We start from the raw sequence: 45,327 nt of genomic DNA, 5'->3' as shown, positions 1-45,327 counted from the left end.
GCTCATCGGTGAGCCCGGCGTGGGTAAGACCGCCGTGGTCGAAGGCCTGGCTCTCGATATCGTTAACGGCAAGGTCCCGGAGACCCTCAAGGATAAGCAGCTCTACTCGCTGGACCTGGGCTCCTTGGTGGCTGGTTCGCGCTACCGCGGTGACTTCGAGGAACGCCTGAAGAAGGTGCTTAAGGAGATTAACCAGCGCGGTGACATCATCCTCTTTATCGATGAGATCCACACTTTGGTTGGCGCGGGTGCCGCTGAGGGCGCTATCGATGCTGCCTCGCTGTTGAAGCCGAAGTTGGCTCGCGGCGAGCTGCAGACCATTGGTGCCACCACCTTGGATGAGTACCGCAAGCACATTGAGAAGGATGCTGCTCTCGAGCGCCGCTTCCAGCCGGTCAAGGTGGAAGAACCTTCCCTCGATGACACCATTCTGATCCTCAAGGGCTTGCGCGATAAGTACGAGGCACACCACCGCGTGTCCTACACGGATGAAGCTCTCAAGGCTGCCGCCTCCCTGTCTGACCGCTACATCAACGACCGCTTCCTGCCGGATAAGGCCGTGGATCTCCTCGATGAGGCCGGTGCCCGCATGCGCATCAAGCGCATGACCGCTCCGGAGGGCCTGCGTGAGGTCGATGACCGCATCGCCGAGGTCCGCAAGGAGAAGGAAGCCGCGATCGACGCCCAGGACTTTGAAAAGGCCGCTGGTTTGCGCGATAAGGAGCGCAAGCTCGGTGAAGAGCGTGCGGAGAAGGAAAAGCAGTGGCGCTCTGGTGACTTGGAGGAGATCGCCGAGGTCGGTGAGGAGCAGATCGCAGAGGTTCTCGCTCACTGGACCGGCATTCCGGTTCTTAAGCTCACCGAGAAGGAGTCCAACCGTCTCCTCAACATGGAGGAGGAGCTGCATAAGCGCATCATCGGCCAGGACGATGCCGTCAAGGCTGTCTCCCGCGCCATCCGCCGCACCCGTGCTGGTCTGAAGGACCCGCGTCGTCCTTCCGGTTCCTTCATCTTCGCCGGCCCGTCCGGTGTGGGTAAGACGGAGCTGTCGAAGTCGCTGGCTAACTTCCTCTTCGGTTCGGATGATGACCTCATCCAGATCGATATGGGTGAGTTCCACGATCGCTTCACCGCCTCCCGCCTCTTCGGTGCCCCTCCGGGATATGTTGGCTACGAGGAAGGCGGCCAGTTGACCGAGAAGGTCCGCCGCAAGCCTTTCTCCGTGGTGCTCTTCGATGAGATTGAGAAGGCCCACAAGGAGATCTACAACACCTTGCTGCAGGTGCTGGAGGATGGCCGCCTGACCGATGGTCAGGGCCGCATCGTGGACTTCAAGAACACGGTGCTCATCTTCACCTCGAACCTGGGTACCCAGGACATCTCGAAGGCCGTGGGCTTGGGCTTCACCGGCTCTTCCGAGAATGATGCGGATGCGCAGTACGAGCGCATGAAGAACAAGGTCAACGATGAGCTGAAGAAGCACTTCCGCCCCGAGTTCCTCAACCGTATCGATGAGATTGTGGTCTTCCACCAGCTCACCCAGGAGCAGATCGTCGAGATGGTGGAGCTGCTCATCGCCCGCGTGGAGAAGCAGCTCTCCGAGCGTGACATGGGCATCGAGCTCACCCAGAAGGCCAAGGATCTGCTGGCTCAGCGTGGCTTCGACCCGGTCTTGGGTGCTCGCCCGCTGCGTCGCACCATTCAGCGCGAGATTGAGGATCAGCTCTCCGAGAAGATCCTCTTCGGTGAAATTGGCGCCGGTGAGATCATCACCGTGGATGTTGAAGGCTGGGACGGCGAGTCCAAGGACAACTCTTCCGCATCCTTTACCTTCACCCCGCGTCCGCGCCCGCTGCCGGAGGATACCTTCGACAAGGAGCTTGAGGAGACCGCCGTGCGTGAGGCCGATGAGGAACTCGCCACCGAGATCGATGCCGAAACTCACGGCCCAGACTCCGATGGCCCCGACACTGTCGCCCCGGACGTCCTCGATGAGTCTGGTAGCGACTCCGCTGAGGAATCCCACAACGATGATGGTGATGACGGCAACCCGCCGCCGGCAGGTGCCGGTGCTGGCCAGCCGCTCTAAGCGCTGACTCGGGCCCTACACTGGGCCCATAAGGAATAGCCCCGAACCGCATGCGAGTGACACTCCGTGCGGTTCGGGGCTTTCTTTGCGCGATCGGGCGCGGCGGAATCTAATCCCTCTTTAACACCATGACCGGTCCAGTATTAGAACTGAATCAGCACACTGTCTCGTGGGATTCGTGCTCCGGGTGCTCGATCTGGATGGTGGAGTGCTCGATGCCGTGTTCGCGCAGGGCGTGCTGGGCGGCATCCAACAGTGGGCCGGTGTCGACGGTGCCGTCGCGCACGATATGCACGGTCGTAAGCACGTTTACTCCGTCCAGGCTCCATAGGTGCAGGTCGTGAATATCGGCAACGCCGTCGACCTGCCGCAGTGCGGGCTCGATCACGCTGGCGTCGAAGCCCGCCGGAACCTGCTCGAGTAGCACGCTCGCCGACAAACGCATGAGCTGCCAGGCACGCGGCAGCACCATCGCCGCGATCACGAGGGAGGCGATCACGTCCGCCGCCACAAACCCCGTGGTCAGCACCACGATGCCCGCCACAATCACGGCGACCGAACCGAGCAAATCCACCAGCACGTGCAAGAACGCGCCCTCCACGTTGATCGAGGATTCGCGGTGCCGGTGGAGCACCCACGCCGATAGCGCATTCGCCACGAGACCGATCACCGCGATGATCAGCATTGCCTCGCCCTGCACCTCGGCCGGGTTCTGCAGGCGGCGCACCGCTTCGACGACAATCCACACCGAGATCGCCAGCACCATCACCGCATTTGCCAGCGCCGCAAGCACCTCCACTCGCCGGTAGCCGTATGTGGCCTGGGCTGATGCTTGTCGACGCCCAATCAACACCGCGATCACCGCAATGATGAGCCCGGCGGCGTCGGAAAGCATATGCATCGCATCCGCCATCAGCGCCATCGAACCCGCCAACCAGCCGCCGATCAACTCCGCGAAGAAGACGGTGCCGGTAATGCTCAGCGCGATTATAAGTGCGCGCAGCGGCGTGCTGGAGTGATCGTGGTCGTGGTGCTCGTGTGCCATGCACTCAGCCTATCACCGCCGGTGCCTATTGACAATTAAATGAAAATGAAAAACGGTGGGCGAATCGATGCGGTTTTACTTGGCCACGCCGAGATCTACCAGTGATTTCTTTGCCACCTCAGGGTCATCACTCTTGATCATGTACTCAACGATGCCCTTATCGTCAGGGAGGATTTCCTGAACAGTGAACATGGCCTCCAATCGCTGGGCCTTGAATGTGGAACCGCGCGTTGATTCTGCGGAAATCTCAGCGGCCTTCAAGACGGGTTTGCCGTCACGAACGGCAGCGGTGGCGGCAGGGTCATCGGTGAAGACTACGTAACCAACCTCAGGTGCTTTCGTAGTATCCACGGAACAGTTGATGCCTTTCGCTTCTGGGGCAGGGGAGTTATCCGCGCCGTAGTAGCTGAACATCACTTCATAATCTGTGCACACTTCCACGAAGTCAGCAATCGGCTCGGGTGCTTGGTCGGCGGGGGTGAGGCCGCTTTGAGCGTCGCCAGCAGAATCGCCACCGGTCGCGCCGTCGGTGTCACCGTTGGAAGCCCCGGAATCGGCAGGTGCTTCAGCGGCGGGCTGCGCAGGAGCGGCCGAATCCTCAGACTTGTCACCAAAGAGAGCGTCTTTAGCTGCGACGTAACCAATCGCTACCACCACGATGACCGCGATTACTAGCGGAAGGAGCAACAGCTGCTTCTTTACACTGAGGCCTTGCTTCGGGCCATCGGTGTGGACACCTGTCGTGCCCGCGGTGGGGTTCGACGTGGAGGCAGTGCCCGATGCATTCTTCGAAGCCGCGCCTGGGTCTAGTAGTGAGCCATGCTTGATGAAATGGCGGTAGCCATTATCCGCAACTGTCTGGCCTTCTTTGATGTGTGACGTGTCTTCCGCCCCGTTAAGGTGATCGGGCGAACCCGGGTATGCAAGTCGGCTCATTATTCAGTCCACCACCGTGAATCAATGTCGGAATACAGGGAGCGCATCGACTCAACACGCGCTTCTACGCTGTCGCGATTGAGACGGTGCTTGTTTTCTTTCCACCGTTTAAAAAGTTCCTCCGAAGACACCGTGCGCGAGGCCTCCGTTCGTGCCTCCCGGCCTGCGGTCAGGGCCCACTGGGCGGCAAACTGCACGCGACGCGCGGCCTTTTCCGTGAACCCGCTCCACACTTTGTATGTGTTGTAGAGCTGAGCCACGACGGCCCAGCCATCCTGGTAGGGCAGAACTGTGACGTTGCCTAGGTTGTCAAGTTCAAGGAACTCAAAATGAGTTGGATCCTTCTTATCGGCGGTCACGAGGATCCTGCGGTTGGTGACAAACGCGGCACCATCCACCCCGCTTGCTTTCGTGGCGGCGGCTTCCAGCACAATTTCGTCGACACCAAGGCCTTCTACAACGGCTGCGGCGGCAGCGTGCACAATCTCGGAATCACCAGCACGTTTAAGTGCAGCACCGAGATCTGGCCGGTCTGTCAATGCAATTTGGGGTCCTGTCATGCACACGAGACTAACAACCCATCAAAAACTGTGACTGGGTGTGCTGAATTATGGCGTAGATCACCCCCCAGCATAGGGGTGATGGATGGGGCACCACGGAACCGCGCCAGAAACCTCGGTACGTTGAGTGGGTATGAGCTCAACGTTCACGCCAGCAAAGTTTGATGATACTTGGATCTACCGCCTTACAAAGTTCCCGTGGCCGGAGCCGGCGCCGAGCAAAGATGAGGTGCGCCGCCACTCTTGGGGAATGGTGTACAAGAGCAATAAGGCGTTTGCGACCCCGCTAGGGGTTGAGGCCATCAACGCAAGGGCGGCCAAGTACTACAAAACATCTCTCGAGCAAAACTGGGGGGTCACTGGTGCACAGGAAGCGTATCAGGTTATTGATGCTCTGCTCGAAGGTGGCCAGCACGTGGAAAATGACCTGGTTTTACCCCTCGCATACGCCGTGAAGGACGTCCCCGAGCGCGAGCTAGATGCGGAAGTGGAGGAAAAGGTCGAGTTCATCAAAGACTTCTTTATTGCCCAAGGCGCGGATCCGCGTCGTGGTGAACATAAGTTCCGCTACCTCGTAAGGATGTTGCGCTCGGAGGGCTTTGCCAAAGCAGCGGCCCCGGCACTGCCCACCACTACGCGCGCATGGGACATAATCCGTGTTCACAACGTTGGTGGCCCGGCAACGGAGCTGGGGTGGATCTCTCCAGAAGAGTTCCTTCAGATTTCGGACAAGGCCGTGGCGACCCTGCAGCGCTACTTCGTGTCGTGGGCTGACGTAGCCGCAAGTTTCTGGTGGGGCCGAATGATCTGGGCGAGTGATGGTGAGCCCGACGTCACCGCTGCGATGAAGGATCAATCGCAACGGCTCACCGAGCTGCTCGCACACAGTGATTCGCCTTGGGTGCGCGTGCCCTTGCACGACATCCAGGCCGAGGAGCCATTCGCATCCCTGGGCGGTTTGCACTAGAGCCTCTGCACTAAGCCCTTAGGAAGCTTGGCAGTTAGAGGGTGCAGGGACATCCTTGAAGCGGTCAATCAGATAATCCACGCCGCGTGGAACCGAGCTGATGATGCCAACGGCGTGGTTAGCCCCAGAGCGGGGGAGAATATCGACGGGGTTCGCGGCCTCAAACTGGACGGTGCCGCCGAGTGAGCAGTAGTTGCCCGCCATCGTGCGGGACTGCTCGTAGGGGATGAGGTCATCGGTGGGGGAGTTCATGACCAACATCGGGGCGTTGAGGGCACGCTGGCCCAGTCGTTGCTCCGCGAGCATCTGGGCGGCGGCTGGCTTGCGTCGGACGAGCTCGCCGAAGGACTCACCCGTCTTGGTCAGCTGGCTGGTATGGGTAAAGCCCCACGTCGCGATCGAATCGCCGATGCAGGCGTGGGCGGCACTGGCGAGGAAGTGCATGCCGCGCGGGTTCATCTCGGTGACGATCTCGTTATAAAAATCAGGGCTGCGCTCCGCATAGCCGTTGATGGCATAGCCCAAAACGTGAACGATGGAGGAGCCATCGACCGCGTTCATAACCTCGAAGAGATCAGCCGGTGGGGCGCCGGCGTAGGTGCCTTTGACGTTGAGCTCAGGAGCATAGGTTGCCGCGTACTCGGCTGCGGCCGCGGCGGCGCCGCCACCCTGGGAATAGCCGGCGAAGCCAACGGGGGCATCGGCCGGCGCGTTGACGTGGCGGAGGGTGGCGCGGGCGGCGTCGAGAACCGCGTGCGCTTCCTCAACGTGGTTGACGTAGGTGTGGTGACCTGGCGTGCCGAGACCAACCAGGTCCGTCGTGACCACGCGCACGCCCTGTTGCGCGGCGTATTGATAGAGCGCGTACTCGTAGTTCATATTGAGGGTGACCTGGTTGGCCGGACCCAGAGCGAGGTTGCCCACCGATTGTGCGGCATTAGACGGTGCACACTGATCACCCGCGCCGCGGGTACCGGGTGCGAAGACGATGGTGGGGCGCTCACCTGGGCCGTTCCACGCAGCGGAAGGCTCGTAAATGACACCCGTGACGGTGGTGAGGCGGCCGTCCATGAGGGTGGATTCGTAGGAAATCTTCTCGGCTTTGACTCCGGAGATGGCAGCCACGTGATCGATCGGATGCGAGGAGACCGGCGTGCCGGGCGCCGCCGATGCCACTGCGGGTGCCAGTGCGGTAGCCGCGAGTGCGAGGGCGGCTAGGAGGGCGCGGGGAGAGATCAGTTTCATGTCGTTAGACTAATCCTTCTTTCGCTGGGGTGCAGCGACTTCGCTGCGCTAAGCTAGCGCGCATGGGAATCTATTTTCGTAAGCGCAAGAAGACCGGAAAGAACAGCTGGATCAACGTTTCCGGCTCCGGTGCGTCGATGTCGACGAAGGTCGGCCCCGTGACCTTTAACTCCCGCGGCGGCATGTGGGTCAACCTGCCCGGCGGTCTGAACTTCCGGGGACGCTGGCGCTAATGACTTCTCACCCCAACAGCGACTATGTCCGCATGGGGTACGAGGCCGACGTCGTCCTGCGCCTAGGCATGATGCTCATGGGTGCGGGAACGTCCGGCTACCGCGTGCTGCGCGGCATGAAGCGTGCCGCCCGCGCGCTCGGCTTTGATCGGCTCGACGCCAACGTCGGCGTCACCCAGATAACATGCACGTTTCACCGCGGCCGCGAGTTTCGCACCGTGGTGGCCCAGCAGCATTCACCCGCCGTCGACGCCTCCCGCATTGAGGCGCTGGAGGACCTTACCCATCACAGGCTGTACGCGGGCATTACGGCTGAAGAGCTCACGGAGATGCTTGATTCCATCGAGTCGAGGGTGGTCAAGCGGTGGAATCGTTGGTTCTTGGCGGCCGCGGCGGCGATTGCGTGCGCCTCTTTCGCGGTCCTGAACTTCTTTACGCCGCTGGCGATTCTGCTGGTGGCTCTCGCCGCTTTTTGTGGCCAGCTCACCCGCGCGGTCCTACACGGCAAGCACGTTCACCAGCTGGGCTGCATCGTGGCGGCTGGAACGGTGGCTAGCCTCGTGTACTTCTTCACCACCGAGGCCGTGGCCGCCGCCGGAGTGGCGGATCCATCGGAGTTTTCTTCGGGCTATGTGGCCGCCGTACTTTTCCTCATTCCCGGTTTCCCGTTGTTCTCCGCGCTCATTGATCTCGCGCGCTTCGACTTCGAGGCCGGGTTATCCCGCCTGACTTACGCGCTGACGGTGATCACCGCTGCGACCTTTACCGTGGCGTTGGTCAGCTGGACCACGGAGCTGACCCCGGAACCGGGAATCCCGGACTATGCACCTGTGTGGTACCTCGCCGCCGCAGCAGCCAGCTTCCTGGGCATTTCCGGATTCGCGTTCCTCTTTAACTCCTCGCGCCGGATGGTGCTCGTGGCGGCCGCGGTGGGTACGGTGGCTAACCTCGTACGCCTAATCCTCATCGGGGTCGGGGCCACGACTTACGTCGGCGCGTTCGCCGGCGGTCTCATCGTGGGGCTCTTGGGTGCGGTGGCCTCCAAGCGCGCGCATCTACCGCGCATCACCACGACGGTGCCGGCGTCCGTCATCATGATCCCAGGAACCTCCATGTTCCGCACCGTTTACCACCTTAATGTGGGCAACATGGACCAGGCGTTGAGCAACTTCGCTACCGCCTCGATGGCCGTGGCGGCCATTGGCTGCGGGCTCATCCTCGCCCGCCTGTTGACTGACCGCGACTGGACCTTCGGCCACCTCATCGACTTCTCACACGTGCCTAGTGCGGCAGGTGGAACAAACCCTCGTCGTTGACATCCATCAACCCATCCTCGAGTAGTGAGGCTTGTGCGCGCGAGCGCTGTGCCGCATCTGGCCATACCGCGTCGAGCGCGGATTGCTCGACGGGATGAGGGGTGGCGCGGAGGACGTCGAGAAGCAGCCCGCGCACCTGCCGGTCCGTGCCGGTGAACTTCTGCACGCGCTTTTTCGCCCGCGCGGCCTCCTCCTCACTAGGCTCCGGGCAGCCCGCGAGCTGCCAAGCGCACGAGGCTTTGATGGGGCAGGCGGCACAGTCCGGGTTCTTGGCCGTGCACACCAAGGCGCCGAGTTCCATGAGTGCGGCGGAAAAGCGCGGGCTGTTCTCTTCCGGAAGCAAAGCTTCTACCTGCGCCAGCTCGCGTTTTGCGGGAGGTGGCGCGAGGAAGCGCCCCTCCTCTGCGCGGGCATAGACGCGGCGAACGTTGGTATCCACCACCGGAACGTTGTGCCCAAAATGGAAACAGGCCACAGCACGGGCGGTGTACTCACCGATCCCCGGTAACGCCAAGAGCTTGGCGACGTCCCCCGGAACCTCCCCCTCACCAATCTCCTTCGCGCACTCCCACAAGCGCAACGCGCGGCGCGGGTAGCCCAGCTTTCCCCAGGCGCGCAGCACATCTGCTTTGGATGCCGCCGCGAGGTCTTGTGGGGTAGGCCAGCGGTGCATCCACTCCTCCCACTGTGGGGCCACGCGAGCGACCGGGGTTTGTTGGCTCATAACCTCGCTTAAGAGCACACCCCACGCTGAGGTGCCCGGCCGGCGCCACGGCAAGGGGCGCTCATGGGCATCGAACCATTCCACGACAGCTTGGGTATCCATAGGCACCTCAGTGTAGGGCTCTGAGGACTAAGCTAAGAAACATGCCTCTAGCTAAAGTTCCTCAGAATCCACAGAAAGTGTGGGAAGCCCTCCAGGAAGGTAACCATCGCCTGGTTACGGGCAACCTCATCGACGTTAACCAGGATGCGAAGCTGCGCGCCGGGCTGACCCAGGGGCAAGACCCGCGCGTCATTGTGTTGGCCTGTTCCGATTCCCGCGCGCCGATCGAGCACGTGTTCAACATTGGTTTCGGCGATGCCTTCGTTATCCGCACCGCGGGCCACATTTTGGACAGCGCGGTGATGGCCTCGCTGGATTACGCCTTAGAAAATCTCCACGCCAACCTGCTCGTTGTCATGGGGCATCAGTCCTGCGGTGCAGTGGGCGCGGCTAAGGCCTTCCTGGATGGTGGCGAATTGCCCACGGGCCTGCAGCGCCCGATCATCGAGCAAGTTGCCGCGGCCTCGCTGGTGGCCAAGCGCGATGGCCGCGAAGAGTGCGCTGACTTCGAGCGCGAAAACACCGCGCAGGTGGTTTCCCAGATCATCTCCGATATTCCGGCTGCACGCCGGCTTCTCGACGCCGGCACGCTCGGCATCGTCGGCCTGCGCTACCTCCTTGAGGATTCTAGCGTGGAAACCGTCGTCCTACACGGCGTGAAGTAACCGTTGTACTCACCCGGTTACTCGGGTGAGTGCATAGAAGCTGCTGCTCAAGACACGCGGCCCCGGGCTGGCCCGGGTTAGGCTTCGGTCCCCTTAAACTAAGAGCTGTGACTGAGCCATCCCGTACCCCGAAGCAGCTGCCGCGAGAGATCTATGTGCGCCGTCGCGTCGCCGCGCTCGTGGCGATCTTGGTACTCGTGATCGTTCTTATTTGGGCTGCCACCGCGCTTTTTAGCGGTTCGGAGGAACCGGGAACGGAATCGCAGCAGGCAGCGGCTTCGGATACCTTGGCACCTTCGAAGGAAACCACCTCGCCGGTCGAGACAACCGAGTCCACCGCGGCCGAGGGATCCGCTGAAGCCTCGGAATCTGCTGAGCCGAAGGAAGGCGAGCAGGACAAGGAAGCGCCATCGTCTGAGGCGAAGCCGGGGGAGTTGACCGTCGATCCCACCAAGAAGACGTGTTCCCTCCAAGACCTCAAGGTGCTGGCCAAGACTAACGAGGACAGCGTTCCGGCCGATAAGATGCCGACCTTCTACTTGGAGGTCTTTAACCCGACGACGGCAGATTGCTCCATCGATCTGGATGAGGAACAGCTGCGCTTCGAGGTTTACAAGATGGGCTCTAACGAGCGCGTGTGGGCCGATACCGATTGCTATGCCTCGGTGGAAACCGGCAAGCAGACCTTCAAATCCGGTGAGACCCGCTACTTCCAAGCGGATTGGTCCCGTAAGCGCTCCGAGCCAGGCAAGTGCACCGACCGCGAGGACGCTGAGCCAGGTGCTTATTTCTTGCACTCCGTCATCGGTGAGAACTACTCCCCGGCGCTCCCCTTCAATCTGCTTTAAGCGCAGCGATTGCTTCGCTTAGCGTCGCTGCCTGGCGCACCTGCATGCCCCCGCTGACCTCCACCTTTCCGGGCGGGACGATGGCGTAGCGGTAACCCAAGCGGGTAGCTTCCGCCAAACGGCGGTCTAAGTTGGGCACGCGGCGCACCTCGCCGGCGAGGCCAACCTCCCCAATGACCACGGTCTTCGGCGGCAAAGGCCGCTCGTGCAAGGAGGACCACGTGGCAAGGGCCACTGCAAGGTCCGTTGCCGGTTCCTGAATCTTCATGCCGCCCACCGTGGCCACATAGGCATCCTTGTCATTGGTGCGTTCGCCCGCGCGGGCCTGCAACACCGCGAGCACCATGGGAACGCGGTTGGCATCAAGCCCCGTCACCACGCGCCGCGGGTTCTTCGCCACTGGATCTACGGTGAGAGCCTGGACCTCAGCCAGAATCGGGCGCACACCATCCATGGCGACGGTCACCGCCGAGCCATCCGGGGTGCTGCCGCGGTGGGAGAGGAAGAGGCCAGAAGGATCCGCGACCTCCCGAATACCGGCCGCAGTTTGCTCGAAGCAACCCATCTCATCGGTGGCACCGAAGCGGTTCTTCAGGCCCCGGAGAAGGCGCAGGGAGGATTGACGGTCACCTTCAAAATTCAGGACGACGTCCACGAGGTGCTCAAGCACGCGCGGGCCGGCGACGTTGCCGTCTTTAGTCACGTGCCCGACGAGGAGGATGGGGATGCCGGTGGTTTTGGCCAGCGTGGTCAGGGCAGCGGTCACCGCGCGCGACTGCGCCACGCCGCCGGCCACGCCTTCGACTCCGGCGGCGTGCATGGTTTGAACGGAGTCCACGATGAGCAGGCTGGGTTTGAGCTGCTCCACGTGCCCAAAGACAACGTCGAGGTTCGACTCAGCCGCGAGGTAGAGCGTCTCGTGCAAAGCCCCTGTGCGTTCAGCGCGGGCGCGGACCTGCCCGGCGGATTCTTCTGCGGTGGAATAAAGTGCAGTGCGTCCTAGCTGCGCCCAGCGGGAAGCGACTTCAAGCAGGAGTGTGGATTTGCCGACTCCCGGCTCACCCGCCATGAGCACCACCGAACCGGGGACGATGCCGCGGCCCAAGACTCGGTCAAGCTCCCCAATGCCGGTATTGATGGCCTTCGTTGCTGACGCGCCCACTTTGGTTATCGGCACCGCCGGGCTCGTCGGTGTTAGGCCTGTGGGACGGCGCCCAGACACCGCAGCTTGGGCAGCAGTACCGCTCTCTGCCGCCGCGGTTTCCTGAAGCGTTCCCCAAGAGCCGCACTCGGGGCAGCGGCCAAGCCACTTGGGGGAGACGAAGCCACACTCGGAGCAGGTGTGGACGGGACGAACCTTTTTTGCCATGCTTCTCACTCTAGTAAGCCGCGTGGACATCGACGTCAGCCTGCAGGACGGTGCAGGCCATGTACCGCGGGACGGCTCTTCTTCTCTCTCTTAACGCTATGTAAAAACGTAAAAGAAACCGCCCCACCTGCCAAAGTTTTCCCGGAACTTTGAATCACGGGCTGCAACTTTGGCAGCTGGGGCGGTTTCTATGAAGAAAGGCCTACTTGTTCTCGGCGTAGCCCTCGGTGGACTGCGGGTCGCGGTCATAGTTGCCGGACTGCAGCGGGGAGGCAGACACGGTGGCATCAACCTCAATGGTGCCGGTGTTGAAGGTGAAGGTCACCGGGCGGGAGCCGCCAAAGCCATAGTCCTCATTCTCCAGGGAGGTGGTCACGTAGGTGATCTTTTCGTCCTTGCCATCCTTGGGGAGGCGGTCCAGGTTCGCCTGGGAATCGGCGTAGAGGGCATGATCACGCGGAAGCGGCTCGACGCCTTCCAGAGGGACGTCCTGGCCATCGACGCTGACGGACTCGAGGGTAACGTCATCAACCTTGTAGCCCTGGTTAACGGCGACGAACTTCAGGGAGGTCTCACCGGTGTCCGGCTCAACCTGAATGGTGACGTCACGTACGGCCACCTTGCCATCTTCGGAGCTTGCGGATGCGCCGTCGACAGCAATCACCTTTTCCGCGGTCTGCGCAACATGACCGGCCGAGCAGGACGCCAAGGCCAGCGCGGAGAGGGCGGTAACTGACATGATGGCACCGCAGCGAGCGGCGGACTTCAGGGACTGCACTGTGAGTGTCCTCCATTGAATTGCGATCACAAAGCTTATCAACGCTTTAGCCTAGTACCTCTGGGGGGAAAGCACACAGTTTCCGCTAAACCCCTTGGGTAGACCGGGGGTAGCCGGGCTTTATATCAGCCGCCATTGTGGTGTAGTGCAGTCAGTGCGCAGCACCTGGGCGGGGGAGGAGGGGTAGAAAGCAGCGTGCTAGAATAGACTCCCTGTATATGCGGCCCACCGAGAGTACGCCGAGCGCACACGATGGGCATCGTCTCAAAGGCTTCACAAGGAGTGGCAATGGAATTTAAGGTCGGAGAGGTCGTCGTCTACCCCCACCACGGCGCCGCCAAGATTACGGCGATTGAAACGCGGGAGATGGGCGGCGAGGAGCTCGAATACCTCGTTCTCCAAATCAACCAGTCCGACCTGGTGGTCCGTGTGCCTTCCAAGAACGTTGAGATGGTGGGCGTGCGCGATGTCGTGGGCAAGGAAGGCCTCGAAAAGGTCTTCTCCGTCCTGCGCGAAGTAGACGTTGAGGAGGCCGGCAACTGGTCCCGCCGCTACAAGGCCAACCAGGAGCGCCTCGCCTCCGGCGATATCAACAAGGTGGCGGAAGTCGTGCGTGACCTGTGGCGCCGCGACCAGGACCGTGGCCTGTCCGCCGGTGAGAAGCGCATGCTGGCCAAGGCCCGCCAGATTCTGGTCGGTGAGCTCTCCCTGGCCAAGCCGGTTGATGAGAAGAAGGCTGACACCATGATGGAGGAAATCAACGCCACCATCGAGCGCCACCGCGCCGCCGGCCTGGTGGAGGACAAGTCCATTACCACCGACATTGACAATGACGTCGATCTCGATGACCTCTCCTTCGACGACGAAGACTAATACCCGTTCCACCGCCCGCGTCATTGCTCTCGTCGCGGCCGCCGGTCAGGGGACGCGCCTCGGGGCCGAGGTTCCCAAGGCCTACGTGGAGCTGCGCGGGCGCACCTTGCTGGAGCGTTCCGTCCGGGCCATGATCACCTCGGAATTCGTCGATGAGATCATTGTTCTCGTTAGCCCCTCCATGGAGGGTTATGCCGCCAGTATCCTCAACCGCATCGATTCTGATGTTCCCGTGCGCATCGTCCACGGCGGGGGTGAGCGCGCCGATTCCGTCTGGGCGGGTCTGCAGGCCATCCCGGATGAGGATGCCGTGGTGCTCATCCACGACGCCGCCCGTGCATTGACGCCGCCGGGGATGATCGCGCGCGTCGCCAAGCGCGTGCTCGACGGTGCCACCGCAGTCATCCCGGTCCTTCCCGTGGCGGACACCATCAAAGAGGTGGAGGGCACCACGGTCCTGTCCACCCCGGACCGTTCCCGCTTGCGTGCCGTGCAGACGCCGCAAGGTTTTGACCTGGCTGCGCTGCGCCGCGCCAACCTAGACTATTGGGCGCAGGACCCTGACTTCGTCGCCACCGATGACGCCAGCCTCATGGAATGGCACGGCGAGCGCGTGGAGACCGTGCAGGGAGATACCTTCGCCTTCAAGATCACCACCCCCATCGACCTCGTCCTGGCCAAGGCCGTGACGGATGAGGCCGAACCGACCATCTTCGAGGTGCCTAGTGACTAACCCGATTATCCCGCGTGTGGGAATCGCCACCGACGCCCACCAGATCGAGCCCGGAAAGCCCTGCTGGATCGCAGGTCTCCTCTTCGAGGACGCGGATGGCTGCGAGGGCCACTCCGATGGGGACGTGGTGAGCCACGCGCTTGTCGACGCCTTGCTCTCCGCCTCCAACCTCGGCGACCTCGGCTCCTTCGTCGGCGTGGGCCGGCCAGAGTACGACGGGGTCTCCGGCGCCCAGCTGCTGCGTGAGTGCCGCGAGCTGCTGGAGAAGGAAGGCTTCACCATTGGCAACGCCGCCGCACAGCTGGTTGGTCAGAGCCCCAAGATGGGCCCGCGGCGGAAGGAAGCCGAGTCCGTGCTGACCGAAATTCTCGGTGCCCCAGTGTCCGTCTCTGCGACGACGACGGATCATCTCGGTTTCACCGGACGCAAGGAGGGCCGCGCTGCCGTGGCAACGGCCGTGGTCTGGCGCGCCTAAGCCGTCTCGCGCTAGCCGCCGCGCCCGAGTCAATTAGACTAGGCCGGGTGAGTACTTTGCGCATTTTTGATACCGCCACCCGCAGCCAACGTGAGTTCGAGCCGGTTCGCCCCGGCCAAGCGTCGATCTACCTGTGCGGTGCCACCCCGCAGTCCCAGCCGCACATTGGCCACCTGCGCTCCGGCGTCGCCTTCGACATTCTGCGGCGCTGGCTTATCGCGCAGGGCTATGACGTGGCCTTGGTGCGCAACGTCACCGATATCGATGACAAGATCCTCACCAAGGCAGCCGAGAATAATCGCCCTTGGTGGGAGTGGGTATCCACCTATGAGCGCGAGTTCACCAAGGCTTATAACACCCTGGGCGTTTTGCCGCCCTCTGTAGAGCCGCGCGCGACGGGCTTTGTGACGCAGATGGTGGAGTACATGCAGCGGCTTATCGACGCCGGCTTCGCGTATGCCGTGCCTGGCGAAGGTGATTCCGGTTCCGTCTACTTCGACGTCGCGGCGTGGAATGCCACGGAAGGCTCGGACTATGGTGCGTTGTCTGGCAACCGCGTCGAGGACATGGAGCAGGGCGAGTCGGATGCCGTGGGCAAGCGCAGCCCGCAGGACTTTGCGCTGTGGAAGGCGGCTAAGCCGGGCGAGCCATCTTGGCCTACCCCGTGGGGCAAGGGCCGCCCGGGCTGGCACCTGGAGTGCTCGGCCATGTCGACCTATTACCTGGGCGGCGAGTTTGATATTCACTGCGGCGGCCTGGACCTGCAGTTCCCGCACCACGAGAACGAGATTGCGCAGTCGCATGCGGCGGGTGACAAGTTTGCCAACTACTGGATGCACAACCACTGGGTCACCATGGCCGGAGAGAAGATGTCGAAATCCCTGGGCAACGTGCTTTCCATTGCCAACATGCTGGAGATCGTCCGCCCGGTGGAGCTGCGCTACTACTTGGGTTCCGCGCACTACCGCTCGGTATTGGAATACTCGGAGGCAGCACTGACCGAGGCCGCGGCGGGCTATCGCCGCATCGAGGACTTTGTGGGCAAGTTCGAGGGTGTCGAGAAGGGCGAGTGGACCCCGGCCTTCGAGGAAGCAATGAACGATGACATTGCTGTGCCGAAGGCGCTGGCGGAAATCCACACCACCGTGCGCGCGGGCAATAAGGCGCTCAGTGAAGGCAACCGGGAGGAAGCCGAGCGTCTTGCCGGTGCCGTGCGCGCCATGGCCGCGGTTCTTGGCTTTGATCCCTTGGATGAACAGTGGAAAGATAGTGCCGAAGAAAGCGGCGCTGAAGCGGCCCTGGACGTTCTCGTTCGGGCCGAACTGGAGCGTCGCACCACCGCCCGCGCAGAAAAGGATTGGGCTACTGCGGACGCCGTGCGCGACCGCCTTGCAGCCGCGGGTATTACCATCATCGACACCGCCGACGGCCCCACCTGGTCCCTGGCGGATTAACCGTCCTTGGCATAGGCCGAGGACAACATAAGGAGAAGAACTATGGCACGTACCCATGGCCGCGGCGGCGCAGGTATCCGCAAGACGAATAAGAAGGGCGCCACGAAAGGTTCTGGCGGCCAGCGCCGCAAGGGCCTAGCCGGCAAGGGGCCCACGCCCAAGGCCGAGGACCGTATCTACCACGCCAAGCACAAGGCGAAGCTGGAGCGCGAGCGCCGTAATTCGGGCCGCCACCACAAGGAGACCGCGGAGATGGTCGTCGGCCGCAATCCGGTCATCGAGTGCCTGCACGCCAAGGTGCCTGCTACCTCCCTCTACATCGTGCAGGGCACGCGTAATGATGCCCGCCTGTCGGAGGCAGTGGCCATGTGCAATACCCGCAACATCCCGATCCTTGAGGTCCAGCGCCACGAGATGGATCGCATGACCGGTAACGGCATGCACCAGGGCATTGGTCTGCAGATCCCGCCGTACAAGTATGCCGACGTTCATGACCTGATGGATCGGGCCCGCGATGCCCAGGAACCGGGTATGTTCGTCATCCTCGATAACATCACCGACCCGCGCAATCTCGGCGCAGTCATCCGCTCCGTCGCGGCCTTCGGCGGCCATGGTGTCATCATCCCAGAGCGTCGCTCCGCCTCCGTCACCGCGGTGGCCTGGCGTACCTCCGCCGGCACCGCCGCGCGCTTGCCGGTGGCTCGCGTGACCAACGTGACCCGCACGGTCCAGGACTTCCAGAAGGCCGGCTACCAGGTTGTTGGCCTGGATGCGGGAGGCGAGCACACCCTCGATACTTACAACGGTGGCACCGACCCCGTTGTCATCGTCATCGGCTCTGAGGGCAAAGGCATTTCGCGCCTCGTCCGCGAGAACTGCGATGCCATCATGTCCATCCCCATGACCGACTGGGTTGAATCCCTCAACGCCTCCGTGGCGGCAGGTGCGGTGCTTTCCGAGTTCGCCCGCCAGCGTCGCGCGGCCCAGAAGTAGGCTCACGCTTTCGTCGCCATGTTCCTCACGAGTGTGCGTCCCGCCCCGGAGCTTATTGGGGAGGGACTGCCCGGCGTGCCGGAACACATGCGCCGCCTGGGCGTGCTCATCGCAGCGCTGCCCGGCGGCGCCTTGCGTTTGCCTACGCCCGTGACCGTCGTCGTGGGGGATAACGGCGCCGGAAAATCCACGCTGCTCGAGGCCATCGCCGTGGGGCTTGGCGTCAATCCCGAGGGCGGCTCGCGCCACGCCCGGTTTGCCACCGGCGACGAGGACTATCCCGAGTGGCTCATCTGCTCGCGGGCGCACAACCCGCGCGACGTGTACTTCTTGCGCGGCGAGACCTTCCTCAACTTGAGCGAGTATCACCACCAGATCCACAGCCCGGAGAATCCCGATCCGCTCAGTGACCTGCCGTTTCTCAGCCACGGCCAGGGTCTGCTCGCCCTCGTCGAGAGACGCTTCCATTCTGACGGAATGATCATTCTCGACGAGCCGGAAGACGGCTTGTCCTATCCCCGGCAGGTCGAGGTTGTCACGCAGCTCGAGCGCCTCGCCGCCCAGGGCGCGCAGGTCATCCTCGCGACGCACTCGCCAGTCTTCCTCAGCATGCAAGGCGCGACCGTCTACGCGTTCGGCGACAAGGGGATTGCGCCCGTCGCTCCCGAAGCGACGGAAGCTGTCCACGCCGCGCGCGAGTTCCTTGCCGATCCATTGGGGACCGCCGCGTTTCTTATTGGGGAGGGCGAATGAGAGACTTCTATGTCGACGCCTATGCCGCGCTGGACGGCGGCCACGGACCTGAGTGGGTGTCCTCCGTTCCTGGTTTCGTGGCGCTGCGACGCCAAGGACTGGACCTGCGTGCGCCGGTGACCGTGCTGACCGGGGACAACGGGGTAGGAAAGTCGACGCTCGCCGAGGGCATTGCCTTCGAGTACGGCTTTCCTGAGCGCGGTGGGATATGGGGTGTGCAGCGCTCCGCCGGTCCCATCAATCCCCTCCGGAGGTGGGCGAGCCTGCGGCTAGGTACCGCGCCCAAGGACGGCTACTTCCTGCGAGCGGAGGCGCACTACAACGTTGGTTCGACCGCGATGTCGCATGGCGAGTCCGTCATGGACGTCGTGCAGCGTTCCTTTGATGGGCGCGGGCTCTACATCCTCGACGAGCCGGAATCTGGGCTTTCGCTCGTGCGGCAGATGACGCTCATGGCGGAAATCCATCGCGCCGCGGAGGCGGGTGCGCAGTTCATCGTGGTGACGCACTCGCCGATTGTGGCAGCCATCCCCGGTGCGCGGATTGTTGAAATTACAGAAGATGGGTTCTTCCTTGAGCTGCGCGACGTGACACAGACGCTGGCGTTTCAGTCGTTGCGTGAGTTTCTCTACGCCTCCGGATGCTAGATTCAGGGCCGAGAAAGCTGGATGGCGATCTTTACTTCTTGGTTGCTGGCCAGTACTTCACATCTTGAACATTCAGATTGCGTGCGTGTGCCGAATACAAGGTTCTGGAGGATTGGGGTTCCACGGCTTAGAGACGAGGACGACTCGGTCCTTTGCCTGCCGTTTTCACCTTGTACAGATTCAGCTGCGGGTAACTTGAAGAATCTTCGCCAGCAAACCGTGACATCGAGAGTACATACATGCACAGACGTGTGCAACATCACGCTGGGACGTAATAATTCTCTAGATAACAACGGGTTGCAAGTGTGATTAGTCAGTACGCGAGAAAAGAAAACCTACGCGATGGAACGCGACCTCTACGCGATCGTCAACGACATTGCCGACCACTACAACAAGGTTCACTGAATGATGAACTGAAGGATCTTTTATCCCTTGTAGGCCTTTCATTGCACCACAGTGTTTCCTGCGAGCATGCTTCGCTCGGTATGAAACAGCGTCTAGGAATCGCCAAAGCACTGGTCGGTAATCCACAATTATTGCTTCTCGACGCTCACCTACGAACGGCCTCGACCCGAGGTTGGGGCTGAGTGGAGTGAGACACGATGGGGCGCACGTGCAGTCTAGAGCCCGAAGAATTCCTCCACGAGCTCGGCAGCGATGAAGGAATCCGTGTTTTTACCCAGGCGTGGGTCCAGCTCGTTGCCCGACGGGATGACGTGGCCCATGCCCTCGACGCTCACGAGCTCGACCGGCGCGCCGGTGGCGTCTGCCGGCTCCCAGCGGTCGACAACGGTGTCGGGGAAAAGGTGGGTGCGCTCTGGGCCGGCGGCATGGTTGAGCTCCGCGAAGCGTGCGGCGTTCTCCTGCGCGCCGGTGACGGCACCGCGGGTGCGCTTCGGGTCAATGCCCGCCGTTCCGCCCGTATAGGGCGCGAGCCGGTCGCCCGTGCCGTGGACGAACATGACCGGGGTGGGTTGGTACGCCGAGTCCGGATTGGTGGGCGCATGGTTGGCGCCGGCGCCGAGAGTGGAGGCGAAGACGCAGGCGGCATCGGCAAGCCCGGGGGCGTCGAAGAGCAAGCGGATAACCATCTGCCCGCCGTTGGAGAAGCCGCAGAGGAACACGCGGCCAATCTCCTGCTCCGCGCGCAGCTCGTCGAGGATGGCGCGCGTGAAGGCGACGTCATCGATGCCCAGTTCGCGCGCGGCGACGGGCAGGGTGGCGCGGGCATCGTTAAAGTGCTGTTCCACGCCGGTGGGGTAGACCGCAAGCATGCCGTGGCGGGTGGCGAGGTCATCGAACGTGCCGTTAGTGAAGCGGCGGATGACGTTCGCGGATTGCAGGGAGCCGTGGAAGAACAGGAGGAGGTCTCTCTGGCGCTCGACGTCATCATTCGGGCGGTACACGAGGTACGTGCGGGTGCGGTCTTGTAATTCGAGGCTACGGCGTTCCAAAGTCACGCATCTAGCCTAATCCTGATGCGCGCAGTGCTCATCGTGCGTCGAGGTGTGGTGTGTCTCGGCGTCGGCGCGATCGGTGGCGGCGCGGAAGTGTTCCTGGGAGGCGCGGCGGGCGGCGACGTCGTCGCGGACGGCCTTGCGGCTGCGAGCCCAGCCGATGCCGCGGCAGACCAGGTAAATAACAAAAGAGATGCTCGTGACGAAGACCGAGACGGGCAGGCCCGGCGCCAGGGAGAGGACCAGGCCGCCCACGGCGGAGACCTCCGCGAAGATGGTGGACCACACCACCGCGCGCAGCGGGGAGGAGGTAATCTGTACCGCCGCTGCGCCCGGGGTAATGAGCAGCGCCATGACGAGAAGGGAACCGACGATCTGCACCGACTGCGCGGCCGTCAGGCCCACGAGGATGGCGAAGCAGACCGCCAAGGACTTCACCGGCACGCCGGCGGCTTGGGCCATGACGGGATCCGCAGAAGCGAAGAGCAGCGGGCGCCAGAACAACGCCACCACGGCAACGATGATGGCGGTCGTGGCGGCGAGCAGCCACACCGACGCGGAAGAAACGCCGACGATCTGTCCCGTCAGGAGCGTCATCGCGGTCTTGGCGTTGCCGGGGTAGAGGTGCAAAAAGAGCACCGAGAGGCCCAGGCCAAAGCTCATGACCACGCCGATGGCACTGTCTTGTTGGCCTTTCAACCCCAGAACCGCCAGGATGATGGCCGCGACGATGGCGCCAGCAATCGCACCAAAGCCGATGTTGAGGCCGAACAGCAAAGCCGCGGCCGCGCCCATGAGCGCGAGCTCTGAGGTGGCGTGCACGGAAAAGGACATCTGGCGCAGGACGATGAGTGAGGTCATCACTCCGGAGAGGATTCCCAGCAGCGCGCAGGCGATGAGCGAGGATTGCACGAAATCAACGCCCAGCAGGTACTGGGTATCTTCGATGAATCTAGACAACGATGAGCCTCCCATCGACGTTGAGAACGGTCACGGAGGAGCCATAGAGTTCCGAGAGCACCTCGGAGCGCATGACCTCATCGACAGTGCCGAACATGTGACCATTGGGCGCAAGGTAGAGCACCTTATCCACCACGCCCAGCACCGGGTTGATGCCGTGGGTAACGAAGAACACGGAGGTGCCGCGCTCGTGGCGCCACGCATTGAGCTTCTCGACGGTTGCCTGTTGCCGCGCCGGGTCCAAGGACAATAGCGGCTCGTCCGCGAGGATGAGTTCTGGGTCATTGGCCAGGGCTTGGGCTTGGCGGATGAGCTGTTGCTGCCCGCCGGAGAGCTGGCCCACGCGGCGGTTGGCAATTCCGGTGGCACCGACCTCAGCGAGGAGCTCGTCGACGCGTCCCCGGGCAGGGCGCCGGTTGCGCACCGTGCCGTGTGCTAGGGACAGCGACACGAGATCCCGGGCGCGCAGCGGCAGGTCCTGCGGGAACATTCTTTGCTGCGGGATAAAGCCCACGCGGCAGCCAACGTCCACGCTGCCCGCAGTGAGCTGGCGGGTGCCCAAAATGGTTCCCAGCAGCGTGGACTTGCCCACGCCATTGGGGCCTAAAACGGCGATGAACTCGCCGCGGTCTACGGCGAGGTTCATGTCCGACCACAGTGGTTCTACTGCGGCATTTTTAAAAGAGATGAGCACTTACACAGCCTCGAGTGCATTGACGACTTCTTCGTAGTAGTCGAGGAAGTTGGTCTCCTCCGGCGGGGTTTCACCAATCTCTACCACCGGGATGTTCTTGTCCTCGGCGGCGGCGCGGATTCGCTTGGTCATGTCGGTTTCGGTCTGCGGGTTGAAGATGAGCAGGTCGATCTTGTCCTGCTTGATGTCCTCAAGGAAGCGGGCCAAATCGGCGGCGGTGGGCTCGCCTTCAGCAACGGTGGCCTTGCGGTAGCCCTCCGGGGTGGCGTCGGTGCTCTCGGTGTATTTGAAGATGTAGTCCGCGATGGGCTCGGTCTGCGCGTAGTTGCGCTGCGGGAGCTTCTCGATGCGTGCCTTCAGGCCCTCCACGCGCTCGACTAGCGGATCAGCAGTGGCCTTGGCTTCTGGGTTGGTTTCGTTAACGAGCTCGGCCACTTCGGTCGCCACCTTCTCGATGGCTGCGGCGTCGTACCACACGTGCTCGTTGCCATCGATGTTGGTGATCTGCTCGGGGTGCTCTGCGGCGATCTTCTTGGCCTCGTCCATGGTCACGGTCTCGCCTTCGTGGGCGTGGTCATGCGCATGCTCGTGTTCGTGCGCATGGTCATGCGCACGCTCGTGTCCTTCTTCATGACCATGTTCGTCATGGTCATGCGCATGGTCGTGTTCTTCTCCATGATCATGCTCTCCATGATCATGATCGCCATGATCGTGTGCGGTGAGCGGGAGGGCGTGAATGATCTGGTCCTGGTTCTTGACGGCCTGGTAGAGCCAGGCATCGTAGCCGCCGCCCCCGGCGATGATGACGTCGGCCTCGTTGGCGCGGGCGATATCTGCAGCGGTGGGCTCGAAGTGGTGCGGGTCCACGCTATTGCCACTCACGATGGGGTGGACGTCGATGTTCACGTCGGTCTGCGCGGTGTTGACCACCGCCTGGGCCACGTCAGCCCAGATGGAGGTCGAGGCGACGACCTGAATTGTCTCCTTGTCGGAACCGGCATCCGAGCCGCCGTCGGCGCTATCGCCACTGGAAGAGCAGGCGCTCAGCGTGGCAGCGCCCAAGGTGGCGGCGAAGAGGAGAGCGGTGGGACGTCGGAAAGCACGGCGTGAGAAGGAAGTGGTCATGTCCCTATTTGTACGCGTTAGTGAAAATTGTTGTCAAATGATAATGAGTTGAAAACGGGTAGTGTTACCGTCATGTCCAAACGCAGCACGACGCTGGCCTCCCTGGCCGCCGAACTTGGGGTGTCTCCCACCACGGTGTCCAACGCGTATAACCGCCCGGACCAGCTGGCGCCTGCCACCCGCGAGCGCATCCTCGCCGCCGCGGCTGAGCGCGGCTACACCGGCCCGGATCCCACCGCGCGCAGCCTGCGCACGCGCCGCCAGGGCTCGCTGGGGGTCCTGCTCACCGAGCACCTCTCCTATGCCTTCGAAGACATGGCCTCGGTGGACTTCCTCGCCGGGATGGCGGAGGCCTCAGCGGGGGCGAGCACAACGCTTACCCTTATTCCCGCTGGTCCAGATACCGTCGGTGCTCCTAGTGACGCCCAGGCAGCGCAGCTCGTAGGGTCGGCTGCCGTCGACGGTTTCGTGGTCTATTCCGTGGCGGCGGGTGATGCTTACCTTGAAGCAGTGCGGCGCCGCGGCCTGCCGGTGGTGGTGTGCGACCAGCCCACAGACTCGGGCCTGCCCTTCGTGGGCATCGATGACCGCGCCGCGATCGCTCCGGCGGCGCAGGCGCTTGTCGACGCCTCCCATACCCGCATCGGCATCCTTGCCATCCGCCTACACCGCGAACGCCTCGACGGCGAAGTGACGGCCGCGCAACTGGCCGCGGCGGATATGCACGTGCAGCGCTCACGTGTATTGGGTGCACTCGATGTCTTCGGGCAAGCCGGCCTCGATCCTGCACGTATCCCCGTGGTGACGCGCCATATCAATGATCCGCGCACCGCCTATGCGGCTGCGGAGGAATTGCTGACTAGGCACCCGGACCTCACCGCGGTGTTGTGCACGACGGATTCGATGGCGCTCGGTGTTATCGCTTATGCCCGCGATCATGGAATTGAGGTGCCCGAGCAGCTTTCTGTCACCGGATTCGACGGCATTGCGCCCGCCTTGGCGCTGGGGCTGAGCACCGTCGTGCAGCCGAACAAGGAGAAGGGGGCGGCGGCCGGGCGCATGCTGGCCCGCCTCATCGAGGGGCGCGGCGAGGTGCCGCGCACACTGTTGCCGACTACCTTTCAGTCTGGGCGGACCGTGGCCCCGGCTGGGGCTTAAGCGCTGTGCTGCGCGCGGGCGGCGGCGAGCTCTTCGAGGAACTCCGTCACCGCCGCGATATCGGGCACGCGCAGCGCCGCCTGCGTATCGCCCTCACCGACCTTGACACCGAGGTCCGGCGGCTGGTTGAGCACGGCGAAGCCGTCTTCGTCGGTGGTGTCATCCCCTAAAAAGACCACCGCTGTGGCCCCGACGCGCTGGCGGAGGGCCGCTATCCATGTGCCCTTCGTGGCCTGCGTTGCGGAAAACTCGACGACGCACTTGCCCGCAGTCTTGGGGAAACCATCGGCGCTTAGTGCCTCTCCCTCCGCATATGCTGCGGCCGCGGCGTCCGGGTCCTGCAATTCCAATGCGCGCAGGTGCAGCACGCGCTGGAAGGGCTTGATTTCCAATTCCGCGCCGGGGTGGCGGGCAATAATTTCTTTGAGCTCTGTTTCCTTCTTAGCCAGATGCGCTTCCATTTCTGGGGTGAGGGCGGAATTCTCCCACGAGGACTCAGCTCCGTGTGAGCCGCCAAAAAGCACCGGTTCGCGCAGCGGGCACACCTGTTTTAGGCCCTCTAGGTGCCGGCCAGAGAGCACCGCGGCGGTAGTGTTCGGGAGTTGAGCTAGGGCGGCCAGGGCATCGAGCGAGCGCTGCTCTGGGCTTACTTCATATGCGTTACGGGCAAAGCCTGCCAAGGTGCCATCAAAGTCGGAAACGACCGCGAGGTGTTCAGCGGAGGCAAGGGCATCAATCATGGTCCCCACCCTAGCGCTGAAATCTTCAGGGCTACAGTGAGGCCATGCGGATGATGGGGGAATCCACCTTGTCGGTGCGCAGCGTCAAGACCAGTTGATTGTTGGGGTTAAGGGCAAAGTCAAATTCATGGCCTTCGGCGATGAGGTTGCGCATGAGCGAATCGGCCCACTGCACCGAGCCCTCGCAATCAGCACTGCGCGGCGGGCTCTCGTAGGTGGCTTTCTCCACTCGCATTACGTCGCCCTCCCAGATCGTGGAGGCCTTGTCATCCTTGTGGAAGGAAACCTCAGCAGTGAAGGAGACACAGCCAGTTGAGCCCACGGCGGTGTGTTCACCGAAGCTCATGTGCGGCACGTACGCGGTATCGGTGGGCAGGGAGGAAGGGGCATCCGGAGATGTATAGAGGTTAATGACCTGCCAATCCTTCCCCACAATGCGGTCGTCGCCGCGTGGGGTAGGTTCCTCCTCTGTGGAAGCGCACCCGGCCACCCCAAGCGCGAGCAGCGCTGTGCTGAGCACTGAGGTGAGCACTGCAGCTGTTCGGTGCTGCGTCATGCTTGCTCCTGGTTTAACGCGCCGAGGAAGGACTGCGACCACAGCGCGATATCGTGCTGACGGACTTGCTCGTTCATAGCAATCATGCGCTCGCGCATGGTCTCAGGAGATTCCTCCAGCGCCTTGACCGCGGAGAGTAGCGCGCGCTTGATGGACTCGATGTCGAAGGGATTGCACAAGTTGGCTTGGGTGAGCTCTGCTGCAGCGCCCGCGAATTCGGAGAGCACGAGTGCGCCGGAGCCATCGCTGTGGGAAGCCACGTATTCCTTGGCCACCAGATTCATGCCGTCCTTGAACGGCGTGACCAGCATGATGTCCGCGAGCCGGTAGTAGCGCCGCAGGACGTCCTTCGGCACGGAACTGTGCTGGTAATGCACCACCGGCGCGCCGAGGCGCCCAAAGCGTCCATTGATGCGGCCCACAGCTTCCTCCACCTTCGAACGCGTGGCGCGGTAATGATCGATGCGCTCGCGCGAGGGAGTAGCCAGTTGGACGAAGGTTACTTCTTCCGGATTCAGTGCCCCGGTCTCGAGGAGTTCCTCGAAGGCAGTGAGGCGCTGCAGGATTCCCTTCGTGTAATCCAAGCGGTCGACCCCCAAAATGACGTGTGCGGGGTTGCCCAACTCAGCGCGGAGCTGGGCGACGTCCTCTGCATCGCCACCCTCAGCGAACTCACTCGCCGCAATGGAGATGGGAAAGGCCCCGACCCCGACGGAATGACCGCTATTCGTCACGATGTGGGCGGTCACCTCGCGGGTACTGACCTCGCCTTCTACTGTGAGGCCCTGAGTGCGGGCCAGCTCCAAGAAATTGCGGGCGTTGGACTCGAGGTGGAAGCCGATCAAGTTGGCGTCGAGAAGCCCCCGCACCAGCTCCTCACGCCACGGCAACTGGCGGAAGAGATCCGGGGAGGGGAAGGGGATGTGGAGGAAGAAACCGATAGTGAGATCGGGGCGCAGCTGGCGCAGGATGCCAGGCACGAGCTGCAGCTGATAGTCCTGCACCCACACCGTGGCATTCTCCGCAGCGACGGCCGCCACCTCGTTGGCAAAACGCAGGTTGACCTCGCGGTAGGTGTCCCACCAGTCGCGGTTATAGATGGGGGTGACGATGAGGTCGTGGTAGAGCGGCCACAGGGTGGCATTGGAAAAGCCCTCGTAGAAGGCCTCAAAATCCTCCTGCGTCAGGCGCACCGGGTGAAGCAGGACACCGTTGTCGGTGGTGAAAGGCTCGGGAGCCTCGTCGGCCACGCCGGGCCAGCCCACCCAGCAGCCCTGGTGTTCTTCTAGGACAGGGGAGAGCGCGGTGACGAGACCGCCGGGGGAGGCCTTCCACTCGCGGGTGCCATCGGCGGCGGTCTCGAGGTCCACCGGTAGGCGGTTGGCCACGACTACGAAGCTATTGCTGCGCCCGGACATAACTAGGCCTTCTTCGCGGCCTTTTTAGTTGCCTTCTTTGTAGCCTTTTTGGTCGACTTCTTCGTGGCCTTCTTGGTGGCTTTCTTCGTAGCCTTCTTGGTTGTCTTCTTTGTGGACTTCTTGGAGGCCTTCTTCGTGGCCTTCTTGCTGCTCTTCTTCGGAGCAGCATCGGCCTGCTCGGCCAAAACCTTGCGGTGGACCAAGCCTTCTGGTTCGACGCCCAGCATCGACATGAGGGTCACGCCGTCGAGGAAATCCTCCGCATAGGTGGCGACGACGCGGCGCGCGGCGCGGGCGGTCTCTTCCTCTACTGCATGAGTCTGATCAGCGGCGGGCTGAGTATCTGTGACCTTTGGTGGCACGGAGTCCTCCTGGAATGAAGTGTGAAAGCTTTCAGACCGGCTATTCTACGCTATTGCTGCCCCGAAGGGGCGCCCGGGTCATCTTTGCCGGGAACTGTGTAGGTGGGGCGCTGCGCTGGGAATTGCGTGGTGACGGGCCACATGTCCGTGACGGCATCGCCCTGCTGGAAGCGCGCCTGCTGTGCAGGCGTGGGCGGTTTGGGGCCGTACTGCGGAGGTGGGGCCGGCAGGTTGTGGCGCGGAGCGAAGGGCGATAGGGGTACGCGGGGGATGCGTGCTCGCTGCGCCAAGCGGGTGGCACGGGAGAAGGAGAACGTGCCCAAGCGCTTGAACGCGGTGTAGGGACGGAAGTACTGCGGGCGGCGCAGGCGGCGGGCGACACGCTCACCGAAGACCACGCCGGCGGCTAGTGCACCGGCAATGGCGAGGGCGCTGGCCAGGTTGGTCAGACCGGTAATGAGCTGTTCGTTGAGCATGGCGTACATGCCGCGGTACAAAGTCAGGCCCGGCAGCATGGGGGTATAGCCCACGATCATGGTGATGAGCGGCGGCATCATGTAGCGGCGGGAGAGGAGACCACCGGCGAGGCCGACCGCCACGGCCGAAATACCGGAGGCGACGACAGCTCCGACGCCCAATAAGACGACGAGGAAATAGTAGAAAACCATACCGGCGGCAGCGGTGAGCCCAGATATGGTGACCTCGGACCACGAGGCTCCCAGCGCTAGTGCGAAGGCGGCAGAACCGATTCCACCGCACAGCACCAGAAGGGGGATTTGGTGATAGACGGGCGGGGCGAGTGTCGCCAGCGGCGGCAGGCTGAAGCCCAACCACGCCGCCACCTGGATACCTAGGCCAACGCCGGCGATGATAGCGCCGGTGGACATCAAAGCCTCAAAGAACTTGGCGGATGAAGTCACGGGCGCGCGCGTGATGCCGTCCACCAGACACTGCACCAAGGTCAGGCCCGCCACCAGCACGATGATGCCGGAACCGATGATTTGGGAGGGCAGCATCTGGATGCCAAATCCCGCGAAGACGTTGTAGAGGATGGCGGCAGGGACAACGGCGAGCAGGCCGCCGACGAGGTTTTGATAAAAGGGCGGCAAGCGATAGTCCGCCAGGAACATGTTCGTGCCCATAATGAGTGCTGAAATGAGGAAGGTGACAACACCGACGAGAAGGTCGCCGCCCAGCATCACGGCGATGAATCCACCCATGGCACCCCATGCGCTGACGATGGTGGTTTTGGAATAGGGGTTCTTCATCGCGTCGATGTCATCCAGGATTTTTTCCGCCATCGCCGGCGGGGTCGCACCGGAGTGGATGGAGCGGATGAGCCGGTCGACGGCGGAGAGTTTGGTGAAGTCCACGGCGATGCTCGGCGCTACACGGAAGACGTGGAGGTTGTGCCTATCCGGCCCGGTGCCGATGGAGGTGTGGATAGTGATGGTGTTCATCAGAATCGACACGTGGCAGTAGTGAAGGCCATAGGAGGATGCGACGAGGTGAATCTGCGCCTGCACGTCGGTATTGGCTGAGCCCGCCGCAATGAGGATTTCACCAACGCGTGCAGCGATCTCCATGACGCCGGTGACCTGGGCCGGATCGGTGAGATCGACAGGGGCGAGAGGGGAGGGCGGTGGTGCGGCTTTAGCGGCGTCAATGGTGGCGACCGGAGCCGACCGGTACAGCAGGCGCTGGCGCAAGGAAGAAAGAACAGACACGGAAAAGATAGACCTCAACAACACTTCTGGGTTCGGTAAGTCAGCACTTTAGTAACTACCGTCGATTTATGCACCTGCCAGTGCTTTTCGCGGCAATCACGCCCACTTTTCCGCAGCGCAGGCACCCTGGCTTTCATTCTAGGGGGTGGGCTCAGGTACGATTCCCATAGCGGATTAGCCGCGGTGCTGGAGTGGCGCAATTGGTAGCGCAACGCACTTGTAATGCGTAGGTTGCGAGTTCAAGTCTCGTCTCCAGCTCAAAAGGGGCCTTTTTCAAGGCCCCTTTTTCATAGTTGGGGTTTATTCGGCGAGGTGGCCTAAGGCAACGTCGATAAGCGCGCGGCGTCGCTGTGGCGGCAGGGGGCGGTCGGTGAGGTGATCGTGGACCCACAGGCCGTCGGCGATGATCGAGGCCAGCACGACGGATTCATCCTCGTCGGTAGGGTCGGGGATCCAGCGCCTATCGACGTCCTTCCACACCTCCTGGAAGTCCGGATGGGACTGCGAGTGGATGGACATGAGCAATTCAATGAGCGGGTCATTCTTGCCCATCGACTCCAATGTGGCGCGGTAGCGCTGGCGAGGACTCAACTGCTCCGCCGTCTTGCCACCGGAGAGCCCGATGAGCTCTTCCTCCCAGCGCTCCGCGCAGAGCTTGTGGCAGTCGATGAGCAGCTCGTGGCGGGTAGGGAAGTGGTAGATGAGCCCCGACTTACTCATGCCTGTGGCGGTGGCCAGGGAATCGTAGGTTAGTGCGTGGACGCCATCCTTCTCGATGATGGCGAGTGCCTTTTCGAGCGCCTCAACCTTCTTACTTACGCGTGGCATCGGCACCTCCCGAAGTGGGGTTGGTGCGGAAGCACCAGCCCGTGACCGCGGCGAAGATGAGCATGACTACGCCGAGTCCAGCGGCGGTGGCCAGATATGCGTCGGTGTACGCGGGGCCGGCAGCCTCTGCGAGCGAGGGGTCGTGGAGTGCATCCATACCCAAGCTTTGAATGTCCTCGGGCAGCCCGCCCTTATAGAGCATAGGCAACACTGAACCGGTGACCGCAATGGACAGCAGCGTGCCGAATTCATAGGAAACTTCCTCCACGCCCGCGGCCATTCCGGAACGTGAGGCAGGCGCGGCGCCGATGATGGCGGTGGAGGACACCGACATCACGAAACCCGCGCCGAGACCGGTGATGAACAGACCAGCCAGGTATGCGGGGAAGACCTCGTGCGTGCCGCCCCACACCACGCAGCCAATGCCTGCTGCCATGGCGAGGAAGCCGCCGGCAATGATGGGCAAGAAACCCCAGCGGTGCAGGTTAGCCCCACCCAGCGCAGACATGGGCAGCGCTGCAATCGCGATGAGGGAAATGATGAGCCCAGCATGCAGTGGAGAGTAGAGGTCCACCAACTGCAGCTTCTGCGTGGTGGTCATTTCCAGCCCGGCCATGCCAAACATGGCGCCGGCTGCGGCCAACACGCCACCACTGAAGATGGGGGAGCGGAAGATATCGAAGGTGAGAAGCGGCTCTTCCAGTTTGTGCTGGCGGCGAGTGAAGAAGACAGCACCAATGAGGCAGGCAGCCAGCGCGCCCCCAATAAGCATGGCGTTGAGGTGGGGGCTGGCTACAGACTTGATGAGAAGCACCAGCGAGGCCAGCGTGATCAGCGCATAAAGGGAAGATAAGAAATCCCAATGCTTCGCCGGGTTCGCCACGTTAGGCGGGGCGAGGAACGCAGTGAGGGTGAGCGCGATGATGACGATGGGCACGTTGACCAAAAAGACCGATCCCCACCAGAAGTGCTCAAGCAAGAAGCCACCTACCGTGGGGCCTGCGGCCGCGCCGACGACGGCGATGGAACCCCAAATGCCGATGGCGGTGTTGCGCTCAATCTCATCTTCAAAGGTCAAGCGAATCAGCGCCAGGGTAGCGGGCATCATGATGGAGGCGCCGAGTCCCAAGAAAGCACGGGCGGCGACAAGCTCCCACGCGCCGGGCGCAAGTGCCGCGGCCAGCGACGCGATGCCGAAGACCCAGAGGCCGATAACGAACATGCGGCGGTGGCCGATCTTGTCACCTAACGTGCCGGTTCCCAGCAGGAGTCCGGCGAGCATGAGCGCGTAAGCGTTGATGATCCACAACTGCTGCAGAGAGTTCGCATGGAGTTGCTCGGAGAGCTCTGGCAGTGCGGTGTAGAGGATTGAGTTGTCCAGGCCGATCATGAGAAGGCCTAGGGAGACTACGCCAAAGAAGGTCCACCGGCGGGTTGCTGAGGTGCTTAAGGCCTCTGCGGAGGCTTTCGTGTGAACGTCTGTCATGCTGCGAAACTATAGCGAACGGTCGTTACAGTTTCAAAGCCTTGAATGTTGGCTTGTTGTTAAAGTCACAAAGTCTGCGTGACGTGAGAAAGCAGCTTTATGGTGGCGAAACATCATCGGGTAGGAGAACACTGGGTGCCGTTAGCGACAAAAGTTAGAGAGGTAAAACATGGCACGCAATTACGCCACGCAACTCGTAGAAACCTTGGAAGCCCAGGGGGTCAAGCGCATCTATGGCCTCGTTGGTGATTCCCTCAACCCCATCGTGGATGCGGTGCGGCAATCCTCCATCGAGTGGGTCCACGTCCGCAACGAAGAGGCCGCAGCTTTCGCCGCTGAGGCCGATTCCCTCACCACCGGCAACCTCGCCGTGTGCGCCGCCTCCTGCGGTCCGGGAAATACGCACCTTATTCAGGGGCTTTACGACGCCCACCGCAACGGCGCCAAGGTCCTTGCCCTGGCCAGCCACATTCCTTCCCGCCAGATCGGCTCGAAATTCTTCCAAGAAACTCACCCGGAGGCCATCTTCCAGGAATGCTCCGGCTACTGCGAGATGGTCAACTCTGCGGAGCAGGGAGGTGTGGTCCTACACCACGCCATTCAGAGCACCATGGCTGGCAAGGGCGTGTCCGTCCTCGTCATCCCGGGCGATGTCTCCACTCAAGAGGCGGAAGAGGACACCTTCACCTCCTCCGTTATTTCCTCCGGCCGCCCGGTTGTCTACCCGGACCCGGCAGAGGCCGCTGCGCTGACCCAGGCCATTAATGAGGCCAAGACTGTCGCCCTCTTCGTTGGCGCCGGCGTCAAGAATGCCCGTGAGCAGGTCCTTGCGCTGGCCGAGAAGATCAAGGCTCCCATCGGCCACGCCCTGGGCGGCAAGATGTACATCCAGTACGACAATCCCTTCGACGTCGGTATGTCCGGCCTGCTCGGCTACGGTGCGGCACACGAGGCCACCCACGAGGCAGACCTGCTCATCCTGCTGGGCACGGACTTCCCCTACAACGACTTCCTGCCGGATGCCAACGTGGCCCAGGTCGACATCGATGGCTCCCACATTGGCCGCCGCACCCGCATTAAGTATCCGGTGACGGGTGATGTCGCCGCCACCATCGAGAACATCCTGCCGCACGTGGAGGAGAAGAAGGATCGCTCCTTCCTCGACAAGATGCTCAAGAAGCACTACGACAAGCTGCATCACGTCGTTGAGGCCTACACCTCAGGCGTCGAAAAGCACACGCCGATCCACCCGGAGTACATCGCCGACCTCATCGACCAGCAGGCCGATGACGACGCCATCTTCACCGTCGATACCGGCATGTGCAATGTCTGGGGCGCGCGCTACATCACTGCGAACGGCAAGCGCGAACAGATTGGTTCCTTCCGCCACGGCACCATGGCCAACGCCCTGCCGATGGCCATCGGCGCGCAGGCGGCACACCCGGACCGCCAAGTCATCACTTTCTCCGGCGACGGTGGGCTGTCCATGCTCATGGGAGAGCTGCTCACGGTGAAGCTGCACAACCTGCCGGTGAAGATGTTCGTGTTCAACAACTCTTCCCTCGGCATGGTCAAGCTGGAGATGCTGGTCCAGGGCCTGCCGGAGCATGAGACCGACCACGAGCACGTGAACTACGCCAAGATCGCGGAGGGGGCCGGCATCAAGCACTTCCGCATCGAGGACCCGAAGGACGCGCCGCGCCTCATCAAGGAGGCCTTGGCCTACGACGGGCCTGCGCTTATCGACGTCGTCACGGACCCCAACGCCCTCTCCCTGCCGCCGACGCTGACCTTCGAGCAGCTGCTCGGCTTCTCCAAGGCGGCAACCCGCACCGTCTTCGGTGGTGGCGTCGGCCAGATGCTTTCCATGGCGAAGTCCAACCTGCGCAACATTCCGCGTCCGCAGGACTTTTAATGTGTCGGCGTTAAGCGCCACACATTAAAAGGGGGCTACGTCGAAGAAGCCCGCACTTTCGCGGGGTCTTTGACTGGGATGAGCACGATCGCTCCGACGAGCAGGACTAGTCCGATGGCGAGCACGCCTCCCCTGTCTCCTTGGCCCATCAGGGAGACGAAGACGCCGAACAGGAAAGGCGTCAACCACGCTACGGCTCGGCCCGTCGTGGCGTAGAGGCCAAACATCTCGCCTTCGCGCCCAGGCGGGGCGACGCGCGCCAAGAAACCGCGGGCGGAAGCCTGGGCTGGTCCCACGCATAGGCATAGGATGAGTCCGCAGATCCAGAAGGCCGTGGGGCCCTGCGCGAAAAACATCACACCAGCCATTGCGGTGAGAATCGACAGGCAGGTGAGGATGATGGCTTTGGGGCCCACGTGGTCGTCGATCAGCCCGCCCGCCACCGCGCCCAGCGCGGCCGCAACGTTGGCAGCAACACCGAAGATGAGGACGTCGCCAGGCGAAAGGCCATAGACGGACACGCCCAACACCGCCCCGAAGCTGAATACGGCTGAGAGCCCATCGCGGAAGATGGCAGAAGCGAAGAGGAAGGCAAAGGCGTTGCGATCTTCCCGCCACAGCGTCTGCACTGTGCGCCATAGCTCCCGGTAAGAGGCCGCAACGCCGCCCGTTGCTTCACCCGACGGCGCAATTTCCGGCACGCGCAGCAAGACAGGAATGGCAGACAGCCCAAACCAGGCTGCGGCAAGCAGCGCCACGAGCCGAATATTCCAGCCTCCCTCCGTGGATAGTCCCAGGCCGCCGCCCTCGCTGGAGACGAAGCCGAAATAACAGATGAGCAGCAGCGCGATGCCACCGAAATAGCCTGCCGACCAGCCGAGGCCAGATACACGGCCCACCTTGTCTTCGGTGGCCACCTGGTTGAGCTGGGCAAAGTAATTGACTTCGGCGAATTGGATGGTCACCGAACCTACCGCCAAGCCGATAAGACCCAGCCAGAAAAATGTGGGCGCATCATTGCGGATGAAGAACAAGCTGGCCATGACCAGGAAGGTCAGCAGCGACCAGAAACCCAGCGCACGCCGCCGCGTGCCCAACCGATCGGAACGCTGGCCCATCACGGGGGTTACCGCAAAAATCACCAGCCCCGCCACCGTCATGGACCACGACAACCATTGCGCCGGGGTGAACTGCGAATCAATCTGTTGGCCCACCGAGTCGGTGAGATAGACCGAGAAAATAAACGTCACGAGAACCGCGTTGAAGGCAGCCGAACCCCAATCCCACAGGGCCCAAGCAGCCACGGTGAGGCGGTCAGTGCGTTTCGAGGCTTGCGTCATGCTTCATTATCGTAGGCAAAAACATTCGCTGAGTGGCGGGAGTTGCACTTAACGCGACGTCAACTTTTAGGCTCAACGTCATGTGTAACGACTACAGCATCGGCGAGGTTGCCGAAATCCTTAAAGTCACCACCCGCACGTTGCGGCACTGGGATGACATTGGGCTGCTCAGCCCACAGTGGCGCACTGGGGGTGATCACCGCCTGTACACCGAAGACGATGTGCAGCGCGGGATGGACATTCTGATCTATCGCAGCGTCGGGATTGAGCTGAGGGACATCGCAGTGCTTCTCGATGCCCCTTCCTCCGCCACCCTGGCCCGCCTCCGCGCCCAACACGAGGCTTTGCAGAAGCGGCGAGCCGACGTCGATGCCATGTTGTACGCAGTGGAAAGACTAATTGAGGAGACCGAAATGGATAAGAACCTAAGCCCCAGCCAAAAAGTGCGCAACCTGGGTGATGCATGGCCCACGTTGCAGGAGGAAGCCCACGAGAAGTGGGGTGACAGCAAAGAATGGGCGGCCAGTGCGGCCGCTGCGGAATCGATGGGGAAGAAGGACTGGGAGGAATTCTCCGTGGACCATGAAAATTTCGCCGCAGAGCTAGTAGAAGCCGCGAATGCGGGAGTTGAGGCGGGCAGCGAGGAGGCGAAGGAGATCGTCGACAAGCACCGCGCCCTCATTGCCCTGTGGTACCCGGTGTCGAGGTCCAAGCAAGTGATCCTGGCACGCATGTACTGCCAGGATCCGCGTTTCGATGAGACCTACCGCGGTAATGCCGGCTACTTGCGCCAACTGATTGAAACGCAAGCCCGGGCGGAAGGTTTGGATTTGGACAACATCGCGTGGGACTAGTTTGGTTCACAGCGCACGTACAGACTCCGCTCAGTACGCTGGGAAGGCGTAGTGCAATACTTCTCATTCTGAATGAGATATCCCTGGCGCCACCTGGCGTTAAGAGAAGCGGAGAAAGGACCAAAGCGGGACCATGGATGATTCAAAGGACGTCAAGGTACTTGTCGTCGATGACGAGCCAAATATTGTTGAGTTGCTCACCGTCTCCCTAAAGTTTCAAGGTTTCGACGTGCACAGCGCCAATTCTGGCAACGAAGCCCTGCGCATCGCGCGTGAGATCAACCCTGATGCCTACATCATGGACGTCATGATGCCGGGCATGGATGGCTTTGAGCTGCTGGGCAAGCTGCGTGCGGAGGGCCTCGACGGCCCCGTCCTCTACCTCACCGCCAAAGACAGCGTGGATCAGCGCATCCATGGACTGACCATTGGTGCGGATGATTACGTCACCAAGCCCTTCAGCCTCGAAGAGGTCATCACCCGCCTGCGCGTGATCCTGCGCCGCGGCAGCACGGTGGATGACCAGAACGGCGACGCCACCATGACCTACGCTGACCTCACCCTCAACGATGACACCCACGAGGTCACCAAGGCAGGGGAGATCGTGGAGCTTTCGCCCACCGAGTTCAACCTGCTGCGCTACCTCATGCAGAACCGCGAGGTGGTGCTGTCCAAGTCCAAGATCCTGGATAACGTTTGGCACTACGACTTCGGCGGCGATGGCAACGTGGTTGAGTCCTACATTTCTTACCTGCGCCGCAAGATTGATACCGGCGATACACCGCTCATCCACACCGTCCGCGGTGTCGGTTATGTGCTGCGCACACCGCGCTCGTAGGCTTTTTCACTATGAGCGAATCCACCGCGAACCCTCAGGGGCCGGATGCTGGATCCACGCCGGTGCGGAATAGCGCCCTGCGCCGGCGCATGCAGCGCCCTAAAGCGCTGCCCCTGCGCACGTGGCTGCTCGTCCTGATGGTGCTGGTTTCGGGCCTGGGCCTGGCTATGTCCTCCCTGGCGGTCTCGTCGATCATGCGCAACGTGCTCTACACCCGTGTGGACACCGAGCTGAATGATGCCCTGAGTTCTTGGGCCAGCAACCTCGACGCGGCTTTCTACACGCCGCAGGACGGGAGCCGCCGCCCCCCGACGGACTATGTAGCACTGGCGTATTATCCCGATGGCTCCGTGGTGACTACGCGGCCGACGGCGGCGTTGCCGGATGCTCGTTCGGTAGTCGTTGGCGGTGAACCTAGCACCGTTCGCTCAATTCAGGGCGAAACCGAATGGCGCGCCGTGGCGAAGCTCAAAACGGATGGCTCCGTGGTGGTTGTCGCTAAAGACATGACGACGGAAAACTCCATCCTTAAAGGCCTGGCGATGGTCCAGGTCATTATCGCGGCGCTGGTCATGCTCATCATCGCGCTCGTAGGCATGTGGCTTATTCACCGGGCGCTGCGTCCGCTGCGCGTGGTGGAAAAAACGGCCTCCCAAATCGCGGCCGGCAACCTGGATAAACGTGTGCCGGAGTGGCCGCCACACACCGAGGTAGGCCAGCTGGCCGCGGCGCTTAACGTCATGCTGGGGCGGTTGCAGAACTCCGTCGTCCATGCACAGGAAAAAGAGCAGCAGATGCGCCGCTTTGTCGGCGATGCTTCCCATGAATTGCGCACCCCGCTGACCAGTCTGCGCGGCTACACGGAGCTATACCGCTCGGGAGCGACTAAGGATCCGGAATTTGTCTTCAGCAAGATCGACGCCGAATCGCAGCGTATGTCGTTGCTGGTGGAGGACTTGCTCGCCCTGACGCGTGCGGAGGGATCACGCTTGGATATGCGCGAGGTAGACATGTTGGAGCTCGTGCTTTCCGTGGGCTCTTCGGCACGCGCGGCCTTTGCTGGCCGCACGATCAACGTCAACAATGAGGCCTCCGGGATTCCAATGGTCAACGGTGACGCGGACCGCCTGCACCAGGTGCTACTTAACTTGGTGTCCAATGGTATCCGCCACGGTGGTGAGGAAGCAACGGTGACGCTGACCCTGCGGGATGATGAGGAGCACGTGCTTATCGACGTCGCCGATGACGGCAAGGGCATCTCCCCCGAAGATGCAGCTCATATCTTTGAGCGCTTCTACCGTGCGGATACTTCACGAACCCGCGATACGGGTGGCTCGGGCTTGGGCTTGGCCATCGTGAAATCACTCGTGGAGCAACACGGCGGGTCGATCACCGTCGACTCCGAACTGGGCAGCGGATCGGTCTTTAGCGTCCGCCTCCCCAAGGCGGCAGCTAGTGCCTAGCTGCCAAAGGTAGCAGTCAGCTCTTAGCTGTCGCGGCGGCCGTCCTCATCGGTGCCGAGGTGCTGGCGGATGCGCGCGGCGGCCTCGTCCATGGCGGCGGGGTCGGTGGCATCGGCAGCGAAGGCCTTGGCGAAGTCGTAGTCTTCCATCTTCTCGGTGGGGAAGAGGTGGATGTGGGTATGCGGCACGTCGAAGCCAGCAATGATGTAGCCCGTACGTGGGGTATCGAAGGCCGTCTTAATGGCGCCACCGATCTCTAGGGCGATCTCATTGAGGTGTGCCCAAGTCTGAGAATCGAGGTCAGTCCACTTGTCGACCTCCTCGATCGGCACCACCAAGGTGTGGCCATAACGCAGCGGCTCGATGGACAAAAATGCCACGCACTTCTCGTCGCGGTAGACAAAGCGAGCAGGCAGCTCGCCCTCGATGATCTTTGTAAATACGGAAGACATGGCCTCTAGGCTACCGCCAGTTAAGATAGACGGCATGCGCATTCTCGTTATTGGCTCGGGCGGCCGCGAACACGCCCTGCTCACTGGCCTTAAAGCTGACCCCTCTGTTACCGAATTGCACATTGCCCCGGGTTCCCCGGCGCATGCCAAGCAGGCCACCATTCATCCGGAGTATTCCCAGGTGGACGATCCCGCGCGTATGACGGAACTGGCGGTGGATATTGACGCGGATCTGGTCGTCATCGGGCCGGAGGTGCCGCTGGTGAACGGTGTGGCGGATGCTCTGCGTGAGCGCGGCATTGCGGTCTTCGGACCGTCGGCAAGCGCGGCACAGATCGAGGGTTCCAAGGCCTTTGCCAAGGATGTCATGGCGGCCGCCGGTGTGCGCACTGCCCGTGCGGAGCAGCTCGCCCCCGGTACCAGCGATGCGGACATCGAGGCCGCGCTGAACCGCTTTGGTCCGCACTTTGTGGTCAAGGATGATGGCCTGGCCGGCGGCAAGGGCGTGGTGGTGACCGAATCCCGCGACGCGGCCCGCGCACACGTCGACGCCGTCCACGCCGCCGGCAACCCGGTGCTGCTCGAGTCCTTCCTCGACGGCCCCGAAGTATCCCTGTTCTGCTTGGTGGACGGTGAGACCGTCGTCCCGCTGCTCCCAGCACAGGACCACAAGCGCGCCTATGACAACGATGAAGGCACCAACACCGGCGGCATGGGCGCCTACACCCCGCTGCCGTGGCTGCCTGCCGACGGCGTCCAGCGCATCGTCGACGAAGTCTGCGTCCCTGTGGCCAAGGAAATGGTCAAGCGTGACACCCCGTACTCTGGCTTGCTGTACGCCGGCCTGGCGTGGGGCAAGGAAGGCCCAGCCGTGGTGGAGTTCAATGCCCGCTTCGGAGACCCGGAGACACAGGCGGTGCTCGCCTTGCTGAAGTCCCCGCTGGGTGAGGTTTTGAATGCCACCGCCACCGGACAGCTGGCGGAGCTGGCGCCGCTGGAGTGGGAAGAGGGTTACGCCCTCACCGTGGTGTTGGCTGCCGAAGGCTACCCGGCTTCCCCGCGCAAGGGCGATCCGATCACCTCGCCGGATCTTGATGATCCCACCCGCGTCCTCCACGCTGGCACCACCACGGGGGAGGGCGGCTACGTATCCAACGGTGGGCGCGTCCTCAACGTTCTCGGCCGTGGTGCCACCCTCGCCGATGCCCGCGCCGCCGCCTACGAGGTTCTCGGCGGTATCGAGCTGGAGGGCAGCTTCTTCCGCACGGACATTGCACTGCCAGCGGAGAAGGGCCAGATCAGCATCTAATCTGCTGATAATGCCTCCTTTGGGGCGAGGCGTGGAATAATGAGCGACGTGGCTGAAAAGAAGAACATTTCCAACGTCCTGTCCGCTCGATACGCTTCCCCAGAGATGGCTGAAATCTGGTCCCCAGAACACAAGATCATCCTGGAGCGCCAGCTGTGGATCGCGGTGATGAAGGCGCAGAAGGATCTTGGCGTCGACATCCCTGCCTCGGCTATCGCCGCCTACGAGGCGCAGGTTGAGAACGTAGATCTCGCCTCCATCGCGGAGCGTGAGCGCGTGACGCGCCACGACGTCAAGGCGCGCATCGAGGAGTTCAACGCCCTGGCCGGCTGCGAGCACATCCACAAGGGGATGACATCGCGTGACCTGACGGAGAACGTGGAGCAGCTGCAGATTCTGCGTTCTTTGGAGCTGACCCGTGATAAAGCCATCGCGGTGGTCTCACGCATCGGTGAGCGTGCCGCGCAGTACCAGACGCTGGTGATGGCCGGCCGTTCCCACAACGTCGCCGCTCAGGCCACGACCCTGGGTAAGCGTTTCGCCTCCGCTGCCGACGAGCTGCTGCTGGGCATCGAGCGCGTGGAATCCCTGCTGAGCCGCTACCCGCTGCGCGGCATCAAGGGCCCGATGGGCACCTCGCAGGACATGCTCGACCTGATGGGCGGCTCCGAAGACAAGCTCGCGGCGCTGGAGACCCGCATTGCGGATCACCTAGGCTTCTCCCGCGTCTTCAACTCGGTGGGGCAGGTCTACCCGCGCTCCCTCGACTTTGATGCTGTGTCCGCGCTGGTGGAGCTCGGTGCTGCGCCGTCCTCGCTGGCCACGACCATTCGCCTCATGGCTGGCAACGAAACCGTGACTGAAGGCTTCAAGGAGGGCCAGGTTGGTTCCTCCGCGATGCCGCACAAGATGAATGCCCGCTCCTGCGAGCGCGTCGGTGGCTTCCAGGTCATCCTGCGCGGCTACCTGACGATGGTGGCGGACCTGTCCGGCCAGCAGTGGAACGAGGGCGACGTGTTCTGCTCGGTGGTGCGCCGCGTGGCACTGCCGGATGCTTTCTTTGCCATTGACGGAATGTTTGAAACCTTCCTCACCGTGCTGGCAGAATTCGGTGCCTTCCCGGCGATGATCGACCGTGAGCTGGAGCGCTACCTGCCCTTCCTCGCCACCACCCGCATCCTCATGGCGGCGGTGCGCGCGGGCGTGGGCCGTGAGACCGCGCACGAGGTCATCAAGGAAAATGCCGTCGCCGTGGCGCTCAACATGCGTGAGAATGGCGGGGAGCAGGACCTCATTGAGCGCCTGGCCGCCGACGAGCGCCTGCCGCTCGATGCCGCTGCCCTCGAGGCCGCGCTGTCGGACAAGCACGCCTTCATCGGTGCTGCCGAATCGCAGGTGAGCCAGATTCTGGGCCGCATCAAGGCGATTGTTGACCAGCACCCGAAGGCCGCGGCCTACACCCCGGGCGAAATCCTCTAGCCCACGCGCCTGGGGGTATCCGGTGAGCTGGGGCGACCCGGCGCGGTACGTTTTCGCAGACAAGCCCTCTCAAACGCGAGTTTTCGGCGCTCTATTTACGAAAACGTACCGCGCTGGCCCGGTCCATGTACGTTTCGATCAAATAAGGTTGCCCAGATTGAGTTTTCTCGTCCTTATTTGATCAAAACGACCTTCTATCAACATCCCCGGGCCACCCAACACTAGCTTTTAGACCATTCTGGGGATGCATTGAACCGGTAGCGCCGGTGCCGGCGGGATGCCTTCTTGTACACCGATGCTGCGCAGGCCTTACTCCCCAAGTTTGGGATGTATCTTGAAGCAGCCTAGACGGGTCTAGGATGTATGTCATGCGTCCAGAGCTTTCTTCCTATGCCCACATCGCCTCCGGCAAGGTGCGCGATATCTACGAAATCGACGGCAATACCCTGCTCATGGTGGTCTCCGACCGCATTTCTGCCTATGACCACGCCCTTGAGCCCGCCATTCCGGACAAGGGCCGCGTGCTCACGGCGACCTCGAAGTTCTTCTTCGATGCCATTGACTTCCCGAACCACCTCGCCGGCCCGCTCGATGATGAGCGCATTCCCGAAGAAGTCCTCGGCCGCGCCATGGTGGTCCAGAAGCTCGACATGCTGCCCTTCGAGTGCGTCGCTCGTGGCTACCTCACCGGTTCCGGGCTGAAGGAATACAAGGCATCCGGCAGCGTGTGCGGCGTCGAGCTGCCCGAGGGGCTGACCGAAGCTTCCCGCCTGCCCGAGCCCATCTTTACCCCAGCCACTAAGGCGGAGCAGGGCGACCACGATGAGAATGTTTCCTTCGATGTCGTCGTGGAGAAGCTCGGCCGCGAACGCGCCGAGGAGCTGCGCGATGCCACCCTGCGCATCTACGCCACGGCCGCCGCACTGGCGGAGGAGAAGGGCATTATTTTGGCGGATACGAAGTTCGAGTTTGGCGTCGACAAGCACGGCACCTTGGTCTTGGCCGATGAAGTCCTCACCCCGGACTCCTCGCGCTACTGGCCGGCCGATACCTATGAGGAAGGCAAGGTCCAGCCTTCCTTTGATAAGCAGTACGTGCGCGATTGGCTCACCAACTCCGGCTGGGACAAGGAGTCCACGCCGCCGCGCTTGCCGGACGACGTTGTCCAAGCCACCCGTGCGCGCTATGTTGAGGCCTTTGAGCGCCTGTCCGGAACCACCTTTTAAGGAGGCTGAATGAACGCACCGATTGCTGCCAAGCGCCCCATCACGCGTGAGTTTCATGGCCGCAGCTTTGTCGATAACTACGAGTGGCTGCGCGCGAAGGAGGCGCCGGAAACCCGCGAGTACCTGGAGGCGGAAAACGCCTACACCAAGGAGCACACCACACACCTGGATACCTTGACGGAGAATATTTTCTCCGAGGTCAAGTCCCGCATCAAGCAGACGGACATGTCCGTGCCCCAGCGCCGCGGTAAGTACTGGTACTACGGCCGCACTGAGGAGGGCAAGGAGTACGGTTACAGCTGCCGCATCCCGGTGTCGGAAGGCTCTGATCCGTGGACGCCGCCGACCATTCCGGAGGAAGGCGCTCCCGACGGGGAGCAGGTGCTTCTCGACGTCAACGCGCTCGCCGAAGGCCACGACTTCTTTGCCCTGGGTGCGTCTTCGGTGAGCGATTCCGGTGACTTGTTGGCCTATTCGGTGGATGTGGCTGGTGATGAGCGCTTTGAGCTGTTTATCAAGGATCTGCGTACTGGTGAGCTGTTGGAAGACCGCTTGGAAGGCATCTTCTACGGCGCGACGTGGGTCGGGGAGGAGTTCATCTTCTACACCACCGTGGATGACGCATGGCGGCCGGACACCGTGTGGCGCCACCGCGTGGGCACCCCGCAGTCGGAGGACGTCGTGGTCATGCGCGAGGAGGACTCGCGTTTCGGCATCGGCGTGGGCACGACCCGCAGCGAGAAGTACATCATGATTGTCTCCGGCTCGAAGACGACGAATGAGGCGTGGGTGCTCGAGCAGGATAATCCCGAAGGGGAGTTCCGCTGCCTCTGGGAGCGCGAGGCCGGCGTGGACTACGACGTCGACCACGCAGTGGTGGCAGGTACCGATTATTGGGTGGTCACGCACAATGCCACCGGCCCCAACTTTGCGTTGGGCTACTGTCCGGTTACTGAGGATCTGCCTGCCCTAGATGAACTCACCCTCCTCATGCCGCATGATGACACAGTGCGCATTGAGGGCGTGGATTGCTACCGCGACCAAATCGTCGTGGGCTATCGCCGCGGCGGCATTGGCCGTGCCGCGGTGATGGACGTGCGTGAAGGCTGGGCCTCTCTTAGCGAGCTCAACTTCAACGAGGAGCTCTACACCGTTGGCGTGGCCGGCAACCCGGAGTGGGATGCACCGGTGCTGCGCGTGAGCTATACCTCCTTCATCCAGCCGGCACAGCTCTTTGACTACCGCGTGGCCACTGGCGAGTACACGCTTCTCAAGGAGCAGGAAGTCCCGGGCGGCTATGACAAGGATGAGTACGTGGCCTACCGCGTATGGTCTAAGGCTCCGGACGGGACGGAGGTGCCGGTGTCCATCGTGCACCGCGCGGACTTGGACCGCACGCAGCCGAACCCGACGCTGCTTTATGGTTATGGCTCCTATGAGGCGAATATGGACCCGTATTTCTCGGTTTTCCGTTTGTCGCTCATGGATCGCGGCATGATTTTTGCCATGGCACACGTTCGCGGCGGTGGTGAGATGGGCCGCAACTGGTACGACGATGGCAAGATGCTGGCCAAGAAGAACACGTTTACGGACTTCATCGCGGTGGCTGATGACCTCATCGCGCGCAACGTGACCACGCCTTCGCAGCTGGTGGCGGAGGGAGGCTCGGCCGGTGGCCTGCTTATGGGAGCGGTGGCAAACATGGCGCCGGATAGGTTCAAGGCCATCGAAGCCAACGTGCCCTTCGTGGACCCGCTGACCTCCATTCTCATGCCGGAGCTGCCGCTGACGGTGGTGGAGTGGGAAGAATGGGGCGACCCTTACCACGACCCGGAGGTCTACGACTACATGGCTTCCTATTCGCCGTACGAGAACATTGCGCCGCAGAAGTACCCGAATATTCTGGCACTGACCTCGCTCAATGACACCCGCGTGCTCTATGTGGAGCCGGCGAAGTGGGTAGCCAAGCTTCGCGACGTCGCCACCGGCGGCGAATTCCTCCTCAAGACGGAGATGGCCGCCGGCCACGGTGGTGTGTCCGGGCGCTATGCCCAGTGGCGGCAGGCGGCTTTCGAGTACGCGTGGTTGATCAACCAGGCCACGGGCGTCGAGGCCTAGGCACCGCTTAAGGCGTGTGGCTCATTAGCCACACGCCGCCCATGTGGGGGAGCACCGAATCTCTCTCAGCGCGCGCCGGGGCGGTGGCTGTGCGATAATTCTTCTTATGCATGGCCACCTTCTGGTTTCGATTTCCAGTATCTTCGACGACACCCGAAGCCAAGCCTCAGATCTGCTCATGCAGTTCGACAAAGCAAACGTTCCTGTTTCCTTGCTGGTGGCACCCCACATCGATGGCAATTGGCACCTAGCTAAGGATGAGTCGACGCGCTCGTGGTTGCGTGAGCAGGCAGAGTCAGGCCGAGTGCTCATCCTCAACGGCTTTGATCAAGCCGTGCAGGGTCGTCGTGCGGAATTCGCAAACCTGGATGCGCACGAGGCGCGTCTGCGCCTCAAGGGCGCGACGCGGCAGATGGCCAGAATCGGCTTTGAGCCGACTATTTTTGCACCACCGCGCTGGCGCATGTCGGAGGGAACACTAGAAGTCCTTCCCGAGTTTGATTTCGACTTTGCTGCCTCCACCCGTGGCATCCATGACCTGCGCACCGGCGAGCTCCACCAAGCCCGCAACCTGTCTTTTGGCGAGGGCTTCGGTTCGGCCAAGTGGTGGCGCCGCAATATTATTCGCGCCGCGGAGCGCTCCGCGCAGCGCGGTAACACTGTCCGTCTATCAATCTCTGGCCGCAACCTCGATGACCGCAAGGTAGTGTCCGATTTCCTCAAGGCCGCCGAGCGCGCCATCGAAGCAGGCGCCAGCCCCGCTGACTACAGGGCCTTTGCGCCGCGCTAGCCGTGCCCACCCGAATCCTCACGTCACGTTAAACCATCCGCATATCCCGGTGTCCGCTGGCCTGTATGGATAGGGAGACGCGCCCTCCAGGATCGCCGGAGTACCCGTCAACCTTCATCCGGTTGGCGGGTTTCGCCCTTTAAGGGCTTAACCCCCAGTGGGAAGCGCGTGAATCGTGGCTAGGGATCGCCGGTATCCCCGTCAACCTGGTTGTGGTTGGCGGGTTT

The 45,327-nt window shown here is 62.3% G+C and carries 44 protein-coding genes and 1 tRNA gene; 25 read left to right on the top strand and 20 right to left on the bottom strand.

Annotated elements, in window-relative coordinates; all coding sequences use genetic code 11:
• Positions 1-2,089, top strand: a 2,089-nt coding sequence (locus tag HMPREF2978_RS05890; protein WP_070744596.1) for an ATP-dependent Clp protease ATP-binding subunit, incomplete at its 5' end; no start/stop codon positions are given.
• A 154-nt stretch (positions 2,090-2,243) separates the two neighbouring features.
• Here the strand turns inward: HMPREF2978_RS05890 and HMPREF2978_RS05885 are convergent.
• From HMPREF2978_RS05885 to HMPREF2978_RS05875, 3 genes are all read right to left on the bottom strand, one after another.
• Positions 2,244-3,134 (bottom strand): cation diffusion facilitator family transporter, encoded by an 891-nt coding sequence (locus tag HMPREF2978_RS05885; protein ID WP_070524604.1) that lies wholly within the window; start codon positions 3,132-3,134, stop codon positions 2,244-2,246.
• Between the two features lie 75 nt (positions 3,135-3,209).
• The gene (locus HMPREF2978_RS05880; protein ID WP_070524601.1) at positions 3,210-4,070 is read right to left on the bottom strand and encodes a hypothetical protein; all 861 of its coding nucleotides are present in this window, start codon (positions 4,068-4,070) and stop codon (positions 3,210-3,212) included.
• The gene (locus HMPREF2978_RS05875) at positions 4,070-4,630 is read right to left on the bottom strand and encodes a hypothetical protein (RefSeq protein WP_070524599.1); all 561 of its coding nucleotides are present in this window, start codon (positions 4,628-4,630) and stop codon (positions 4,070-4,072) included. Before HMPREF2978_RS05875 ends, HMPREF2978_RS05880 begins: the two co-directional genes overlap by 1 nt.
• 133 nt (positions 4,631-4,763) lie before the next feature.
• Here HMPREF2978_RS05875 and HMPREF2978_RS05870 point away from each other — a divergent pair, with 133 nt between their 5' ends.
• Positions 4,764-5,597: a DUF1266 domain-containing protein gene (locus HMPREF2978_RS05870; RefSeq protein WP_070524597.1), complete on the top strand. Its 834-nt coding sequence runs from the start codon at positions 4,764-4,766 to the stop codon at positions 5,595-5,597.
• 18 nt (positions 5,598-5,615) lie between these two features.
• Here the strand turns inward: HMPREF2978_RS05870 and HMPREF2978_RS05865 are convergent, their stop codons facing one another.
• Positions 5,616-6,842: a lipase family protein gene (locus HMPREF2978_RS05865; protein ID WP_070744594.1), complete on the bottom strand. Its 1,227-nt coding sequence runs from the start codon at positions 6,840-6,842 to the stop codon at positions 5,616-5,618.
• A 62-nt stretch (positions 6,843-6,904) separates the two neighbouring features.
• Here HMPREF2978_RS05865 and HMPREF2978_RS12810 point away from each other — a divergent pair, with 62 nt between their 5' ends.
• Together HMPREF2978_RS12810 and HMPREF2978_RS05860 are read left to right on the top strand one after the other, a co-directional pair.
• Positions 6,905-7,075 (top strand): DUF4236 domain-containing protein, encoded by a 171-nt coding sequence (locus HMPREF2978_RS12810; protein ID WP_010188861.1) that lies wholly within the window; start codon positions 6,905-6,907, stop codon positions 7,073-7,075.
• Positions 7,075-8,391, top strand: coding sequence for a threonine/serine exporter family protein (locus tag HMPREF2978_RS05860; RefSeq protein WP_070744592.1), 1,317 nt, complete (start codon positions 7,075-7,077; stop codon positions 8,389-8,391). The genes HMPREF2978_RS12810 and HMPREF2978_RS05860 overlap by 1 nt, the downstream gene beginning before the upstream one ends.
• Here the strand turns inward: HMPREF2978_RS05860 and HMPREF2978_RS05855 are convergent.
• Positions 8,357-9,217, bottom strand: coding sequence for an HhH-GPD family protein (locus tag HMPREF2978_RS05855; RefSeq protein WP_070744590.1), 861 nt, complete (start codon positions 9,215-9,217; stop codon positions 8,357-8,359). The genes HMPREF2978_RS05860 and HMPREF2978_RS05855 overlap by 35 nt on opposite strands.
• A gap of 41 nt (positions 9,218-9,258) precedes the next feature.
• Here HMPREF2978_RS05855 and HMPREF2978_RS05850 point away from each other — a divergent pair, with 41 nt between their 5' ends.
• Both HMPREF2978_RS05850 and HMPREF2978_RS05845 read left to right on the top strand, forming a co-directional pair.
• Positions 9,259-9,882 carry a carbonic anhydrase gene (locus HMPREF2978_RS05850; protein WP_070524587.1) on the top strand — a complete coding sequence of 208 codons (624 nt, stop codon included), beginning with the start codon at positions 9,259-9,261 and terminating at the stop codon, positions 9,880-9,882.
• 107 nt (positions 9,883-9,989) lie between these two features.
• Positions 9,990-10,730, top strand: coding sequence for a hypothetical protein (locus HMPREF2978_RS05845; protein ID WP_070524585.1), 741 nt, complete (start codon positions 9,990-9,992; stop codon positions 10,728-10,730).
• On the opposite strand, the gene radA is transcribed toward HMPREF2978_RS05845, so the two are convergent.
• Entirely contained in the window at positions 10,717-12,099 is a 1,383-nt protein-coding gene (gene radA, locus HMPREF2978_RS05840) for a DNA repair protein RadA (protein WP_070744588.1), read from the bottom strand. The genes HMPREF2978_RS05845 and radA overlap by 14 nt on opposite strands.
• 202 nt (positions 12,100-12,301) lie before the next feature.
• A complete protein-coding gene (locus HMPREF2978_RS05835; RefSeq protein WP_070524581.1) occupies positions 12,302-12,877 on the bottom strand; it encodes a hypothetical protein in 576 nt (191 codons plus the stop codon).
• A gap of 288 nt (positions 12,878-13,165) precedes the next feature.
• Between HMPREF2978_RS05835 and HMPREF2978_RS05830 the strand changes: the two genes are divergently transcribed.
• The 8 genes from HMPREF2978_RS05830 to HMPREF2978_RS12805 all read left to right on the top strand — a co-directional run bounded on the left by HMPREF2978_RS05830 (position 13,166) and on the right by HMPREF2978_RS12805 (position 19,392).
• Positions 13,166-13,750 (top strand): CarD family transcriptional regulator, encoded by a 585-nt coding sequence (locus HMPREF2978_RS05830; RefSeq protein ID WP_010188874.1) that lies wholly within the window; start codon positions 13,166-13,168, stop codon positions 13,748-13,750.
• A complete protein-coding gene (ispD, locus tag HMPREF2978_RS05825) occupies positions 13,722-14,483 on the top strand; it encodes a 2-C-methyl-D-erythritol 4-phosphate cytidylyltransferase (protein WP_070744586.1) in 762 nt (253 codons plus the stop codon). Before HMPREF2978_RS05830 ends, ispD begins: the two co-directional genes overlap by 29 nt.
• Positions 14,476-14,958 (top strand): 2-C-methyl-D-erythritol 2,4-cyclodiphosphate synthase, encoded by a 483-nt coding sequence (gene ispF, locus HMPREF2978_RS05820; protein WP_070744584.1) that lies wholly within the window; start codon positions 14,476-14,478, stop codon positions 14,956-14,958. Before ispD ends, ispF begins: the two co-directional genes overlap by 8 nt.
• A 47-nt stretch (positions 14,959-15,005) precedes the next feature.
• The gene (cysS, locus tag HMPREF2978_RS05815) at positions 15,006-16,412 is read left to right on the top strand and encodes a cysteine--tRNA ligase (protein WP_070744582.1); all 1,407 of its coding nucleotides are present in this window, start codon (positions 15,006-15,008) and stop codon (positions 16,410-16,412) included.
• A 42-nt stretch (positions 16,413-16,454) separates the two neighbouring features.
• Positions 16,455-17,405 carry a 23S rRNA (guanosine(2251)-2'-O)-methyltransferase RlmB gene (rlmB, locus tag HMPREF2978_RS05810; RefSeq protein ID WP_070524573.1) on the top strand — a complete coding sequence of 317 codons (951 nt, stop codon included), beginning with the start codon at positions 16,455-16,457 and terminating at the stop codon, positions 17,403-17,405.
• A 75-nt stretch (positions 17,406-17,480) separates the two neighbouring features.
• The gene (locus HMPREF2978_RS05805; protein ID WP_246818734.1) at positions 17,481-18,158 is read left to right on the top strand and encodes an AAA family ATPase; all 678 of its coding nucleotides are present in this window, start codon (positions 17,481-17,483) and stop codon (positions 18,156-18,158) included.
• Positions 18,155-18,805, top strand: coding sequence for an AAA family ATPase (locus HMPREF2978_RS05800; RefSeq protein ID WP_010188886.1), 651 nt, complete (start codon positions 18,155-18,157; stop codon positions 18,803-18,805). The genes HMPREF2978_RS05805 and HMPREF2978_RS05800 overlap by 4 nt, the downstream gene beginning before the upstream one ends.
• Positions 18,806-19,110: 305 nt before the next feature.
• Positions 19,111-19,392 (top strand): ATP-binding cassette domain-containing protein, encoded by a 282-nt coding sequence (locus tag HMPREF2978_RS12805; protein ID WP_080550367.1) that lies wholly within the window; start codon positions 19,111-19,113, stop codon positions 19,390-19,392.
• 33 nt (positions 19,393-19,425) lie between these two features.
• On the opposite strand, the gene HMPREF2978_RS05795 is transcribed toward HMPREF2978_RS12805, so the two are convergent.
• From HMPREF2978_RS05795 to HMPREF2978_RS05780, 4 genes are read right to left on the bottom strand one after another with little or no spacing between them, the layout of a single operon-like run.
• Positions 19,426-20,265: a CE1 family esterase gene (locus HMPREF2978_RS05795; RefSeq protein WP_070524571.1), complete on the bottom strand. Its 840-nt coding sequence runs from the start codon at positions 20,263-20,265 to the stop codon at positions 19,426-19,428.
• A 9-nt stretch (positions 20,266-20,274) separates the two neighbouring features.
• Positions 20,275-21,237: a metal ABC transporter permease gene (locus tag HMPREF2978_RS05790; RefSeq protein ID WP_210386945.1), complete on the bottom strand. Its 963-nt coding sequence runs from the start codon at positions 21,235-21,237 to the stop codon at positions 20,275-20,277.
• Positions 21,215-21,916, bottom strand: coding sequence for a metal ABC transporter ATP-binding protein (locus HMPREF2978_RS05785; protein ID WP_070524566.1), 702 nt, complete (start codon positions 21,914-21,916; stop codon positions 21,215-21,217). Before HMPREF2978_RS05785 ends, HMPREF2978_RS05790 begins: the two co-directional genes overlap by 23 nt.
• Positions 21,917-23,041 (bottom strand): metal ABC transporter solute-binding protein, Zn/Mn family, encoded by a 1,125-nt coding sequence (locus HMPREF2978_RS05780; protein ID WP_070744580.1) that lies wholly within the window; start codon positions 23,039-23,041, stop codon positions 21,917-21,919.
• A gap of 72 nt (positions 23,042-23,113) precedes the next feature.
• Here HMPREF2978_RS05780 and HMPREF2978_RS05775 point away from each other — a divergent pair, with 72 nt between their 5' ends.
• Positions 23,114-24,199: a LacI family DNA-binding transcriptional regulator gene (locus HMPREF2978_RS05775; protein WP_070744578.1), complete on the top strand. Its 1,086-nt coding sequence runs from the start codon at positions 23,114-23,116 to the stop codon at positions 24,197-24,199.
• Here the strand turns inward: HMPREF2978_RS05775 and otsB are convergent.
• From otsB to HMPREF2978_RS05750, 5 genes are read right to left on the bottom strand one after another with little or no spacing between them, the layout of a single operon-like run.
• A complete protein-coding gene (otsB, locus tag HMPREF2978_RS05770; protein ID WP_070744576.1) occupies positions 24,196-24,939 on the bottom strand; it encodes a trehalose-phosphatase in 744 nt (247 codons plus the stop codon). The genes HMPREF2978_RS05775 and otsB overlap by 4 nt on opposite strands.
• Positions 24,940-24,970: 31 nt before the next feature.
• Positions 24,971-25,495: a hypothetical protein gene (locus HMPREF2978_RS05765; RefSeq protein ID WP_070744574.1), complete on the bottom strand. Its 525-nt coding sequence runs from the start codon at positions 25,493-25,495 to the stop codon at positions 24,971-24,973.
• Positions 25,492-26,913, bottom strand: coding sequence for an alpha,alpha-trehalose-phosphate synthase (UDP-forming) (locus HMPREF2978_RS05760; protein ID WP_070744573.1), 1,422 nt, complete (start codon positions 26,911-26,913; stop codon positions 25,492-25,494). The genes HMPREF2978_RS05765 and HMPREF2978_RS05760 overlap by 4 nt, the downstream gene beginning before the upstream one ends.
• A gap of 2 nt (positions 26,914-26,915) precedes the next feature.
• Positions 26,916-27,275 carry a hypothetical protein gene (locus HMPREF2978_RS05755; protein WP_070524555.1) on the bottom strand — a complete coding sequence of 120 codons (360 nt, stop codon included), beginning with the start codon at positions 27,273-27,275 and terminating at the stop codon, positions 26,916-26,918.
• 50 nt (positions 27,276-27,325) lie between these two features.
• Positions 27,326-29,002: a threonine/serine exporter ThrE gene (locus HMPREF2978_RS05750; RefSeq protein WP_070524553.1), complete on the bottom strand. Its 1,677-nt coding sequence runs from the start codon at positions 29,000-29,002 to the stop codon at positions 27,326-27,328.
• 185 nt (positions 29,003-29,187) lie between these two features.
• Here HMPREF2978_RS05750 and HMPREF2978_RS05745 point away from each other — a divergent pair.
• A tRNA-Thr gene (locus tag HMPREF2978_RS05745) sits at positions 29,188-29,260 on the top strand.
• Between the two features lie 42 nt (positions 29,261-29,302).
• Here the strand turns inward: HMPREF2978_RS05745 and HMPREF2978_RS05740 are convergent.
• Together HMPREF2978_RS05740 and HMPREF2978_RS05735 are read right to left on the bottom strand one after the other, a co-directional pair.
• Positions 29,303-29,830, bottom strand: a complete 528-nt coding sequence (locus tag HMPREF2978_RS05740; protein WP_070744571.1) for a TetR/AcrR family transcriptional regulator — start codon at positions 29,828-29,830, stop codon at positions 29,303-29,305.
• Positions 29,814-31,316: an MFS transporter gene (locus HMPREF2978_RS05735; RefSeq protein ID WP_070744569.1), complete on the bottom strand. Its 1,503-nt coding sequence runs from the start codon at positions 31,314-31,316 to the stop codon at positions 29,814-29,816. Before HMPREF2978_RS05735 ends, HMPREF2978_RS05740 begins: the two co-directional genes overlap by 17 nt.
• Positions 31,317-31,485: 169 nt before the next feature.
• Here HMPREF2978_RS05735 and HMPREF2978_RS05730 point away from each other — a divergent pair, with 169 nt between their 5' ends.
• A complete protein-coding gene (locus HMPREF2978_RS05730) occupies positions 31,486-33,231 on the top strand; it encodes a pyruvate dehydrogenase (protein WP_070744567.1) in 1,746 nt (581 codons plus the stop codon).
• Positions 33,232-33,266: 35 nt separating this feature from the next.
• On the opposite strand, the gene HMPREF2978_RS05725 is transcribed toward HMPREF2978_RS05730, so the two are convergent.
• Positions 33,267-34,571, bottom strand: a complete 1,305-nt coding sequence (locus tag HMPREF2978_RS05725) for an MFS transporter (protein ID WP_070744565.1) — start codon at positions 34,569-34,571, stop codon at positions 33,267-33,269.
• 80 nt (positions 34,572-34,651) lie between these two features.
• On the opposite strand from HMPREF2978_RS05725, the gene HMPREF2978_RS05720 reads away from it, so the two are divergent.
• The 3 genes from HMPREF2978_RS05720 (at position 34,652) to HMPREF2978_RS05710 (ending at position 37,726) form a co-directional block, all read left to right on the top strand.
• A complete protein-coding gene (locus HMPREF2978_RS05720; RefSeq protein WP_070744564.1) occupies positions 34,652-35,425 on the top strand; it encodes a MerR family transcriptional regulator in 774 nt (257 codons plus the stop codon).
• Between the two features lie 133 nt (positions 35,426-35,558).
• A complete protein-coding gene (locus HMPREF2978_RS05715; protein WP_070446030.1) occupies positions 35,559-36,263 on the top strand; it encodes a response regulator transcription factor in 705 nt (234 codons plus the stop codon).
• 11 nt (positions 36,264-36,274) lie between these two features.
• Positions 36,275-37,726: a sensor histidine kinase gene (locus HMPREF2978_RS05710; protein ID WP_070744562.1), complete on the top strand. Its 1,452-nt coding sequence runs from the start codon at positions 36,275-36,277 to the stop codon at positions 37,724-37,726.
• A 23-nt stretch (positions 37,727-37,749) separates the two neighbouring features.
• Here the strand turns inward: HMPREF2978_RS05710 and HMPREF2978_RS05705 are convergent, their stop codons facing one another.
• Positions 37,750-38,178: an HIT family protein gene (locus tag HMPREF2978_RS05705; protein WP_070524539.1), complete on the bottom strand. Its 429-nt coding sequence runs from the start codon at positions 38,176-38,178 to the stop codon at positions 37,750-37,752.
• A 34-nt stretch (positions 38,179-38,212) separates the two neighbouring features.
• On the opposite strand from HMPREF2978_RS05705, the gene purD reads away from it, so the two are divergent.
• The 5 genes from purD to HMPREF2978_RS05680 all read left to right on the top strand — a co-directional run bounded on the left by purD (position 38,213) and on the right by HMPREF2978_RS05680 (position 45,100).
• Positions 38,213-39,487: a phosphoribosylamine--glycine ligase gene (gene purD, locus HMPREF2978_RS05700; RefSeq protein ID WP_070744560.1), complete on the top strand. Its 1,275-nt coding sequence runs from the start codon at positions 38,213-38,215 to the stop codon at positions 39,485-39,487.
• Between the two features lie 39 nt (positions 39,488-39,526).
• Positions 39,527-40,966 carry an adenylosuccinate lyase gene (gene purB / locus HMPREF2978_RS05695; protein WP_070744558.1) on the top strand — a complete coding sequence of 480 codons (1,440 nt, stop codon included), beginning with the start codon at positions 39,527-39,529 and terminating at the stop codon, positions 40,964-40,966.
• A gap of 368 nt (positions 40,967-41,334) precedes the next feature.
• On the top strand, positions 41,335-42,192 hold the full coding sequence (locus HMPREF2978_RS13030; RefSeq protein ID WP_070524530.1) for a phosphoribosylaminoimidazolesuccinocarboxamide synthase: 858 nt from the start codon (positions 41,335-41,337) through the stop codon (positions 42,190-42,192).
• Positions 42,193-42,201: 9 nt separating this feature from the next.
• Positions 42,202-44,310, top strand: coding sequence for a S9 family peptidase (locus HMPREF2978_RS05685; RefSeq protein WP_070744557.1), 2,109 nt, complete (start codon positions 42,202-42,204; stop codon positions 44,308-44,310).
• A 106-nt stretch (positions 44,311-44,416) separates the two neighbouring features.
• Positions 44,417-45,100 carry a DUF2334 domain-containing protein gene (locus HMPREF2978_RS05680; protein WP_070524526.1) on the top strand — a complete coding sequence of 228 codons (684 nt, stop codon included), beginning with the start codon at positions 44,417-44,419 and terminating at the stop codon, positions 45,098-45,100.
• Positions 45,101-45,327: the final 227 nt, after the last annotated feature.

Origin of the sequence: Corynebacterium sp. HMSC074C01, from assembly GCF_001814605.1 — a bacterium.
GTDB lineage: Bacteria > Actinomycetota > Actinomycetes > Mycobacteriales > Mycobacteriaceae > Corynebacterium.
The sequence above is the reverse complement of the archived record's forward strand: the minus strand, read 5'-3'. Positions and strand labels throughout refer to the sequence as shown.

What these genes read in the sequence shown, in the direction of transcription:
- HMPREF2978_RS05885 (WP_070524604.1), bottom strand. Translation starts at nt 3,134, where the DNA reads ATGGCACACGAGCACCACGACCACGATCACTCCAGCACGCCGCTGCGC.
- HMPREF2978_RS05880 (WP_070524601.1), bottom strand. Translation starts at nt 4,070, where the DNA reads ATGAGCCGACTTGCATACCCGGGTTCGCCCGATCACCTTAACGGGGCG.
- HMPREF2978_RS05875 (WP_070524599.1), bottom strand. Translation starts at nt 4,630, where the DNA reads ATGACAGGACCCCAAATTGCATTGACAGACCGGCCAGATCTCGGTGCT.
- HMPREF2978_RS05870 (WP_070524597.1), top strand. Translation starts at nt 4,764, where the DNA reads ATGAGCTCAACGTTCACGCCAGCAAAGTTTGATGATACTTGGATCTAC.
- HMPREF2978_RS05865 (WP_070744594.1), bottom strand. Translation starts at nt 6,842, where the DNA reads ATGAAACTGATCTCTCCCCGCGCCCTCCTAGCCGCCCTCGCACTCGCG.
- HMPREF2978_RS12810 (WP_010188861.1), top strand. Translation starts at nt 6,905, where the DNA reads ATGGGAATCTATTTTCGTAAGCGCAAGAAGACCGGAAAGAACAGCTGG.
- HMPREF2978_RS05860 (WP_070744592.1), top strand. Translation starts at nt 7,075, where the DNA reads ATGACTTCTCACCCCAACAGCGACTATGTCCGCATGGGGTACGAGGCC.
- HMPREF2978_RS05855 (WP_070744590.1), bottom strand. Translation starts at nt 9,217, where the DNA reads ATGGATACCCAAGCTGTCGTGGAATGGTTCGATGCCCATGAGCGCCCC.
- HMPREF2978_RS05850 (WP_070524587.1), top strand. Translation starts at nt 9,259, where the DNA reads ATGCCTCTAGCTAAAGTTCCTCAGAATCCACAGAAAGTGTGGGAAGCC.
- radA (WP_070744588.1), bottom strand. Translation starts at nt 12,099, where the DNA reads ATGGCAAAAAAGGTTCGTCCCGTCCACACCTGCTCCGAGTGTGGCTTC.
- HMPREF2978_RS05830 (WP_010188874.1), top strand. Translation starts at nt 13,166, where the DNA reads ATGGAATTTAAGGTCGGAGAGGTCGTCGTCTACCCCCACCACGGCGCC.
- ispD (WP_070744586.1), top strand. Translation starts at nt 13,722, where the DNA reads ATGACCTCTCCTTCGACGACGAAGACTAATACCCGTTCCACCGCCCGC.
- rlmB (WP_070524573.1), top strand. Translation starts at nt 16,455, where the DNA reads ATGGCACGTACCCATGGCCGCGGCGGCGCAGGTATCCGCAAGACGAAT.
- HMPREF2978_RS05800 (WP_010188886.1), top strand. Translation starts at nt 18,155, where the DNA reads ATGAGAGACTTCTATGTCGACGCCTATGCCGCGCTGGACGGCGGCCAC.
- HMPREF2978_RS05790 (WP_210386945.1), bottom strand. Translation starts at nt 21,237, where the DNA reads ATGGGAGGCTCATCGTTGTCTAGATTCATCGAAGATACCCAGTACCTG.
- HMPREF2978_RS05780 (WP_070744580.1), bottom strand. Translation starts at nt 23,041, where the DNA reads ATGACCACTTCCTTCTCACGCCGTGCTTTCCGACGTCCCACCGCTCTC.
- HMPREF2978_RS05775 (WP_070744578.1), top strand. Translation starts at nt 23,114, where the DNA reads ATGTCCAAACGCAGCACGACGCTGGCCTCCCTGGCCGCCGAACTTGGG.
- otsB (WP_070744576.1), bottom strand. Translation starts at nt 24,939, where the DNA reads ATGATTGATGCCCTTGCCTCCGCTGAACACCTCGCGGTCGTTTCCGAC.
- HMPREF2978_RS05765 (WP_070744574.1), bottom strand. Translation starts at nt 25,495, where the DNA reads ATGACGCAGCACCGAACAGCTGCAGTGCTCACCTCAGTGCTCAGCACA.
- HMPREF2978_RS05760 (WP_070744573.1), bottom strand. Translation starts at nt 26,913, where the DNA reads ATGTCCGGGCGCAGCAATAGCTTCGTAGTCGTGGCCAACCGCCTACCG.
- HMPREF2978_RS05740 (WP_070744571.1), bottom strand. Translation starts at nt 29,830, where the DNA reads ATGCCACGCGTAAGTAAGAAGGTTGAGGCGCTCGAAAAGGCACTCGCC.
- HMPREF2978_RS05735 (WP_070744569.1), bottom strand. Translation starts at nt 31,316, where the DNA reads ATGACAGACGTTCACACGAAAGCCTCCGCAGAGGCCTTAAGCACCTCA.
- HMPREF2978_RS05730 (WP_070744567.1), top strand. Translation starts at nt 31,486, where the DNA reads ATGGCACGCAATTACGCCACGCAACTCGTAGAAACCTTGGAAGCCCAG.
- HMPREF2978_RS05725 (WP_070744565.1), bottom strand. Translation starts at nt 34,571, where the DNA reads ATGACGCAAGCCTCGAAACGCACTGACCGCCTCACCGTGGCTGCTTGG.
- HMPREF2978_RS05720 (WP_070744564.1), top strand. Translation starts at nt 34,652, where the DNA reads ATGTGTAACGACTACAGCATCGGCGAGGTTGCCGAAATCCTTAAAGTC.
- HMPREF2978_RS05715 (WP_070446030.1), top strand. Translation starts at nt 35,559, where the DNA reads ATGGATGATTCAAAGGACGTCAAGGTACTTGTCGTCGATGACGAGCCA.
- HMPREF2978_RS05710 (WP_070744562.1), top strand. Translation starts at nt 36,275, where the DNA reads ATGAGCGAATCCACCGCGAACCCTCAGGGGCCGGATGCTGGATCCACG.
- HMPREF2978_RS05705 (WP_070524539.1), bottom strand. Translation starts at nt 38,178, where the DNA reads ATGTCTTCCGTATTTACAAAGATCATCGAGGGCGAGCTGCCTGCTCGC.
- purD (WP_070744560.1), top strand. Translation starts at nt 38,213, where the DNA reads ATGCGCATTCTCGTTATTGGCTCGGGCGGCCGCGAACACGCCCTGCTC.
- purB (WP_070744558.1), top strand. Translation starts at nt 39,527, where the DNA reads ATGAGCGACGTGGCTGAAAAGAAGAACATTTCCAACGTCCTGTCCGCT.
- HMPREF2978_RS13030 (WP_070524530.1), top strand. Translation starts at nt 41,335, where the DNA reads ATGCGTCCAGAGCTTTCTTCCTATGCCCACATCGCCTCCGGCAAGGTG.
- HMPREF2978_RS05685 (WP_070744557.1), top strand. Translation starts at nt 42,202, where the DNA reads ATGAACGCACCGATTGCTGCCAAGCGCCCCATCACGCGTGAGTTTCAT.
- HMPREF2978_RS05680 (WP_070524526.1), top strand. Translation starts at nt 44,417, where the DNA reads ATGCATGGCCACCTTCTGGTTTCGATTTCCAGTATCTTCGACGACACC.